Source organism: Bombilactobacillus mellifer, assembly GCF_000970795.1.
In the GTDB taxonomy this organism is placed as follows: Bacteria; Bacillota; Bacilli; order Lactobacillales; family Lactobacillaceae; genus Bombilactobacillus; species Bombilactobacillus mellifer.
In genome coordinates, this window is sequence record NZ_KQ034029.1 from 284,768 (window position 1) to 342,438 (window position 57,671).

Sequence of the window (57,671 nt, forward strand, 5' to 3'; positions counted from 1 at the left end):
CCTTTCAGTATGAATCCAGCTACTTTTTAATTTTAGCCACTGTAGCTTTTAATTCATCCCAAAATTCATCTTCACCCATGCCAGTTAATAAACCAGTACCATTCAAAACCGGAATTGGATAATCACCTTCAGGAAGCGGACTGGTATAAACAATCAAATCAAAATTGCCACCTTGAGCTAATTGTTGTACTTCTGTAGGACGAGTTTCTGTTGCGGAAACATCATAACCGTCCTTTTCCAATTCTTCCTTAATCTCTCCAGCAATCATTGATGAGGTAACTGTTCCAGAACCACATACTGCTAATAAATTCAAATGCATAATGTCCATCTCCTTAAAATTTTAGTTCTCCACTGCATTATTGAGCTCTTGAGCAATAGCTCCGGCATCTTCTAAATGCAAAATGGTATCCAATAAATTCTCTTTTTGAAATAACTTCATTAGTTGTTTCAGTATTGTTATTTGGCCTTTCGGATCATTGACTGAAATCAAGAAAAGCATACTGCTTTGAATTTCTTGTTTCGGATCAATCATACTATGCACATTAATTTTATTCTTTAATGTGGCCACTGAAACTACCGTCTTATGAACATAGCTGGCTTCCGTATGTGGAATACTGATGTTCATATTCGATAATGACAATCCCGTCGGAAAATCTTTCTCCCGCGCGATCACTTTTTCAGGAAATTCTGAAACTACATAATTTTGCTTAATTAATTTTTGCGACATTTTATTAATCGCATCGGCAAAACTATCAACATCTAATTGTGCATAAATAAATTGCTGATCAAATACTAATCCACCATTGTTTCCTTCACTCAAATGCTTCGCCTCCGTCAAATAAGTAATTGAGGTCAGATTTTATTGCCACCCTCCTTTTTTGTCCTGACATCGTTTCCAAAATTTACATCCTATATTGTATATCAATTAAATTAATTTGCAATTCTTTTTTTTACAAAAGAATGCAAAACCAAACCCAAAACTTCAATTTGAACTTTTATTAGGGTATATTTAAAACTAAGACCAGGAGTATCGAAAGGATTTAGATATGAATAAAAGTGAAAGATTAAAATTTATAAGTGAAGAGGTTAACAAGTACGGTTCTATCAGAATCGCGGATACTGCCCAAAAATTAAATGTCACTCGTGAAACCATCAGACACGATATTGCCGAATTAGATAAAAAAGGGGTTATTCAGTCCATTAGAGGCGGTGCTGTCAATCCTTATGGCCTGGAAAATACTCGTTTTGGGCAACGTCAAACTTTGCATTTAGCCGAAAAACAAGAAATTGCAAAAAAAGCCTTACAATTTATCCGAAATAATGACCATATTTTTCTAGACTCCGGGACCACTTCTTGGCAGCTCGCCGAAGCCATTAAACACAGTAAAATTGAGCGCTTAACCGTCGTCACCAATTCAACCTTTGTCATCGCAACTCTGCAATTTGTGAAAGGAATTCAACTCATCTTACTGGGCGGTACTGTGCGCACGAGTGAAGGTTCTGTTTCCGGAGCCATGGCCTTACAAAATATTGAAAACATCTATGTTGATACCGCCTTCTTTGGCAGCAGTGGCATCAATAAACTTTCCGGCATTACCAATCCTTACATGGATGAAATTGAAGCTTCCAAGAAAATGCGGCAGCATTCCCAAATTAATATTGTCTTGGCTGATAAATTTAAATTCCAAAGAAGCTCACTTTACAAAATGTTTGATTTAAAGGACGTAGATGCCATTATCACGGATAAATCAATCAACAAAACAATTATTAAGGAGTTATGTATTAACAACATTTTATATTGATTTTAATTTCTTTTTAAGTTGTTTTCTGTAATCTTGACTTCTGAGACACATGAGTTATTATAATAATCGTCAAGTGAATAGTAAAACAAAATTATGCAAAGGGGTTGCAAAAATATGCAAAATTCACGCACAAATGACAGCATTGATTATTCCGCGCCGGAATATTTGAACTTAGTTGACAAATATTGGCGTGCAGCAAATTACTTATCAGTTGGACAATTGTACTTAAAGGACAACCCATTATTACGACGTCCCTTAAAAGCTGCTGATGTTAAAGTTCATCCCATCGGTCACTGGGGTACGATCGCTGGCCAAAACTTTATCTACGCGCATTTAAATCGGGTTATTAATAAGTATAATTTGAATATGTTTTACATTGAAGGTCCCGGTCATGGTGGCCAAGTAATGGTGTCTAATTCCTACTTGGATCATAGTTATACAGAAAGATATTCTGATATCAGCTATGACGAAGCCGGAATGCAAAAGTTATTTAAACGTTTTTCATTCCCAGGTGGTGTAGCTTCCCATGCTGATCCGAAAACTCCTGGTTCGATTCACGAAGGTGGAGAATTAGGTTACTCACTCTTACATGGTACCGGAGCTATTTTGGATAATCCTGATTTAGTTGCAGCCGTAGTCATCGGTGATGGTGAAGCTGAAACTGGCCCCTTAGCAACTTCTTGGCAAGTTAATAAATTCATTAACCCAATTAACGACGGAACGGTTTTACCGATCTTGAATTTAAACGGTTTCAAAATTGCCAACCCAACTGTCTTGTCCCGTGAATCTCACGAAGAATTAGTCGATTACTTTACTGGTTTAGGTTGGGATCCACACTTTGTAGAAGGTGACGATCCGGCAAAAATGCATAAATTGATGGCTGAAGAATTAGATAAAGTCATCGAAGAAATTCACCAGATTCAGGCTAATGCGCAAGATAATCATGATGAATCTCGTCCACAATGGCCAATGATTATTTTCCGTGCACCAAAGGGTTGGACTGGTCCAAAGAGCTGGGATGGCGAACCAATTGAAAACTCCTTTAGAGCTCATCAAATTCCAATTCCGATTGATCAAAATCATATGGAACATGCCGATCAATTAGTTGATTGGTTAAAATCTTACAAACCGGAAGAATTATTTGATGACAACGGGACACTATTACCTGAGATTCAAGCAATTATGCCGCAAGGTGATCACCGGATGGCCATGAATCCTGTAACTAATGGTGGCGAATTAACGAAAGCTTTAATCTTACCAGATCCAAAAGATTACGAAGTTGCCACAAAACAACATGGTGACGTAGAAGCCCAAGACATGACCGAATTGGGCAAATATGTGCGTGATGTAATTAAACTTAACGAAAAAAATCATAACTTCCGTGGCTTTGGTCCGGATGAAACCTTATCCAATCGCTTGAACTCCGTCTTTGAAGTAACTCGTCGTCAATGGCTTGAAGATATTAAAGAACCGAATGATGCTTTATTAGCTCCTCATGGTCGGATCATTGACTCCATGTTATCCGAACATATGGATGAAGGTTTACTCGAAGCTTATACTTTGACCGGACGTCATGGATTCTTCGCTAGTTACGAATCCTTCTTGCGCGTAGTCGACTCCATGTTAACTCAACACTTCAAATGGTTGCGCAATTCTCATGAAGAGACCCCTTGGCGGACAGATGTTCCAAGTTTGAATATCATTGCTTCTTCTACTGCGTTCCAGCAAGATCATAATGGTTATTCGCATCAAGATCCAGGCATCATTACACATTTGGCTGAAAAGAAGACCAAGTACATTCGGGAATACTTCCCTGCAGATGCTAACTCTTTGATTGCTGTTTTTGATAAATGCTTACGTACTAAACAAGTCATCAATTTGATTGTTTCCAGTAAACATCCTCGTCCACAATGGTATACCAGTCAAGAAGCTCATCAACTCTTAGAAAATGGTTTGGGAATTATTGATTGGGCAAGTACCGATCAAGGCAGCGAACCTGATGTAGTCTTTGCTGCTGCTGGTTCTGAACCTAACTTAGAAGCTTTAGCTGCGATTTCCATTTTGCATCAAGCTATGCCGGACTTAAAAATCAGATTCATTAACGTTGTCGATCTCTTGAAATTAAAGAAAGACGACCCACGCGGCTTAAGTGATGCTGAATTTGATTCTTATTTCACCAAAGATAAACCTGTAATCTTTGCTTTCCATGGTTATGTAGATATCCTGAAAGACATCTTCTTTGATCGTCACAACCATAATTTGATTGCTATCGGTTATAAAGAAGAAGGCGATATCACCACACCGTTTGACATGCGGGTACGTAACGGTATGGATCGTTTCGACTTAGTTAAACAAGCTGTATATAATGTCCCTTGTCTAACTGATAAAGGTGCTCACTTAGTTGAACAAATGAATGCTACATTACAAAAGCATCATGACTTTATTCGGCAAGAAGGTACCGATATTCCTGAAGTCCAAGATTGGAAATGGACTAATTTAAAATAAATACAGTTTTTTCATTACGTTAACCTCCTAAAAATTAAACAGCCAGTTCTTCAAACACGATTTCACCGAAAGGGCGAAATCGTGTTTTTCTTTGCTTCCATGCTCAAGGCACGCACTTTAAATTACTAATCATATAAAGAATTGCCTGCGGGAATGTCCAATCATGAACTTTCAGCTTCCATTGCAGCTTCATTAGCAAATACACCAGAACCAGGGCTTTCTTTGGAAAATTCTCTTAACCCAAAAAACCTGACAGTGGAAGCAAATTTCCCTGCCAGGTTTTTTTATCTAGATCTCAGTTAATCTCGCGACTGCAGAAAAGCTATTAGGCTTTGGCATCGCGCTTTTGTTGATAGGTCGTCACAATTTGGTTCACTAACTCATTATCATCTAATCCTGTAATTTGTTGGACAACTTTTGGCACCGATTGGGTGCGTAATAATTCTTGTAAGTGGACACTTTCATTATCTTGCGGTTCATCAAATGTGAAAATCATCCCCACTGTATCCAATAAAACAGCATAGTCTAATGCACGCTCCTTTAATTCGCGGATCGGGCGAATAAACCGTTCATCAAAGCCTAATTTACGAATAGGAGTGCGCCCTACCCGTAAAATATCATCCGAAATATATTTATTTTGAAATCGGCTCAAAATTTTGCGTTGGTAGTCTTGATGTGCTTGCGGATCAAACTGCCATTTAGCAATTAACAGGGCTCCCGTTTCCTTCAGCGCACCTTGTACTTGTTGCAGGACTTTAGCATTTTGAATCGCCTCACCAATGGTTTGATAACCATAATAGGCTCCCGTATAAGCTACAGTTGCATGACCAGTATTGACGGAAAATAGTTTGCGTTCAATATATGGTTCTAGATCGGGCACATATACCACCGACTGTAAATGCAGCTGCGGATTTTTCATTTGTGATTCATCCACTACCCATTCTTTGAAGGGTTCCACGGAAACTGCCAAAGGATCCTCATGATGTTGAATCGGCACAATTCGATCTACTGCCGCATTTGGAAAACCAATATGGGCCTCAGCAAACTCTTGTTGTTGTAGATCTAAATGTTTATAGACTTCTTTTTTTAAAAATTGACTGCCGCCAATCATATTTTCGCAAGCAATAATGTCTATCGGCTGCGCATTAGCTGCAGTTTGCCGCGCAGCAATGCCTTGGGCAATTAAATCCGCAATAATAGGTAAAATTTTAGGACCAATAGCTGTGGTTACTAAATCGGTTTGCGCGATGGCCTGGACCACTGCTTGGGGTTGTTGTTGATTATTGAGGCCATCCACATGTTCCACATGAATCTGTTGCTGGCCGGGAGCTGCTAATTCAATATCATATTCATGCCGTTCATTGAGGGCATCAATGATTGTCGCATTCACATCCACAAAATGAATCGCAAAATTATTGCTGGCTAAAGTTTCTCCAATAAAGCCTCGGCCAATATTGCCGGCTCCAAAATGTACTGCGTCCATGTTATTCAACTTCCTTTAATAAATTAATTATTTCTGTCGGTGATTGTGCGTTCGACAATTTTTCAACGTTTTTAATATTACTACAAAACAATGCAATCGCTGATAATAACTGCAAATGTTCGCCATTTAAACCGGCAATGCCAAAAACAATCGTGACTAATTTTTCCACAGAAGAATCAGTACTAAAATCAATTCCTTGCGGATATTGCACAATCGAAATTCCCGTCTTTTGAATATATTGTTTACCTGCTTCGGTTCCATGCGGAATTGCAATAAAGTTACCCATATAGACAGAAACATCTTGATTGCGCGCCAACATCGAATCAATGTAGGGTTTTTGAACATAACCATTATCGACCAATAATTGTCCCGACAAGGTGATGGCTTCTTCTGGACTTTGTGCGGTTTGATTCAATCGAATTAGTGCTTGATCTAATCCCTTCATTTAAACTCACTTCCAATATTTTTCTTTAATCATCGTCCAAGTTAATTGAGCAATTAGTTGTTTCACCTGGGCCAATTGCCCCTGATCATAGACTAATAAATTATGTTGATCTTCGATAATCGAGCTGGAGATATTACCTAAAAGTTGCAAAATAAATTCACTGGTATTAACCGGTGCCAGCAGTAACAGACAACGCCGCATGAGCAATGGTTGATAATCCATACCCGTAATTTCCAAGGGATGCGTTAATTCATAAATCGCAAATAACGGTTGTATGATCGCGGCATTGGTTGTATGAAGCAACCCCAAATGGGATTGAGGAATCCCTACTGGGGCAGTTTGCTGCCTTTGGTACAAGGCTTGGGCAACCTGCGCGGCATCTTGGATAAAGCGTGGTCGTAGTCTTTGGGTTAATAAATTTAAAGTATCAGCTAAGTCAAAATGGCGATTATCGATCGTTTGAAGCTCGACGTTATTTAATAAATTCTGTGCCGTATCCACATCAATTAACAGTTGATTTAAAGCTAGTTGTGCATCTAAAACCATTTCGTTGCTGACTTTAGGGCTGACATTAACCTGTAATGTACCAAAGCGCTCTTGCAGATAATCTTTAATTTCCTGCACTTCATTCGTCAGCAATAAAGGTGACACTACTTTGTAAGGATATTGAAAACCAGGCAAGAAAATCGTGGATAAAATTAAATCATAATCTTTTAAATTTAATTTTTTTAGATCAGCTATCCGCGAAACTTGATATTGACTGATTTCCGGAATTGTCATTTTTAAACGTTTTTCTAGAATTTTGACCGTTCCAATGCCATTGGCACAAACAATCAAGACACTGATGGGGGAATGCTGACGTTGTTGTTCAAACGCTGAAGCAAAATGCAATAGGACATAAGCTACTTCACTGGCTGATAATTGTTCGTTAAAAATTTCTTGCAAGCCTGCGGCTACATTTCGATATAACTGCGGATACTTCTCTATCACATTATGCAACACGGGATTGTTAATTTCCGGTAATTTAGAGACTTGCCGCTGTAGAGCCGAACCTAAGTGCAACATTAAATCATCAAATAAAGAATCATCTTTTTGAAAATCATAGTGGAAAGCTTGCGAAACATATTGAATTAAACTGCGAACTTGATAAGACAGTTGAATGTCATAATCATCTAAAAACAAATTATTGGTTATCGAAAAATTCATCCCGGCAATTTGTCCCGCCATAAACTCTACTTCTAAAAGTGTTACTTGTTGCTGAATCGCTTGACTAAATTGATTAAACAGCTGAATCGCTACATATTGGTATTTAAAAAGCATATCTTGATCCAGCGGCGGCAACTGTCGAATCGGATGTTGTTGTTCTATTCTTTGAGCCGATATAGTTAACATTAATAAGAGTTGTTTTAACTGCTTATCCGACAAATGGGCAAATTCCGTTTTGGCTTGCAACTTAAGCGCTTGGCTGGCTTGGTGCAATAACTGTGGTTTTAACAGATTAATAAAATACTGGGAAACGGTCGTACTCTTTTGTAAATCCGTCGGAGGCGCATCTAAAATCGCAAACAACTCGTATTCATTAATTTCACTGGCTAAAATTCCTCCGAGCACTCGCCGTAAGTGACTTTCGGCTCCCACTACGCGGAGTCCTTTGGCCTTCATCCGTTGTAATTGGATTTGATAATCCTGGAAAATCTGTTCAATGGTTTGTAAATCTTGCATGATCGTGGTTTTACTAACTTGAAATTCATCCGCTAACGCCTGCATTGTCAAAAAATCGGCAGCTAACAGCAACTTGCAAGCTACAGCGCTGCGTCGGGTGCGGGAAGTTTGAATAATACTTTGGTTATGAGCATTTTTCAAACCACGTTGTAACTGTTGCAACTGACTAGTCGCCCCTTGCAATTGATAGCGACCATTGGTTTTCGATAATTGAATATCAAAGTACTGCAAACTAGTTTCTAATTGAGCTAATTCCCGATAGACAGTCCGTTTGCTCACCTGTAAATTGGCCATGAGATCTTCCACACGCAGACCGGAAGGATTTTTTAACAGACTACGAGTAATTTCAATTTCCCGACTCGATAAATCCATACCTCTACCCTTTTTTATTCACTATGACTTGAACTGAGCCGCTAATTCTGGATATTCCGGAGCTTGAACAAGATCAGCGACAATTAACAATTGCGCCTTGGTTAAGTTGGCCGATAACTGCTGCGCCGTTTCGCGATTGGCAATAACTAAAATTGAATCCACATCTTGGATTTCGTTCACAGCTACTTTGCCCACAGCAATCTTAGTAACTCCTGCCTTGTGTAATTCATTTTTAAATATCGATTGTGCCATTGTGGCTGAACCTAAATTATGCTCCTGATATACAAATTCAACAGTGTTAACTTTGGATAATTCTAATCCCGCGATCCCCATGGAACCTGCGGTGGCTGCTGTCGCTGCAGGGGAATTAGTAGGCTCGGGGGTAGCAGTAGCTGCTTGCTTCTTTTGTAAAATCTGCACAATTTGATCATATTTAGGTGAGTTTAAAAAATTATCCACCGCAACGTGCATGGCTCTAGGTGTTTTTTCCAACGCCCGTGTTGCTAATTCATTTTGTGTAACAACTAATAAACCTGTTTCATCTTGCAAATTACTAATCGACGTATTAGTGACGGGAATTTGTAAACCGGCTTTGTCCACTTTGTCTCGTAAAATGGAGGCTCCCATCGCCGAGGAACCCATCCCGGCATCACAAGCAAAAATAATATGCTGGATTGCGGTTGATTTGGCTAAGGCTTCAGTAGTTATGGTCGTATCAGCAGCAGTTTTAGTAGCATTTTTCATCGCCGAAACTTGCGCTTGACTTGTTGCTAAATCCGTTGCGGGACTTTTATCACTTTTTAAAATCACCATGGAAATTACAAAAGAAATAACTGTCGCCACTACTACGCCACTTAATACCGCAATGTAGTTACCCAATCCTTTGGGAGTCATTAATAAAATAGAAATAATCGACCCCGGTGAAGGAGAGGCCTTTAAGCCCGCACCTAACAAATTAAAAGTAAAGGTTCCGGAAACCCCACCGGCTATCACTGACAAGAATAAGGCTGGTTTCATCAGTACATACGGAAAATAAATTTCATGAATTCCGCCAAAGAAATGAATAATGGCCGCTCCGGAAGCACTACTTTGAGCACTCCCTCTGCCAAAGAACATAAAGGCTAATAAAACACCCAGACCAGGACCAGGATTAGGCTCTAGTAAAAACAAAATTGATTTGCCCGCTTGGGCCGAAGCTTGAATTCCTAAAGGCGTTAAAATTCCTTGATTAATGGCGTTATTTAAAAATAAAATCTTAGCCGGTTCAATAAAAATGTTTACCAAAGGAATTAATTGATGTTTGATCAACCAATCGACGCCAACAGCTAAAATGGCTGATAAGCCGGAAACCACCGGGCCAATCCCAAAAAAGCCGATAATGGCCAAAATCATACCCAAAATACCTGCGGAAAAATTATTGACCAACATTTCAAATCCCTTTTTCGTGCGCGGTTGAGCCCAGCTGTCAAACTTTTTAATTACCCAACCACCTAAAGGACCCATGGCCATCGCACCAATAAACATTGGAATATTGGAACCGACGATCACACCCATCGTTGCAATGGCTCCCACTACTCCACCACGATGCTGGTCCACCATGGATCCTCCAGTAAAACCAATTAAAAGTGGCAATAAATAAGTGACCATCGGCGTGATCATTTTGGCTAACTGTTCGTTAGGAAACCAGCCGCTTTTCATAAAAATAGCGGCAATTAATCCCCAGGCAATAAATGCTCCAATGTTGGGCATGACCATACCTGAGAGTTTACTACCCAAAAACTGCACTTTAGTTTTTAACGAGGATTTAGCAGATTTGGTTGTTGTAACCTCTTGCATATTTAGTACTCCTTCCCTGCTGAAGCTATCATCCAACCACCCTTCAGCTGTTTGTAAAACGTTAACAATTAATAATGATAAGCACCGCCCTATTACCTAGCAAGCCTAGTTTTGGCACAAATGGCTGTGCCGTTTTCTACCTAAGTAGAATTCTTTTCAACTTCATGGATGTAATTGCGGATTAAATACCCGTAATAAAAGACGCATTGGTATTGACCTAACTGTCACTACCTAATGCGCCGTTGTTCGTAGACTGATTTGGCTAATAGAGCGCTGCGTCTTCTAACTTAAAAGATCTCACCTTTAAATCCAATTGGCCAAAAATGGAAAACTGTAGTCTAGCCCAAGGTTAAATCTAATTCTGAAACCGATCGTAAATATCCCATAATATATCAATATTGTGCTTAGCGCTTACTTTCTTGTAGTCACTCAACAGCCAAGTTCTCGAGTCTGTTGGGCGTTAACTCTCGTAGAAATACTATAAAAATATTCTACAGCTAGTTAAAAATATGGGAGTCCCTTGCCGGTTAATACTCCACAAACCGGTGCCACTTACTTTTCTAATGGTTATCAATTTCACAATTATTGATTGGATTAGCGTAATGTTTTAATTGGCATATCCTTGGCAATTCACTGGCGTCCTTTATTCAACAAAAGAATTGGTGCCATTTCAAAAATTATTAAATTAAATATTCAAATTGTTACCTTTTGCTTTGTAATGAATTTTTTATTCGAAAAACATTTTCTTGAGACTGTTAAAAGACTGATACTTGGCAAAATTATTCGCAAATTATTCTTTAAAAAGAGTAATACAAATAATTAATGGTTTTTATTTGACCCTCGATCACAATATTCAGCTCATTAAAATTCTGGATGCTCCTGGTTAAAAATAATCAGTTGTTAACAATTATTTTAGTTATCTACATCCTGCTTTAACGATGGCTTCCTCATTAAGAAGCCAAGATAAGCTTTTCTTGCAAATCTTTCATTTGCGCCACTGCGACTGTCGAAATCTGGGAATCCGTAATAATCGCATCAAAATTCTTAATATCTGAGGTTTTGTAAGGTGCCGTAAGACTAAACTTACTATGATCTGCTACTAAAATCTTTTTTTTACAGTGCAACATCATTTTTTTAGAAACCTCTACTTCGGAAAAATAATGATTCGTCACACCTAAGTCCGGATCAATCCCGCCACAGCCAAAGAAACCCACGTCACAATAAATTTTTTCCACGTTACTAATAGCTAATGGCCCTGTTACCGAACCCTCACTGTGCCTTAAACTACCACCCAAAAAAATCACTTCGATATTTTCACAATATTCCAAGTACTTCAAGACATTGATTGAAGAAGTCACGACGGTCACATTTTGTATATTACTATACTTCAATTGATAGGCGATTTTCGAAGTAGTTGTTCCGTAGTCTAAAAAAATGGTCTCGCCGTTATATAGAAACTTTACCGCAGCATTGGCAATTTGCATTTTTTCATCAATTTGTAATTTAGTCCGTTGATTGTACTTCGTTTCCGTTTTGCTAATTGGCGGAATCTTGGCTCCCCCGCGAATGACTTCCAGGAGTCCTTTGCTTTTGAGAGCATAAATATCTTTCCGAATTGTCTCCCGCGAAACCCCCAATTCTTTACTCAAATTTGAAATATATATTGTTCCATTTTGAGTTAATTTGTTAAAGATAAATTTTTGCCTTTGGTGTATATCCATTATAAACTCTCCATAAATTTAATATAGGCTTCATTATATAATAAATGAACCTCGTTCTGTTATGAAACCAACAGTCTTCATAAACTAATTTATACAATAATTCCTTGTAAGATCAACATTTTCAATTGTTCTAACTAAGAAATGTACTTTAAAAATCCGAAAAATCAGGATTATTATTTAATCTAATTTTATCTATTTATTGATAATAAAAACCAAAGATAAATAAGCTGAACTTGGCAATTAACAGCGTCATTGGAAAGTAAAACTTAAAAAAACTAAAATCGACCCTCCTAATAGCTTTGATACTTTTCAGAAAATAAAATAATCTTTAAAATCGTAAAAGTTATTGCAAATAAATTGCAAAGGAATATAATTGGTTTTGTTGGAAGCGCTTTTAACAAGAAGAAAAGAGGCTAGATTATGACAAAAAAAAGCAGCCTTAGCTGCTATATCAGTAAAGATTTACTGTTTCTCAATACAAACTTTTCATCGACAAATGAATTATTCCAAGCAGTTTCAAAGCGTGGGTTGAAGTATGGCTTAGTTAATGACAAGTTTTTGCCAAGCATTGTCCAACGCGAGGCCAAATTCCCGACAGGCTTAGAGCTAGGAAATGTCAATGTGGCAATTCCGCATACAGACGTCGATACAATCGAACACCCTTTTATTGCCTTAAATACAAACTCCCAAGGAATTAGTTTTTGCAGAATGGATGACTCTACTGTGCACATTCAGGCCCGGGTAATTTTTATTTTAGGAATGAAAGAGCCTCATGCCCAATTAGAACTCTTACAGAGCTTAATGAATGCAATCCAAAATCCCAATACTTTAAACAACTTAGTAAATGCCCAAAATTTTGACGACGTTTTGAAGGTGCTTCAAGACTATTAGAAAGTGTGATGAATATGAAAAAAAAGCTGAATGTTTTAGTGGCCTGTGGCGCCGGAATTGCCACCTCGACAGTAGTAATGAAAAAAGTTGAAGATCTTTTTAAAGAGCATGGAATTGATGCTAACTTAATGCAAATTAAAATTGCCGAAGCCAGCAGCAAGCAAGATAGTGCCGATATGTTAATTTCTACCACTGTGCTGCCGACTACTTACAAAATTCCAGCGATTAAAGCTATGGGTTTCTTAACAAATATTGGGGTCGACAAGTTAAACCAGGAAATTGTCGAGACCGCTCAAAAAATCCAGGCTGAAGCTGCGCAATAATGCAATCGTTATCATCAAGAAAGGAGAATAATAAATGGGTGGTTTATCAGAAGCTGTTCACGGCATTCTCAATGTAGGACCAAGTGTCATGCTCCCCGTCATCATTTTTATCGTGGGATTGTTTTTCCGAGTTAGACCGGGCAAATCTTTAACAGCGGGGATTACTGTCGGCATTGGCATGATTGGTATTAATTTGGTGATTAACTTGCTGACTACCAGCGTCGGTCCTGCGGCCCAAGCAATGGTAAAACGTTTTGGCCTTAATTTAACCGTCATTGATGCTGGTTGGCCGGCGGTATCTGCCGGCAGTTGGGCGCAACCCGTCTCCGCGATTATGATTCCTATTATTTTAATCATTAATATCGGCATGATCGTAGCTAATCTCACTAAAACCTTAGATATCGATATTTGGAATTACTGGCACATCATTGCTGCCGCCTCGACAGCCTTCATTATTACGAAAAGTTGGTGGTTTAGTATTGTGTGCGGCATTATTTATGAAGTTGCCGTCTTATTAATTGCCGATTTCACCGCACCGAAAATCGAAGAATATTATGGCCTGGAAGGAATCAGTTTTCCAACAGGTTCCGCAGATGCTTATGGCTTAATCGGCATTCCGATCAGTATGTTAGTCAGCAAAATTCCGGGAATTAAAAATTTAGATGCTGATCCGGAGACCATCCAAAAACGTTTTGGTGTGTTTGGGGAACCGATGGTCATGGGGATCATTATTGGAATTGCTCTAGCAGCCCTCGGTGGTTATAATTTCCCGAATATCTTGAAATTAGGAATGTCGATGGGCGGTGTAATGTTTTTAATGCCTCGTATGGTGAAGATTTTAATGGAGGGGCTTATTCCTATCCAAGAAGGAGCCCAAAAAGTTTTACAAGAAAAATACGGCAACCGTAAGCTCTACTTAGGGATGGATGCAGCTTTGTCTACCGGTGCTCCGGCCACTTTGGCTACTGGTTTATTAATGGTGCCAATCACCTTATTTCTAGCGGTCATTCTGCCGGGAAACCGGGTCTTGCCTTTCGGCGACTTGGCAAGTATTCCCTTTTTCGTAGCCTTAGTGGTTCCAAGTCGTAAAGGTAACATCGTCCATTCAGTTATTTCTTGCACTATTATGATGGTTTTCGCTTTATACATGGCCACCGATTTTGCCCCAGTATTGACTCAAATGATGAATGGGATTGTGAAGTTCCCTCATGGTGCTGCCCAAGTTACTAACTTAGATACTGGTGGGAATGTGTTGAACTGGTTAATTTTGAAATTTGCTCAAGTACTCAAACCGTTATTCTAAAATTCTCAAAAAAGAAATTGATTTATAAAAATAGGAGCGATACTGCGTGATGGATTTAAAAAATAAATTAATGGATGCTGTCGTCAAAACAGCCGATGGCTATGATCATATGGAATTAAAACAAATACCTGTCCCTCAGCCACAAAAAGATCAGGTTTTAATTAAAACAGCTTATACTGGCATCTGTGGAACGGATATTCACACTTTTAAGGGTGAATATGCCAATAGCGTGACACCGTTAGTTTTAGGTCATGAATTTGCCGGCAAAGTGGTGGCCGTAGGAACAGATGTCAAACAGATTCACGTTGGTGATCGCGTTACTAGTGAGACTACCTTGGCTACCTGTGGACATTGTGAATATTGTCAACGGCACGAATACAACCTCTGCCCGAATCGAACTGGGATTGGAACTAAAGCTAATGGTAGTATGGCTAATTATGTAATTTCTAGAGAAGAGAGTGTACACCTTTTACCAGATAATGTCAGTTATAAACTAGCTGCCATGTCGGAACCACTAGCTTGTTGTGTGCACGCGATGTATCAAATGACTCAAGTTAAGTTGCAAGACAAGATCTTGATCATTGGCCCGGGACCGATGGGGCTGCTCTCTTTACAAATTGCTAAAGAAATTGGTGCTTGGACCATTGTTTCGGGAATTAATAAAGATAACGACCGCTTAAAAATCGCCCAAAAACTGGGGGCCGACGCAATTGTAAATACCCAAGAAGAAGATTTGCAAAAAGTCGTCGATCAAGCTACTAATGGTCACGGTCTGGATAAAGTCTACGATTGTTCCGGATCCATTCAAGCGGTGAATGCTGCTTTGCCACTGTTAACTAAAGGTGGCACGATGCAACAAGTAGGTATTTTTGCCAAACCGGTTAATCCCCTAGATGAAAATATTATCATCCAACATGAACTCACCTATCATGGCTCACGTTCGCAAAATCCATTAGATTGGCCCGTAGCTGTACATCTGGAAGCCAAAGGGGCGATCAATGCTGAGCAAATGATCACAAAGGTCTTTCCTTTAGATCATTGGCGGGATGCTTTTCAGGCCATGATGGACGGCAAAGAATTAAAAGTTCTCATCGCCTCTAATCCCGACGATGAAGATTTACAAAATTAATAAATTATAGCCTCCGTTGCTTCTTCTAGCAAAGCTGCTGTCAAATCTGCCAGCCCTAATTTACCGAATGGAAATTAGGGTTTTTTTGCTGTGCTATTAAATAAGCATTAGCGGCTAACACTGGAGCCAACAATTCAGAAATTAATCCAAACCAGAGCGCGCGCGTAATGTCAAGAAGCTACAATGGTCTGAAATCCTCCTAAATGAATAAAAAGCAGCTGCTACTCCGGTCTTCGACTGAAGTGCCATCACTGGCCACATTAGGAAAAATCAGGCCCGTAATCTGGGAACCTTTTGCGTTGTTGAAAGAAGTGGGCCTTATAAGCCCGGTTATTTTGAAAATTTTATAAACATAATTGCGTAATCGTTTGGTTAAATTGCTGTGGTTGCTCCCATTGGGGAAAATGACCCGACTTTTCAAACCAAATCAGTGGAACCGACTGATCCAGCGTATGTACATAGTCTTGTACGAGCGTGGCCGCAACATGATGATCATGCCGCCCTTCCACAAAACAAACCGGAACTGAGTAGTGTTGGACGGTTTCAAAATTGATCTGCATTAATTCCGGCCATAAAAATTTAATTGATTGCTGCGAACCCCGTAGTCGATTAATCAAAGCTGTCAGGGGATAAGCTTTAGCCGTCAGAAAGGGCTTAATTAACATCGCATAATTGGTTTTTCCATATAAAGAGCCCTGCTGCTGCACAATTTTTTTGGTTAAATACAAACTATCTGAAATCAAGTTATGTTTTAAATCCAACTTTTTTAGTTTCACACCTTGTTGTTTTAAAAACTGTACTTGTAATTGCAGATTGTGCCGCATATTAATCACTTGACCGACACCAATATACTGTGCTATTAGCTGAGGGTAGCGCTGAATAAAGAGCATGCCCAACACAGAGCCCCAAGAATGCCCAATCAGAATTAATCGTTCCTGATTGAAGCGCTTTAATAAATACTCTACAAAACTATGGATATCCTCGATAAAAGTTGCAATTCGCGGCGGTCGGTGTGCGGAAAATTTATAATAGGATAGACCAGCGCCTCTTTGTTCCAGATTAATAAAATTAAAGTGTTCTTCTAAACTCGCATTAAATTTTTGGGTTAAGGGAATACAGCTATCACCTGGTCCGCCATGTAAATATAAAATCAAAGGCTTATGTAAACTATCAGGATTGATCGAAAAATAAAGTTGAATGTGATTTAAATACACACTCTCAATTATCGAGGTCATCTGCTTTCTTTACTCCTTCCAATTAGTTTTTAAGAATTATATTATAGCTTCCACAACAAACTGGCAACGTTAAACCAGCCCCGGAAAAGTAAAATTTTTCCGGTCGACACTTAGGCTCATTCAACTTGTATGTCATCAGTTGGTGCCAGTAACTAGTAGACGTAAATCAGAAGGCACTATCTAATTATTTTAATTTTTACCGCGCCAGCCAAACAAAGGCATGCAATTTTACAAAGCTTAAAATTTGAAGTATAATCCCAACGGTTTGTTTGCAGTAAGGAAACCGGCGATTAAGTCTGAATTACTACCAGTCAAAGGCTTGCCCTAACTGCGAACTAATAAACGTTGCTTTATCAGGATTAGTTTTTTCAAATCAGCTCACTTATAAAGGAGTGCTCACTAATGGACCATATTATTCTTTTGATCGGCAGATAGCCAGTACTACCCTCTAGATGGAGGGCTGCGATCATCATGACATAACAGGAAGGACAGAGAAAATGGAGTTAACTCACATTCGAAATTTTTCTATTATTGCTCATATTGATCATGGCAAATCCACTCTGGCTGATCAAATTATGGCGGTCACACAAACCGTTAGTGCCCGCCAACTTTCGGATCAATTACTAGATGATTTAACAGTCGAAAAAAACCACGGCGTTACAGTCAAAGCACGGACTGCCCGTAATTTATATCAAGCCGACGATGGTCATGTTTATGAGCTTAATTTAATTGATACCCCCGGACATGTAGATTTTAACTATGAAGTTGAAAAAAGTTTGGCGGCCAGTGATGGAGCGATTCTTCTCGTGGATGCCACTCAAGGAGTCCAAGCTCAAACTGTAGCTAATTTAAGACTAGCTGAGCAAGCCGGTTTAGTCATTCTTCCGGTCATTAATAAGATTGACAGCGTTAATGCCCAAATTGCTGCCACCGAAAAACAAATTCGACAACTGAATCCCGAGCTAGCCCAAGCCCCAATTTTACAAATTTCTGCTAAAACCGGCCAAGGTGTTCCCGAAGTTTTGGAAGCCATTGTGCATTATTTGCCGGCTCCGCAAGGCCAAGTCCAAGCTCCACTCAAGGCACTCATTTTCGATTCGGTCTATGATCCATTTAAGGGAGTTATTGTCAATTTACGGCTTTTCGATGGTCAATTACAACAAAATGATCAATTACAACTCATGGCTTCACAAAAGACTTTTCATGTGCATGAACTAGGCATCCTCACACCGGATAGGACACCGACCACTACACTCAAGGCCGGTGATGTAGGATATCTCATAACCGGAATTAAAGATCCCCAACAAGTCCGCGTTGGCGACACTATTACTTCTGTCAACCATCCGACCGCCCAACCTTTTCCGGGATACCAACCACCCAAACCTACAGTATTTACTGGGTTATACCCGGTCAAAGATTATAAAACGCTCAAAGAAGCCCTACAAAAATTAACTTTAAACGATCCCTCTTTTCAAATATCTCCCGAAACTTCGGATGCTTTAGGACCTGGTTTTCGTGGGGGATTCCTGGGTATTTTTCATTTACAAATTATCAAGGAACGTCTTTTAAATGAATTTGGTGTCGAAGTACTGACGACAGTGCCTAACGTCACTTATCATGTGCATTTGGCTGAAGCAGCGGATCCGAAACAATTCCTCACCGTGAACAATCCAGTCCGTTTTCCTGATTTTTCGCAAATCAATTATGTAACTGAGCCCATTTTAAGGGCCACGATCGTGACACCGGAAAATACAGTGAACAATGTGATGAAATGGACTGAACACTACAAGGGCGTTTTAATGGATATTCAAAATCAGGGTCAATTAATTAAACTCATTTATAAAATTCCATTATCGGAATTAGACTATAACTTTTTTAGTCGTTTGAAATCTACTTCACACGGCTACGCTAGTCTTTCCACTAAATTTTTAGACTATGAACCGGCCGATGTAGTTCGTTTAGATGTTCGGGTCAACTATAGTCGCGTAGATGCTTTGACTTTTATTATTCATCGGCCAGATGCTCCACAATTAACGCAAAAACTAGTTACCAAATTAAAATATACGATTCCGCGCCGCTTATACCCTATGCCAGTGCAAGCAGTAGTGGAAGGCAAAGTCCTAGCCCGGGTGGATGTCCCGCCACTGCGAAAGAATGCCGCCGCCAATAATGAAAAACGGAGTATTTCGAAGAAACAAGCCCTCTTACGTCGACAAAATCTGAATAAACGTCAAGCTGCTCATAATGACATTGAACTACCGCAAGAAGTATTTAATGCGATTTTAGATTTAGAAGTTTAACCCCGTACGTTTGGGATTACTACAACCAGCTTTGGCACTTTGGAACACAGGCGGGGTTGAATATTTATCCACGTTTGAGCCCACAAAAAAACTATATCTTGAATTTGAGATATAGTTTTTTATTACATATCTGATGACTTATTATTTGAAAATTACTACTAGTCTAGACTGTGCAGATGATCTGATACATCTATAGGTGTAAAGGTTATGGCTTCGCCTTGAGCTTTTAAAGTTTGGGCTGTGAAAGCCAGGCCCCGACAACTCTGAACACACAAGCGCCGTTGCGTCAAATCATATCCTGCCCAATAACGAGTACAATCACTGAGGGGATTATCCGCAGCTTCTTTTTCCAAGCCCCGGGGCACCATGACAGAGCGAAAGACACCATACAATTGATTTAAACCTTGATCAGCTGAAAAAGGATCCAAATGATTGGCTAACATGGTGGCGCGTACAAAGCGCGAAGGCGCCGTATAATCTCCCGGCAAGCCAAACATACCGTATCCCGTCCCGGCTTCAATCGGTTGAAGTGTTAAATTAGCACTCACTGATTTAGGCTTTTTAGGATCTAAATTGTCTAAACTGATATAGTTACGAATATTCGTTAAATGCCAATCATATTCGGGACTATTCGTCATGACCCCAATGCTGTCGTACAGTTTAAATGCTCCATTATCCGTGGGTTCTAATACTACGCCGGCTTTGGTTTCATCGAAAAAGGTATAATGTAAGGGCAATTCCATACTTTGATCACCGCTCACAGAAGGCTGATCCAACAAAGCATATTCACCGATATGTTCTTTAATATCTGCTACACTTTTAAAATTAGTTAAAACAAAAGTCACAAATTCTTCGCCCAAAAGCCCCTTTAAATTCCGCTCTTTTAAGGAGTCAGCAGTTGCATGTGTGGCTTCCATTAGGACTTGAACATCACCTGCCAAGCCATGTTCATTGACCCCATCATATAAATAAAATGAGTCTCGACCACCGACACCGATGGCCGCATACTTAGCGGTCCAGGGCTCTAATTGACTATCAATACGAACCCCTTGGGGAATATTGACAATACTAGTGGCATCTGTTCCCGGATCTTCGCCAAACATGCCCAAATTGAGATCCATCGTGCGACCATAAAAAACCCGACCCTCGGTTGAAGTCAGTGTAATACTCGTACACATGTACATCACTCCCTTTTAAGATTAGTACCCTCATTATACCAGCTTCTAATTGATTATCTTCCTTATTATGAGAATTAAATAATTTTTTTAATAGTAAACTCACTTGAACTCATAATTAGAGATTGCAGCTTCTGGCTCCTATCAGTAATTCACAGCTTTGGTTGTAGATCACTTTGACAACTGCTGGAGTTGGTACAAATCCAAATTCTTACAAAAAATGGCGGAGTATCCGGAATTTGCGGGCAGTCAGGCAAGTGACAATTTATTAGTCCATGGTCGTATCTTTGATGCAGCTCTGTGGAAAATTCTCCGACAAAAAGTTTTAGAACGGACAGATCAAATCGATATTTTATATTCCACTCCTGCCCAACATCTGCTGCAACAAGCTGATCGGACAATTGTCGGCGTCCAAATTAAACGTGAAGATCGTATGTTGAACGTTTATGCTAAAAACGGTGTTATTTTGACTTTGGGCGGCTTTGAAATAATAATACAATGATTCAGGATTATCTGGGTGAACGGGATCTGCTTCCTTATGGTACTTTATACAATAACGGTGATGGTATCAAAATGGCCATTGAAGTCGGCGCTGACCTCTGGCATATGCAAAATTATGAACCCGGTGGAGTGGCCAACTTTGCCGAACCGCACGGCAGACGTGCACGTAATATTTTAGGCTGGGATAATCTTCGCTCAGGTTCGATTATTTCGGTGGGCGACGACTGTACCCGTTTTATTCCAGAAGATGATATTAATCGGCATGGTCATCGCTATAATTATGGACTCTGGTGCATTCCTTTAGCCCAACGGCATCCTTATTTAATTTTTGATAACAAACAATATGAAAAGTTAAAAGCGCAACCAGCTGATGATTATCACAATCACATTTTAAGTAAGATCATCCAAGCCGCTACCTTGGACCAATTGGCGGAAAAATTCATGTTCAACCGAAAACCTTGCAGCGTACAATTCAAGATTTTAATTTCTTTGTCCAACAGGGTAAAAATTATCAATATCAGCGTGATCCACAAACCATGACCGCTTTTTCGGATGAGGGACCTTATTATGCTATTGCGCAGCAGCATACTATGCTCAATACTCAAGGCGGGCCGCGGCGCAATGCTCATGCGGAAATCTTAGATACCAATCAACAAGTAATTCCGCATTTATACGGTGCGGGAGAATTAGGCCATGTCAATGCTAATCAATACAATGGTGGTGGAGATCTCGCTGATTGTTTGATTTTTGGTAAAATTGCGGGAGAAAACGCTGCCCGTCCAAAAACTGATCAGGTCAACCTGGATGCTCACACTTCAGCCAGTGTTCATTCAACATCTACACCATTCCCGACTTCCGATGCTAACAAAACGGTAAACTATTCCACTGCTGCAAACCAATATTTAGGCGAATCGCTTGATGGCATTGGTGATCAAATCGTAGTTCGGGTGACAGTCGATGAACACAAAAAAATCCAGAACATTGAAGTGCTGCAATAAAGCGAATCGGAAGATTACGGTCAAAAAGCTTTGTCAGAACTACCTGCACGAATGATTGCGGCTAATACCTATCAAGTGGATAATATTTCCGGAGCTTCTAGTTCCAGCCGCGCTCTCAAAGAAGCCGTGAAGAATGCTTTAGATAAAATACCTTAAATCGTTGCTACTCTACTTTGTTGGTAAACCACGGCCTTTAGTTGTGGTTTTTTAAATCTGCTTTGAACGTGTTGCATGCAAACTGGAAAGCTATTGGCTCAAAACGGAGCAAGGTTATACAAAATTTTCTGAATCAGTGAGGCTTTTTTCGTTCAGAGCTCATTATAGTTTCTTGACATTAGATCTAAAAACTCCTCTGCAGCTGCAGAGGAGTTCGTGTAAAAATTTTGCTTGTCCGCCAATTGTCTACAATAAGGTTTAATGAATTGTAAAACCACCGTCAACTACTAAATCTTCTCCGGTAATCATATTAGATTCTGGAGTGGATAAGAAGAGGACCGCTGCCGCAATTTCATCTGGTTCGGCAAAACGTTTGGCGGGAATTTGTTGAATCATATCATCTTTCACTTTACCCTGCCAAGCTTTTTCACCTAATGGCGTATTAACGACTGTCGGGGCAATCCCATTAATATTAATGCCGTAATCGGCCCATTCATAAGCACAAACTTTAATCATTCCTAATAAACTGGCTTTACTCATGGTGTATGCTACATGCTGATTAATCGCAATAAAGTCAGCTTGTGAAGTAATGCAGACAATTTTTCCACCATTACCTTGTTTAATCATTTGATTGGCTACGGCCTGGCAAGCCCGAAAAACACCAATCGCATTAATATTTATATGCTTTTCAATAATGTCGATTGGCATGTCTGTTGCCCGATGTAATTCGACAAAACCTGGCATGGCCGCCAAAATATTAACTTGACCAAAAGCGTCCACTGTCTGGCTAACCATTTGATCAACACTTGCTTGATTAGTATCGTCTACGTTTAAACCGAGTGTCGGCGTATTATATTCTTTGGAAATTTGAGCCGCTAGTTCTTTAACGTTGTCTTTGGTATCTGCAATCGTAACTTTCGCACCTTTTTTGGCGTACATTCGCACTACTGCTTCACCAATACCACCGGCACCGCCTAAGACAATCGCTACTTTGCCTTTTACATCAAAATCACCATTTACTTTTTCATACTTGAACATATAACTGCCTCCTCTGTTTCAATGCACTTTCACACTACATTTATACTGCGCAGACATAAATTCTTAAAGCTGGTAATTATTATTTAATAATAATTCATTAACCTAATTCACTATATCATTGATTAAACGTTTTGTAAACGTTTAATATCCGAACTATTATTATGATAAATAATTGATAATGGTAACTATGCATCCCCGCTAACGGTATCTAATAATATCCCCTCTTTGTTTTTTTGACTGGAGTTGTATTTCTTCCAGGTCTCGTGCAGAAAAAAACCGACGTGTTGTTTCAACACATCGGTCTTTAGAATTTAAATATGAATAAAGCTTAATTGGCTGTTAAATTTACAATCGGATCAAAGTAAGCTAACTTCGGATAATCAACATTGCCTCCATCAGTGATCGCTAATTCGGGAATGGCTGTAATAGGTAAAAAGGATAGATAGAAAAAGGGATCCGGTAGTTGACAACCTAGTTGTTGTGCTGCTGCTTTTAATTTCTTTTCCTGATCAGCCACTGCTTGCGGTTCCAGATCAGTCGTAATTCCTCCTAGTGGTAATTTTAATAACGCCAAAACTTGACCATTTAAAACCGCCACTTGGCCACCACCGCATTGGATTAACGTATTGGCGGCTAGTGCCATATCTTGCGTATTAACACCTGCTACCACTAAATTATTGTCATCTGGAGCTGCTGACGTTGCTAAGGCTCCTTGTTGTAAAGACCAACCTGAAATAAATCCCCTGGCATGATTGTGATTGACTCCGTAACGCTCGATAACCGATACTGCCGCTGTATCTTGTTGTACATCAGGTAAGACCAGATGATCTTGCACTGCTAATTCGACTGTTTTAGGCCGGCGCATAAAAGGACCCACACTATGAATCGTTGTTACTTGGGCATGTCCCTGGTTTAAGTCGACCGTATAATTAAAATCAGCTGCCTGTAAGAGGTCGTGTTTTAACTGACCGCTTAACTGTGGGCTGCGCTTAGGCGGCGTGAACGTCATTTGTAATTGTTGATTTGCAAAGACTACTTGACCTTTACTAATAACTGTTTGCACATGAAAAGCTGCCGGATCATCTACTAATAAGATGTCTGCCGCTTTACCGGGAGCTATGGAGCCAATCTGATCTTCTAAATGATACGCCTGGGCGCCATTAATAGTGGCCATTTGAATGGCCGTCATCGGACTGACACCGGCGGCAATTGCTAAACGAATGACATGATCTAGATGCCCTTGGTTTAATAAGTCAGTGACATTCACATCATCGGTACAAAAACTAGTATGCTGGGCCACGCCACTGGCGGATTTGGTGATGGCCTGAATATTATCGGCTAGAAAATGGGTAACTGATGATTCCCGTAAGACCACATGCATTCCCTTACGAGCTTTTTCCAGTAACTCTTCGGGACTATAACTTTCATGATCCAAGCAAACACCACTCATTAAGTACTGATTTAATTCCACCCCCCGCGCTAAGGGTGCACAACCAAAGATCGGTTTATGATACTTTTGCGCGATGCTCAGAGCTTGCAAGGTGTCTTCATCTTTAATTTCTACAGCTTCTCGGACGGTTTCCCAAACGCCATAACAATTAGCTTGTGGCTGGTATTGTTGATGATCTTTAGCGGTGACATTATATTTAATTGTGGAAGCCGGAATCGTATACGGAGTTTTATAAGGTAACCCCCAAAAGACTTTAAACGGCAGGTTTTCAATTTCGGTAAAAATTTCTGACAGATCATCCAAACCTAACGCCGCAATATATTCATCTAATCCAGAAACAATACTGGTAGTCCCATGCGGTAAAACTGCTTGTGCAAAACGTGTCAAGCTTAATTTGCTGCACTCTACATGAATATGACTATCCAAAAGACCTGGTACTAAATATTGGCCTTGGGCATCCAGATGGCGCGTCTGTGAACCAACATAAGCACTGACATCCTCATCTACTGCCACAATCCGTTGCTGAAAAACCGCGACATTGGCCGGATAATACTCTCCTGTATTGACATTCACCAAAGTTCCATTTTCAATTACCAAATCTGCCGGCATTTTTGCTGCTCCGGCATCAATATATTGTTTTAAAGCTGCTACTGTCGTCACCTTACAGTCATCCACCCTTCTGCACTAAGCCATTGTGCCATTTGGCATAATATTTAATATATAAAGTAAAACAATGAACACAAACATTAAGGTCCAAGAAATGCCATTGACTTCTTTACGTCTACCCGCTGCAGCCATTAAGAGAGGATAAGTTAAAAAGCCAAATGCAATCCCGTAGGAAATATTATAAGTTAACGGCATCCCTGCAATTACCAAAAATGCCGGCAGAGCTACTTCAAATTTATCCCATTGAATATCACGTAAACTTGACACCATTAAGGCACCGACAATAATCAAAGCCGGCGCGGTCACTTGATTAGTGACTACCGTCAGTAAAGGTGAGAAAAATAAACTTAAAACAAACAAGAATCCAGTGGTTAATGTTGTAAGACCGGTTTTACCACCTACGGCAATCCCTGCAGAAGATTCTACGTAAGCCGAAGTGGGGGTGGTCCCCATCACGGAACCGGCTAACATCGAAATCGAATCAGCCATTAAGGCTTGTCCAATGCGTGGCATTTTATTGTTGCGCATAATGCCCGCTTGTTGCGCCAAACCAATCAAAGTGCCGGCTGTATCAAAAAACGCAACCAGCAAAAAAATCAACACTACTGCCCACATTTGCGGATCCGCCAGGGCTGATAAATGCGTAATCCCGACGCCAAAAGTTGGTTGCATGCTGGGAGCCGCTGACACCCAATGGGTCGGTGTCTTAATAAGCCCGATGACCAGCCCTAAAACCGCCGTTGCAATCATCCCAATAAAAATGGAGCCCGGAACTTTCCTGGCCATTAAAATCGCAATGACAAAAATACCAAAAATAGTAAGCCAGGTAGTCGGTACTGTCATGGAACCAATACCAACTAAAGAAGATTTATTGGCTACGACTAAACCACCGCCTTGTAAACCGACAAAAGCGATAAACAAACCAATCCCAGCCGCCATCGCTAATTTTAAATCTTGTGGAATGGCATCAATAACTATCTCACGGACTTTCAGAAACGACAAAATCGTGAATAAAACGGACGCTACAAAAACTCCCGCCATGGCTTTTTGCCACGAAATTCCCATGGCTAAAACAACCGAATAAGTAAAAAAGGCATTGTCACCCAAACCGGGAGCAATGGCTATCGGATAGTTGGCTAAAAAGGCCATCAACCAACAACCAATGATGGCGGAAATGGCGGTGGCTGTAAACACAGCCCCTTTATTCATTCCCGCGGCCCCTAAAATGCTGGGGTTAACAAATAAAATGTAGGCCATTGATACAAATGTCGTCAGACCTGCGGTGATTTCCCGTCTCACCGTAGTCTTTTGTTCTGACAGATGAAAAGTTCGTTCCAAAAACCCTTGGAAGAAAGTTCCCGTTCCTGTCTCCATAATTTTTCCATATCCCCCTTCACATGACAATCCCATGTCATTACATTTGAATTATTCCATACAATTAAAAATAATTCAATGCTAAAAGTTCGTTTTTTATGTGTTTTTTTATTTTTAAAGTGTGTTAAACTAAATTAAACCAGTAAAAAGCAAACATTAATCAGGGAGGATTTTTAATGAATACTACTGTTACTTCTGAATTTACCCAGGGGTTACCGAAAGCCGAGTTGCATTTACATATTGAGGGTACATTAGAGCCCCAATTGAAATTAAAACTAGCGCAACGCAATCATGTAGATATTGGTCAAAAAACCATTGAAGATGTTCAAAAGACTTATGACTATCATGATTTAGCATCTTTTCTGGCAGTTTATTACCCAGCCATGAATGTGCTCCAACACGAGGAGGACTTTTATGATTTGGCTTGGGCTTATTTACAACGAGCAGCGGCTAATAATGTCCGTCATGTAGAAATCTTCTTTGATCCACAAGCCCATACCAGCCGCGGAATTCCTTTTGCTACCGTTATCAATGGTTTGCATCAAGCCGTAGTCGATGCCCGGGCTTTAAATGTTGATGCTGCTTTAATTATGTGTTTTTTAAGAGACTTCTCTAAAGAATCGGCTCGCCAAACTTTAGCCCAAGCAATGCAATATCGCGATAAAATTATCGGTATTGGTCTGGATTCGGATGAACACAATAATCCTCCTCTCAAATTTGCTCGCCAATTTGAAGACGCCGCTGCAGCTGGACTTCATCTCACGACGCATTGTGATATTGATCAAAAAGATTCGATTGAACATATCCGCCAGGCTCTAGAAATCATGGATGTGGAACGTCTTGATCACGGCACCAACATTGTCGAAGATCCAGATCTTGTCGCGTTAGCAGCCCAACGGAAAATCGGTTTAACCGCTTGTCCTTTATCTAACAGTTTTGTTTCCCCTGATATGAAGGGAAAGGAAATAACAGAGCTGCTAAAAGCCGGCGTTCAAATTTCCATTAATTCCGACGATCCAGCTTATTTTAAAGGATACATTAGTGATAATTACTATGCTGTAGCCCAAAAATATCAATTAACTCAAGCTCAAATTATTCAATTAGCTAAAAATTCCTTCAATGCGGCTTGGATTAGTGACCAGCAAAAACAACTTTATCTAGCCGAAATTGATCGCTACGTACAGCAATTTCAAGGTTAAAAGGTGAATCCCAAAAACCATCGCTGCTCTGGGAAGAAGCGATGGTTTTTATTTGTCTCATTTTATATGATTAAATGCTCTTTTATAAGAGCTGCATTTGCGCATGGGAAATGCTGCTAAAGCCTTGCGTCTAGACTTTTTGCCGGTGAATTTTTGTCATATACCAATAATGTCCCAAACCGTATAAAGTTAATAAACCCATTCCCCCAGCAGCAAAGCTAAAGGCTGCCTGCGGTGAACCATCACTTCCAGTGGTAGCCAGCCAATTAACCAGCAGTGGAGAAATCGTACATCCTAAATTAATCAAAATTAAAACCACAGTCGTAGCTAAATTAACGGCTGCCTCAGGCACCACCGCAGCTACCCAATCAAAAGCATAGGGCACGGCTAAGCCAAAGCCCGTGCCTAAAATGATAGCCCCGATCACTAACACCACAATCTGGGGTGCATAAGCCATCATTAACAATCCGCCAACTTGCAACAGTAAACTGATGGGCAGTAAAAGCGTCTGTAATTTTTGTTTGAGTTTGCCATAAATCAAACCCACTGGCCAACCCATTAAGCCTACTAACCCGGAAATTAAAGCTACTTGTTGGACACTAGCCAGATGCTGTGTCCAAGCTAATTGGGGTAATTTAAAGGTCTGCGTCATAAAAAAAGCATGCATGAAAAACATTAATCCGGCAATCCGCAGGACTGTCCAATTCAAATGTTTCCAAGGATGCGACTTCGCAGCCAGCGTTGTAGGCTGCGAAGTCGCTGCGGGCAGCGAAACCACACCGCTAAATAATAACAAAATCGGCAAGGCCAACAAGTAAATGGCAAAAACCGCGTGCCACCCCCAGTTTAACAACCAACTGACTGCGCCGGAAAACAAGGCAATGCCCAGACTGCCGGTAGCATTTTGCCAGCCTAACATCGTAGATAATTCCGGACCTTGATAAAACTGTGCTAATAAGCTGACTGCCAAGGAATTATATAGGCCGACACCCACTCCTAATAAGAAACGCGCCGTCAAAATACCTCCATAATTTGTTGCATAAATCGGATATGAACCGGCGATTAAAACTAGTAATAAACCGAGGATGATGGTCGCTTTGGGCTTCACCAGCTGAACAAGCAACGGATTAAAGCATAGTCCGACCACGATACCGCTGCCGGCAATTGAACTTAGTAGTTCTACCCCCGTCCGCGAAATCTGGGGAAAGTCAGCGTACATTAAAGGTAAACTAGGTGAAATTTGTGATGAACTCATTAACATCAAAGATATCGACAATAACGCTGTTTTAAAAAAACTGGATTGCGGTGAGATTTTATGCATGCCCGAAGCCTCGCTTTTCTATTCCAAGGATTACTTAAATTTTAGCAGTTTATTACAAGCGCTATCAATAGCCTTCTCATTGGACTATCATAATTTAAATTACTAGCACGAAAAAACTTCGAAAATGTTGCGGCTCCAGCCACGGTGCTGTCAGTGGTGAACACCTTTTGATTAGTTGCTTTGACATGACATAATCAGATTATTATCATCACAATCAAAACGACTGGCTTCATCAATATTGAATACCAGTCGTTGCAATTACCTCGCTGATTTAAAGTTGCGTCACTTTCTGAGTCCATGGGGTAGCGGTAGCAGCCAAGGCGGTATTAATGCGCTGAATATTGGCGCGACCTTCTGTTTGCAACCACTTTTGGCCAGCCACTGACCCTTTGGCGGCAAACGTTTGGGCTCCCGGTTGCCAAGTGGCCCGGCCACAAAGCACTCCATTAAAAGCTGCCCCGGCTTCTTTAGCAAACTGCAATTCTTCTATGAATAATTTATTGGAAACTCCCGCCGACAAATATATAAATGGTAAGTTTGTAGCCTCACTTTGTTCTTTATAGTATCTTAAAGCTTCAGCACGTTCATAAACCGGTTGGGTGGTCGAATCCGTATAGCCAGCTACGTATTTTTGATTGACAGGCACTTCTACTTTGAGTACCGTCACTTGATATTGTGGCTTAGAGAATTCTGCCGTCATGGCAATCACTTTATGCGGTTTAATGCGCGCATAGGCTGCTTCTTGATCAGACGTTATATGTTCATCATAAGCAATTAATTCCAAAAAGAAAGGTAAATTATACGCCTGGGCCTCGGCACCAATGCGTTCCACAAAGGCTTGTTTACAATCATTGACTTGTTCAGCCGCATCAACGTCATAATAAAGCAGTACTTTAACAGCATCTACGCCCACTTGCTGCATACGCCCCACGCTTTGATTTTCAATTAAGCGGGGCCACCGAGCTGAAGTGGTCGTATCATAACCGGTCTGTTCATAGGCTAACAACAATCCAGCAGAGGCTGCCCGAGCCTGGGCGGCCGGCAATCCATATTCTGGATCCAATAAAATAGCACTCGCAAAAGGCGTTAATTCTTGTGCGACTAATTTTTTGAAACTGGCTATTTGTTCATGACTGGGTTGGTGCCCTGAAGCTTGAACCATCAATTGCTGTAAAGAGCCACGCTGATCTAATGCCAAAGCGGAAATAATTTGTTCATTATTGGATAACTTTTGTAGATGCTGCATTTGCACAGCATTCAATTGCAGAACCATTATTCAACCTCCCAATATTTCAGTGATATGTTTATAAAAATGTAGTTTTATAAATTTTTTATTCAGGACCCCGCCAGCGGCTTATTATGACATCCTGGATGCCGATAATGTTTGAATTTTAATCTGTGCTTGTAATTCTTCGATTTGTTGAAAAGTAGTCAGCCATGATTTTTGCGCGGTATCACTCCCCGCAGCAATAGCTTTCACCAAGTTAGCTTCATCCGTTAAACCTTGATTACGACCAGCGACAAAAGTCCCTAACATGGTATCGCCTGCGCCCGCCGTATTTAAAACGTGAATAGCCGGTGCTGTTCCATATAAAATTTGCTGGGGTGTAATCAAGACCGCCCCTTGAGCTCCTAAAGACACTAAAACATTTTGGGCACCTTGGAGGACTAAGCTTTGACCCCAAGTCACAATCTGGGTCAAATTATCAGGCGCCGGTTGGTGAAACCAAGCAGCTAATTCTTCGACATTCGGTTTAATTAAATAAGGGCGGTAGGGTAAAATTTGTAAAACTTCCGCATAAGCGGTATCCACCACCAATTTAAATCCTTGTTGTTGACTTAATTGTCCGATTTTTTTTAAATACGCCGGTTGGATCCCCTGGGCAAAACTGCCACAAACGCACAACCAATCTTGGGCAGTTAGCTTTTTTAAGCGCTGCATTAATTGAGCCTGAATCGCTGGTGAAATGATGGGCCCCGCATTGACTAACTTATATTCCTGGCCCTGATTTAAAACCCGAGTGAAAACATTAATCCGCGTAATACCTTGATCTTTTAAGAAATAATTAGGAATCTGATGGGCAGTTAAAAAAGAGGAAATATAATCTAAAGTAAAACCCGCACCTACTCCTAAAGCAGTATTAGCAGTCCCCAAGCGCTGCAAAATAATAGAGACATTGACTCCTTTCCCATTGGCCTGCACTTCATAGTTTTGTGTGCGATTGACTCGATTAGGTTGCATATCTTGCGTAGTAATAAACAAGTCAATGGCAGGATTTAACGTCAAAGTATAAATCATCATGATTCTCCTTTTTAACCGCTGAAGATGAAAGTAACCATTTTTAGGTATTGGGGATAAGAAAGCAGTTAGGTATAATGAGTATGGTGATGCCAATGCTTTCTAAAATTAACCATGCCAACAAATTAAGCCCCAGTGAACAGTACCTTTGGGATTATCTTGCCCAAAATCGCCAGACAGCTATGCAATGGTCGATTACTGAATTAAGTGAACATGCTAATGTTTCGACCGCGACTATTGTGCGGACCCTGAAAAAAAAGGGGTTTACCGGATATACTGATTTTCGCCATGGACGCTTAAAAACTGCGGCGCACAATATTCCCTATTCCGTTTTAGAAAATGCTGATGAACAAATTCAAAATGTAGTTATGCAAAACGAAGAAGAATTAAAAAACACTTTAAAAAACTTACAGGTCTCTGTCATTGAAGATACGATTCAACTATTAACCAACGCTCCATTAATTTATCTGTTCGCGCGTGGCTTATCAGAAACAATTGCCGAAGAAATGGAATTAAAATTGCAGCTACTGAATAAACAAGTGGCTTATTTTCACGATCCAAATATCATCAAACAAATCGCTGCCAAGGTCAAACCACACAGTGCAGCAGTCTTTATCACATTAAACGGCCAAACGCCGGAATTAGTCGCTGCGGCCCGGACTTTGAGTAAGATGGACATTCCCCAAATTGTTTTAACCGCTAACCCGCAAGCGCCCATTTTAAAATATACTGATGAACTCTTTTTAGGTTACCAATCCTTTAATAATTTATTTGATGAATATGAGGTTCACTCTCGTCTGTCCCTACAAATCATGAGTCGCATTTTATTAGATAGTTACGTAGTCCGTACCCAAACCAATAATCATGGTTAAATGGTGCGTGTTTTGTAAACGGTTACTTACGAGCTTGATTCATCCCTAATATCTTTTATGCTGGAGTTGGTTCCATTATCTTTGTCTGGTTAGTTATTTATTTTGAAACATCTATTCAAGAATTAGCCGTCCGTTTTTTATTGATTCATTCTGAGGATGATGCGATAAGTTTCCGGATCTAAAGCCCGACGCATGCCGGCTTCAATGTCCGCAAAAGTGGTATAACCCGCAATAAACGGTTTAACATCAATGACGCCGGTATTTAAAAGATTCAAAGCTTTGAAAAAATCCTGCCCATCGGAATTGGCACTCCCCATGATTTGTGTCATCCGTCGATGTAATGTATTAGGGCTAAATTGAACTGGATTGTCGGGATGAAAAGAACTATACAGCATCACTTTGCCGCGAATCGCTGCCATAGCAATGGAATCAGCTACCAAATTGGAATTGCCTACAGTATTAAATACAATATCAGCCCCCTGATCACCAGTCAGGCGCATTACTGCCGGCACCGCAGCTTCTTGTTTAGGATTAATAAATTCTTGAAAACCCAAATTGGCCATGAATTGTTGCCGCTGGACACTAGGCTCATCAATAATTACCCGCGCTCCTCGTTGCCGGGCTAAAATGGCATGAAAAGCGCCCATAATGCCGGCGCCAATCACGACTACCGTATCTCCCAGTTGCACATCTGCTGTATCAATACTATGTACTACACAAGACAGAGGTTCGGTTAACGCGGCTTCTTCATAAGACAAATTATCGGCCATCGGGAATAATTTAGTAATCGGCACAGCTAAATATTCGGCAAAACCACCCATTCCACGAACACTTAAACCGCCCACAGGCTTTTCATAAGAAAAATCAGTACAACTACCTTCTTGTCCAATACGACAATTATGACAGTCCCCACAAGAAGTCATTAATCCGACGACTACGCGCTCGCCAACATGCCATAACTTTGGATCAATATCGGCACCCAAGGCGCGAATTACGCCACTTTCTTCATGGCCGCCAATAAATGGAAATTGGACTGTATTGACACCAGTGAACACGCGTTGTTCCCAAGTACAAAAAGCACAAGCCTTCAATTCTACCAGTACTTCATTGGGGCGAATTTGTGGCACATCTAAAGTTTCAATGTCTAATTTTTCTATATCATTAAAAATAGCTGCTTGCATCTTGGTCATTTGAGTCTAAGTCCTCCTTAAACTTTAATTAATTTCCCCGGAAACGTTTAAAAAATATAAAAACCGGCGCCAACTGCCGCAATAAGAATCAAAATAAACAAGACAGTAGTAGACTTTAATTTGCGCTGATTAATTAAATAATAGGCTAAAAGAGTAATTGCCACGGGCAGTAGACCTTTAAATAGTTTATCTAAAATCCCGGTTTGTACTTTAAGCGTGGAATTTTCTAAGTGTAATTTTAAAGGTGTACTCAAAGTCACATAGTTTACCGTCAAGGCGCCAATTACAATGCCCCCCATAATTTGCGCAATTTGCATGACCATCTTTAATTGATGACCTTGCAGGATATTTTGAATGCCTTCGCGGCCAGTATAATAACCGCGCATCCATAAAACGTAGGCAATGGTCCACATAATGGCAAACATGCCCACGATGTAAAAAATCGGTCCGACAAAATTACCCCCGGCAGAAAGACTAATCGCCAGCGATAACATAATGGGCACAATGGTTCCCTGCCATAAAGTATCTCCAACCCCCGCAAAAGGTCCCATGAGGCCGGTTTTTAAAGAATTGATCGCCGTATCATCAATGGGTGCCCCCAAAGCCCGTTGTTCTTCCAGGGCAATAGTTAAACCCCCAATGATGCCGCCAAAGTGCGGTTCGGTATTAAAAAATTCCAAATGCCGTTGCATCGCGGCCGCTAAATCAGTTTGGTGGGGATATAATTTGCGCAGAACTGGCGTCAACGCAAACAAAAAGCCCGAAGATTGCATCCGTTCATAGTTATAATTGGAATGGGAAAAAAAGGTCCAGCGCCAAAAGGAACGTTGTACATCTTTTTTAGTAAGTAAATTCTGCTTAGCTGATTGTGTCTGTGAAGTTTGTTGAGCTTCCATTGCTTGCACCTCCTATTTATCGACGATTTTAAATTCTAATTGCGTATGCAAGAGCCCAATAATTAAGCCAATGATAGACACTGCAATAATTGGTAATTTCAAATAAACTGCTAAAATAACCCCAATGGCGTAATAAATTAAAATATTTTTATTATTGATAGATTTTAAAATCATTGCAATTCCTAAAGCCGGTAAAACTCCGCCAATAACATTCAAAATATGCATCGGTACTCCCTTTAAAGAAGTTAATAAACCGGCTACCGGACCGGAACCAAAATAGACCACCACGGCTGCGGGAATGACTGTAATTACCAATAGAAAAATTTGTGGTAAGTACATCTGAATACGATCAGCTTTGCGATAATCGGCGTTGGCTGCGGCTTTATCAATTAAATGTAAAAAAGAAATATCCACCGTCATATGCATAATCCAAATCACGGTTCCTAACAGCCCAATGGGTACCGCCAAGGTCACGGCGACATTCGGCGTCGTTTTGGAAGCCATAGCTAAAGCGGTCCCCAAAGTACCCGCTAAACCGGGATCCATGGGCACCGTGCCCCCAGCAGAAATATATGCTAAAAACGGTAAACTAATGGCTGCCCCATAAATAATTCCTTGAATCGGATTGCCTAATACAAAACCGACAAACATTCCACAAATTAACGGTCGCGCCATGACTGTCGATCCCAGTAAACTTAACCACGGAGTGCCATTAACACTTAAATAGTAAATAATGCCGATCAAAAAGGCTTGTAATAAATTGATCTTCATGGGCCTTCACCTCTTGTTATAAATATTTAGTAATATTTACTGCCTTGTCACTAGGAATGACTTGGACCATGACGTCTGTCCCCGCAGCAATTATTTCCTGGAAAACTTGTCGTTCTGTCGGACTCGCCGCAATATTTCGATATAATTGGGTGCGATCTTTTCGCTGAGCCATCCCACCCACATCAACTTGTGCAATGGAGATTCCACGCTTCAACAAATCCGCAATGACTTGGGGCGTTTTGACTAAGATAATAACGTGCTGATCTTGGGCATCTGCTTGTAAAAATTTCACCGCATCCTCTAAGGTATCCACCCGTACTTGAATATTTTCCGGTGCTGTCGAAGTGGTGACCAATTTTAAAAAATCATCTTGAGCTACTTCATCGTCGATAATTTCAATAACGTTGCCCTTGCAATGTTGCACCCAAGCAGTCATCACTTGACCATGAATTAAACGATCATCAACTCGGGTTAAAACAATATTCTTCATGACACCACACCTCCTAAACTAAGCTATACATACAAATCAATGAATGGACACTGGTGAGCATTCCTGTGCTCTAATCGCTGGTGGTCCTAATGCACCGCTTTACAAAAGATCCCTACAGCAATCATTACTACCCGCTTATAAGTCCGTCCGCATTTTGAAAAACCAGCTAGCGCAACCATTGGTGGTCAACATTTCGGATCGATTAAATCGCTTTCACTAAAAGGATTATGCGAATCCACTAACGCTCATCTGCATCCTTTGGGTTCTGCGTCCTTATTCACTCCTTTCTTTTTTCCAATCTGAGGAATATTCGGATAAGTTCTCTACTGTTTATTTTAGACAGTCAACGCAGTAAATGTTTTCGTATTTCACTAATTAGTTCCTCAAGCGCCCGAAAAAGTTTTCGAAATCTTCACAAATAAAGCTGTTTGGTTTCGATTATGCAATGTTAGCCATTAAGAATTAATAACCACAAAAAAAAAACGCTTCGCCTAAAATCGAAACGTTTAGTGAACGACTATTTGAATAGTACTTTTTTACTTGACTAGAACTCCTGCTTGGTAAACTGCTTTATCAGTTTGTGCTACGGCTGTAATATCTTGCAACGGATCGGCTTGCAGAACCAAAAAGTCGGCGACTTTACCTACTTCCAAAGTCCCATAATCATCCGCAATATGAAGAACATGGGCGGCGACTGTGCCTGCAGCTTGTAAAGCTTGGAGGGGAGTCATTTCGACTTCATTCACAAAAATTTCCAATTCTTCAAACGTACCGGTGGCAAAGCTATTAAATGGTGTTCCCGCATCTGTACCCACTGCAACACTCACGCCGTGTTCAAAGGCCATTTTAATATTTTTCACGAAGTCATTTTTCACTTGATCATTTTTGCGAATCATGTAATCAGGCAATTGATCCCGACCATATTTACTAATGCTGGCACAAGCATTCAGCGTAGGGACGAGGTAAATTTGATGTTCCGCCATAAAAGCGGCTTGTTGTTCGTCGACATAAATCCCATGTTCAATGGAATCCACTCCCGCGTCCAGGGCATTTTGGATTCCTTGATGACCTTGAGCATGGGCGGCGACCGTTTTACTTTTGTGATGTGCTTCTTCAACGGCTACCCGCATTTCTGCCACGGTGGAGGCAGTATCTTCAATATTATCTCCCGGAGACATGACACCGCCCGTCGCCATCACTTTAATATTGTCGGCTCCTGCTTTTAGAACCAAACGTGCGGCTTTACGGACTTCATCGGGTGAATCTACTAAATAAGAAAAGTTACCTCCCGCCTGTTCCGGAAAATCACCATGTCCTCCGGTCATAGACAAAGGTTGTCCAGAACCCAAAATATGCGGTGCGACCAGGGGTTGCTTTTGTGCTAAAGCTTTTAATTTTAAATCGGTGTTGAATGCACAACCACATTCGCGGATCGTGGTCACTCCAGCATGCAATAACGTATCCAAGTTACGTAACGCCCGGGCAGTCACCACAGTTTCGGATAATTGCTCCATTTCATTAGTCACCGGGTCCATCATAATATGCGTGTGGGCATTAATCAGGCCAGGAATCACATATTGTCCTTTCAGATCCACTGTCTGGTCGCTAGCTGGTGGGGTGTTTTGACCCACTTGTTGCACTCGCCCGTTCTCTACTTCCAGCCACGAGTGTGCTTGCATTGAATTATTAGTCCCGTCCCATAAATTACAATTAGTAAAAACTGTCATACTTGCTCCTCCAAAAATTTAGTTAAGGTTTTTTAATTTTTAGTTGTTATTTTAGCAGCATTATAATGCAGATTTCAAGGCCGTTACTCATTTAAATTAAATTTGACTAAATAAAAAATGAGAGTATAGTACGTAAACATAAATCATTTTTGGTAAAAAGGAGTGGCTGTGATATGAAATTTATTATCGCCTTTATTGTCGTTATGTTATTTATGCTGATTGGAGAATGGGTTTCGAGTATTTCGCATGCCTATATTCCTTCAGTGTTTATTACAGCAGTACTTTTTGCGATTGGTTTTTGGACAATTTTACCAAAAAACATTGTTGCAGATGCATCCTATGGTAAAGCATTTGTCGCTATCTGTGTGTCAATGCTGTTAGTCCATCTGGGTACATTAATGAGTTTGAAAGAATTAATTGCGCAATGGAAAGCTGTCTGTATCGCACTCTTAGGCGTGGCTGGGACTCTGGTTTTATGTCTGACAATTGGGACTTTAATCTTTGATTGGCATACAGTCGTGGCTGCTATCCCTCCACTGACAGGCGGAGTGGTTTCTGCCGTGTTAATGACGAGTGGTTTAAAGGCGCAAGGGGCTACGGCATTGATTGCCTTACCCGTTTCGATGTTTGTTTTACATTCCGTCCTTGGTTACCCTTTAACTTCATACATGCTGCGTACAGAAGGTCGCCGTTTAGTGAAAGAATTTAACGATAACGGCCGCCACTTACCTAAAGAAGCAGCTGCTGCGAATAATATGGATACCGGCGCAGATGATAATTCTACTGGCGTTTTTCATTTACCTGCAGAATTTCAAACATCAGCTTTTATTTTGGTACGCGTAGCTGCTGTAGCTTTGTTTAGTAACTGGATCGCCGGTTTTGTTCATATCAACGCAAACGTATTGTGTTTAGTTTTTGGTGTATTAGCACATCAATTCGGCTTTTTAGAAAGTAGTGCTTTAAATAAGGCCGGAGTCTTTAATTGGTTAATGTATGGTCTTTTAGCTTATGTATTTTCTCAATTAAATATGACCTCACCAGCCATCATTGGAAGCATAATTGGCAAGATCATTGTGTTAATTGCTTTAGGTTTATTGGGGATGTTCCTAGCTTCTTGGTTACTAGCTAAACCGTTTGGTATGACTTGGCATATGGCTTACGCTTGTTCTTTGACTTCTTTATTTGGCTTTCCAGCAGATTATATTTTGACATCAGAAATTGCCCGCACCATGGCTAATGATAAAGAAGAAGAAAGTTACTTACTCTACCACATGATGCCTAAGATGCTAGTCGGTGGTTTTGCTACCGTGTCCGTCGCTTCGGTCATCATTGCTTCTATTTTCTTAAAATTAATTTAACTACCTCCTCCAAAAAGAACGCTGTTCTGATTTATGAGAACAGCGTTCTTTTTATTATTAAACATATCACATGACTACTTTTTCTTCTGAGTTATTATCCAACAAACCCCGGTAACGTTCAACTGGTCATTTGATGGTGCACATAACACACAGTGTCCAGCGGTGACCTGAGCCATAAATTATTCCAGATATAAAAATAGCCTGAACAAGTTATCTCTTGTTCAGGTTCTTGGTACTGATGAGTCTTAATTAATACCAGCCATGTGACTGCCAGAATTGTTGAGCTGCTGTCCAGGAACCGTAACGCGACACCACGTAATTATTGGCTACCCGTTCTTGATTAGCAGGTGAATAATCCCCATTTAAGTATGAAGCGGACAATTGATATTTACCAATATAATTGCCATTTGTGGCACTATATGAACCCCCAGATTCGCGCGCAGCAATCCAATCCCGCGCTGCCGCATCACTATTACTTGGCGTAGCTGGTGCTGTCGTATAATATGGCGATCTCGTAGCTTGGACCGCTTGTACTGATTGATTATTTTGAGCTGCAGTTTGCTCTTGGGAATCCGCTACAGCTTGTTGCACGGTATTGGCTTCGGGATTATTTTGTACTTGACTCTGAGAAGCTAATGCAACATGCCCATCATCCTTAAAGACTAACTTTTGCCCTGGATAAATTAAATTCACATCCGCAATATTATTATCAGCAGCTACCTGGTTCATCGAATTGAGACTTTTTTTAGTCTGCATTAAAATGCCCGATAAAGTATCACCAGGTTTTACCGTATAAATACTATCTGCATGCGCAACTTCAGAAACACCAAAAAAGGAAACCATTCCCAAAACAGTTGCCACAGCTGCCTGTTTGACTTTCATAAATATTAATACTCCCCTTTAACATTATCAAAAATTATAAATTGTGCCACAATATTAAAACTACTTTACTACGCCTAGTTTAACAAAACTATGTTACGAATGTGTTTCAATCAAGTTATAAATTTTATAAAATATTACATTTAGATTACAAATTAAGCTACTAATTCTATTACTGCGCATTATCTGACTATTTTCTTTAGTTTTACTGCCTCTTCTTCTGTCCTGCTAGTCTCGTATGAACTCATTTCTGGTAATGCAAATGGTAATATTTTACCGAAAATATCTCTAATTATTTATGATAAGGATTACCAGCATTAATCATAAATAACCGATAAATTTGTTCACATAACACTAACCGCATCAACTGGTGTGGCAACGTCAAACGACCGAAAGAAATAGCCTGGTTAGCCCGCTGCAAAACACTTGCGCTTAATCCTAAAGAACCTCCGATCACAAATACCAAGCGGCTATGGCCGTAAGTAACTAAATTGGCTACCTGCGCCGCTAACGCTTCAGATGAATATTGCTGTCCGTCAATGGCTAAGGCAAATACATAATCCTCGGCGTGAATTTTAGCTAAGATCCGTTCTCCCTCGCGGCTTTTAACTTGTTCTTTTTGAGCGGCACTTAATTTTTCGGGGGCTTTTTCATCAGGAACTTCTATAAGCTGCAATGTACAAAAGGGCTTTAAGCGTTGTGTGTAATCTTCAATCCCTTGAATTAAATATTTTTTTTTAATTTTGCCTACACTAATTATTTGAATTTTCATCATTACTCCTAAAAGTTTTCCACAATTGATTTTAGTTCGGTTATCAGCTCTAACGTTGATTCTTAGCGGATCAAAGAGTAAGTGTTAAACCAGTTTTCCTATTTATCCACAAGTTTTGCACAAAACAGGGGATAACTTATCCGAAATCTTCCTCGCTAGTTTTACACTCTATTCACAGGTTTATCCACAGTTTAGTGGATAACTTACCGACACCAAAACATATTATCCCCTCCGATTTACCGAACTATTTTGAACTACTTTCTTAACAAAAAAACTTCTATTAACTAAACTATTGCGCTTCTGGGGCGCACAACTGACTGGGTGATCAGAAAAAGACCTCACTGCTGAGCCAACTTCAGTGAGGTCCTTTCTAATTCAGTGGTCCTAATACGCATTAAGTTGTTTTGGTTAGTTTAACATCGACACTTTGTAATTTACCATCCCGATAGAATTGAACTTTAATTGTATCACCTACGGCATAGCTATACAGTTTCGTATGCAAATCAGCAATATTTTTAATTTTCTTATCATTGATGCTGACAATTACATCGTATTTGCGCAAACCGGCTTTCCGAGCCACGGAATCGGCAGAAGTCGAACCGACCAAGACGCCTTCTGTAACATTTTCAGGCAATTTGAGAATCGAACGTTGCTGCGAACTTGGCACTTGATCCAAATCAACTACTTTAATGCCTAATTGTGGTCGTTCAATTTTGCCATTTTGTACTAATTGATTAATAATCTTGACCACTTCATTACTTGGAATGGCAAAACCCATCCCCTCTACAGAAGTCCCGTCCGTACTGGAAGCTAATTTCATAGAATTAATCCCAATAACTTGTCCCGCGACATTAACTAGTGGTCCGCCTGAATTACCAGGATTAATTGCGGTATCTGTTTGTAAGACCGTCGCCTGACCTGTAACTTGACCGGAACTTTCATCAGTCGTATCAACTGTGCGGTTTTTAGCCGAGATAATTCCTTCGGTCACGGAAGTCGCGTATTTGCTGCCTAAAGGTGAACCAATGGCAATAACTGTTTCACCTGGATTGACGGCGTCTGAATTGCCAAAGTGGGCGACTGATTTGACTTTATCTGCGGCAATCGATAAAACTGCTAAATCCGTAATAGCATCAGTTCCGACTTTTTTAGCTGAGACCTTATTGCCGTCACTTAAAATAACTTCTAATTTTTCTGAACCAGCTACAACATGATTATTAGTTACTACATAAGCATGGCCATCTTGCTTACTGTAAATTAAACCCGAACCTTCACTAGATTCTTGCAATTTACTTTTATTTGAACTCCCCGAATTATTGTCGCTATTGCCATTGCCATATAGACTGCCAAATAATGCACTTAAACTATCGTCACTTTTTTGTTCCCGCTGATAATTTACTACTGAAACGACTGAACCTTTGACTTTTTTAAAAGCTGTCGTCATTTGATTATGTGATTTGACAGTAACATTACTGATTTGAGTAGTCCCAGCCTTCCCTGAACCATTAGTAACTTGGCCGGCCGGGCTAGGGTTGCTGTTCCCCCAGTGACTAAACGCAAAATAGCCGATGCCGGTCCCTAATAGTGCTGAGACGAGCGCCACCACGACTATTTTCCATAAGTCCATGTGATTTTGATTATTCAAAAGAGCGAGCCTCCTTAGTTTAATAAGTATATTGTAGTCAATCTTTATGAAAAAAACATGAAATATCTACTTCTTATTCTGTGCCATAAAACCTGTAGGTGCGAGAAATCGTTAATTTACTATAAAAAATTATCATAGTTTCTCATATATCATAAAATGTTGAATAGTCACAGCTACTCATACAATATTCCAACAACAGAGCAATAATCTACTCAAGTCAGCCACAAGCCCGCCACTGGCGTCATAAAATATTGACTATACCGCTACTATTATAAAACGTTCTGTCCCCCGCGGCATGAATTACTTTAAAAAACCAGCCCTCTAGTGTTAAAAAATAGGTACGTTATTTCTTGCTTTTTCTCAAAGACTTTCACGACACCAAAAAAAGGAATTAAATTACCCAACATAATTTAATTCCTTTCACTTCAATCCATTATAAAAATCTATTTTCTCTGATTTTCTGTTTCCTAATTATTCCAGATTAGCATGGCGTTGATCCAATTGTTTTTGCGACAAATGTTTAATTTTTTTTAAATCGACTACCAAGCTGTCATAAAGTAAGAAAGTTAATTGTTCAAAAGCTGAACCGTTAGGTTGAATAGATATCTTTTGTGGGACATCGTGCGCCCGCGAAGACGCTCCTGGTAGCTTCACCACGACATCAGCTAATTCTCCTAATACACTTTGTGGATGAATGGTAATTAAGGCGACCCGCGCTTGAGCCTGTTTAGCTATTTGAGCAGCATTAATCATCCCCTGAGTAAGCCCAGAACCGGAATTAATGATTAACAAATCTGTGGAACCAATCGCTGGGGTAGTGGATTCTCCCACAAAATAATCAGTAAATCCTAAATGAACCAGCCGATTGGCAAAAGCGCGGGCAACAAAGCCCGACCGCCCAGCACCAGCAATGAAAATGCGATCTGCCTGAAGAATTTCTTGCTCTAAAACTTGAACTTCCTGCGCTTTTACAGCAGTGGCAGCAGTTAATAATTCTTGTAAAATAGTTGTTAAATTTTCATAATGCATAATCTGCTCCTAGTTTAAAGCCTGTTTAATCGCATGGGCTGCCTGTGTTGGATTCGCCGCTTTACAAATACCCGAACCCACGATCACTACTTCCGGTTGTAAAGCCACATATGAGGCGATAGTTTGACTGTTAATGCCTCCAGCTACTGAAATCGCAATATTCGACGCAAATTGTTGGACGACTTTTAAGTCGGCTAAGGGCCGACGGCCCACTGCTTGTTGGTCTGCACCAGTATGGACGGAGAGCATATGTGCTCCCATCTTTTCCAATTCGCTGACCCGTGTGGCTAAATCAGGACAGCCAATCAAATCTACAACGGTTTTTTTACCCCGGGCGTTGGCTGCTTGAATACAACTTTGAATAGTTAAATTATCTGTAATGCTGACCACCGTCACGTAATCTGCTCCCGCCTCAAATCCTAAATTGGCTTCGAATGCTCCACCATCGACAATTTTTTCATCCGCTAAAATTTCTTTAGTGGGAAAGCGCTGTTTGAATTGTCGTACAGCAGACATTCCCTCTCGGATGACAAGCGGTGTGCCCACTTCAATGATATCGACATCATTTTCGATTTGATGAATTAAATTAATCCCTTCACTCAAAGTAACTTCATCTAAAGCCACTTGCAATTTCATGATTTTACCCCTTTTCAGATTTCTCCATCTCGATGCTGAGCCAATAACTGCCGTTGTTGATCATAAGATTTCATAATTTTTTTGAAGGCCGGACTAGCAGCAGAAATCGCTGTAAAATGTTCAATAGTTTGTGGTAACCCATGGTCTGTTAAATATTTTTGTAAAATGACACATTGTTCATCTTGCGGATTAAAGAATAACAGCGCCGCGGCAATACCTTTTAACAAAAGTTCATTGGGTAAGCCATATTGTTCTAACTGCACTGCTGGCGCCACCAAACGATCTTGTGGTCCCAATTTGCGAATAGGCGAACGACAAACCCGGGCAATCGGATCTTTAATGCCTGGTGTTTGATAGCGGTCAATGGCAAAGTCAATATAATGGTCCAAATCCGCCGCCGTAAAATCATATTTGCGTACGAGCAATCTAGCAGATTCTTCCATCGTTTGACGCACTTGTTGAACTAGATCTGCGCGGGCAAAAACATCTTGAATAATGTTATAACCTAATACGTAACCTATATAACCCGCCCAAGCATGACCGCAATTAATAATATATAATTTACGTTCTAAATATTTTTGCAGATTTTGGGTATATTCTGCCCCTACAATGGGAGGAGTTTTGGGATCTACCAATTGGGAAGATTCAATGGCTAATTCAAAGCTATCCCCAATGGCCACACTATGCTGGCCGGCCGTGACATAGTCTAAAACCATCCGATCGACAACCGTATTCGCAAAAGCAGCGACCGCATCTAAATCAATTAATTCCTGCTGAGTATCTGCTTTTAAAATTTCGTCATGTAAAATTTGACCATTCATAAATGCATTTTCACAAGCCAAGATATTTAAGCGGGACTTTTGCAAATGTTGCCGCTGAACCAATCCTTTTAAAATTACAGGGGCAATTTGTGCTAAATTATCGGCCCAAACACTAGTAGTAATAAGATCAGCAGATACGATAGCTTCAATTAGGGCCTGAGAATCTTGCGTGGCAGACAAGGCTGTGACGTGATCAATGGTCACTTTTTGATAAGCATGATTAATTAAATAAAGATCATAGCCCTGGTGCGCATTAATCTGATTAACTAGTGCCGTATTTACATCGACCATGACGATGTCATAACCGGAATCATGTAAAAGTTGTCCAATAAAACCACGTCCAATACTCCCAGCACCAAAATGAACTGCTTTCATGGTTAAATTACCTCCTGAAACAAAGTGAGAATCTCATCCTTGGATTGCGTATGACTTAAAAGTTCAATATTTCTTAGATCCGAACAAACCTGGGCAATTTTTCCTAAAATGGCTAAATGTTCATTATTTTTACCGGCAATCCCGAAAACTAAATAAACTCGTTCACCATCAAATTCCACTCCTGCGGGTACTTGCACTAGAGAAATTCCCGATGCTAAAATTTTATCTTCAGAAGTCACAAGCCCATGCGGAATTGCAACATTATTGCCGATATAAGTTGAGACATCTGCTTCACGTAATAACATATCTTCCACATAAGCATTCACAACATAATGATTGCGTACTAAGATCTGACCTGCTAAAGTAATAGCTTCATTTTTAGACTGGCACACTTGGGCTAAACAAATATTATCTTTTGGGAAAATCTGCATCTTATCACCTCAAAATATTTCCTCAAAACTGCGTTTAAAGGTCTCCGACAAATAGGCTCTAATTTGTTCCTTATTAGCATTTTCGATCGCTGCTTGCGTCTTGTTACTAGTGGAAAGATGAATGATAACTTTGCTCAAAACCGAAGTCATACTGGCTACCATCATCGGTCCATGGCAAAAAGTCAAAATTTGCAGCTTATTTAAAGCACAACAATCAGACTGATTTTGAATCTTCAAAATAAAAATTTTACTATTACGCTTGGTTTGTAATGGACAATTTAAAATAGCGATATTTTGTTCTGGTAAACGATAAAAATTTTTGGACCAATTGTAGCTTAATTGTTGGACTTCTTGGCTATTCAATCCGGCATGGCGCTGTAAGTAACTAATGATTTGAGTTTGTAAACGCTCTCCTTGAGTAATAGTGATCTTACTGACTTCTAACTCCCGTAGTAATTTCGTTACGCTTTTTAAGATTGTAGTCATCTCGGTTAAAATGGTTAAAGCATCGCGGCGATCCGGGTTTTTTTGCATCGGGTGTTGCGTGTGACTCAAGCTGCGATATTTATGCGCTTCTACTTTTCTTTCAATTAGCTCTTTTTCCACGGTACTTAATAATGGTGAAACTCGTAGCAAATCATGTCCTTTAATTTCCAGAGGAACTGTCGATAAAATGAGATCAAACTGTGTTAAATCCAAATGCTCCATCTCAATAATAGAAGTGACTTTTTTAACCGTTATTTCCGGAATTTCTCGTTCGACACGACTAGCGAGCATTTTAGCAGAACCCATGCCACTCGAACAGACAATCAAAACGTTGAAAGAACGTTGAACCAATTTATCCAGGGCAATCGCAAAATACATAACCAAATAACCAATTTCATCGTCAGGAAAATACTGCGCTCCAAATAATTGTCGTGTCGCCGCGGCCACGATCGTATAAATAGTGGAATAGTTGGCTTGAATCTCCTTAGTTAAAGGATTACGAATGGTGATGCCTGATTCAATGCGATTAACGGCCTTATTTAAATGACGCTGCAGTCCTCTTAATAAATCATTATCGTTACTTAAAGAAATGCCCAAGCGCTCTTCCACTTTTTGAACCAGTAAGTCTGACTTAATCAGCATTGCTTGTCCATCCCAAGAAGTAACGAGATCTTTTTCGCCAATATAAATTTGAATTAACCACCGTAAATAATCCTGATAGTTATGATCCAGATGACCGTGCACTAAGTTTTGTTGGAGCAAAGTATCAATCTGCTGTGTCTTTTTTGTCAGTGGTGCTATTGATTCTTGAAAAATAATAGCTTGCTGTTGTTGCCAACTGTTGAACCATAAACCCACTAAAATTGCAAATTCAATTAATTCACTGTCGCTTACTTGAACTTGTTCTTGTTGCAGAATCGGCATTACCACCGTATAGACATGGGTAAAAAGTTTCCCGAAAGTTTGACTCATTAAATTCAGAAAAGAATTATCAGCAGGTCCTTGCCCTTGCAACCAATGTAATAATTCGGTGGTTTGACTATCTTTCACGAGCAAATTCATCATGGCAATCTGGCGCTGATAAATAAAGCCCTTCACAAATAAACCTTCACTTTTTTTACTTATAAGTTGTAAATTCCAGTGCTGGAGTTGTATGCGTACTTGAGGTAAATCTTTTTTGACCGTAGACACAGAAACATTTAAGGCTAAGGCAATTGTTTTTTGCTTGATGTAATCGGAACTCACTAACAAATAGAGCATTGTCAGATCAATCCGCTCCGTAACTAGATAATCTTGGACCACTTTATTTTGGGAAATATTTCGGATAAGTTGAGCAATTACCGACTGTTTGCCTTGAACAATTAAACCTCGTTGCGGAATCGTAATTAACTCTAAATTTTGTTTTTCAATAACTTGCCGTACAGTCGCTAGTTCACGATAAACCGTACGCTCACTTAACTGAAGCTGACAGGCTATCTGGTGAATAGTTAATGCCTGCCGAGCGTTAAGCAGTAGCAGAAGAATTTTTTTCAGTCTGCTTGATAAATACATCCTGTCACACCTGCATTCTGCTCAAATCTATCTACTGGCTGTCTTGAATCATTTGAATAATTTGCTCATATTCTTCGTTATCTAAATAATTTTTAATTGGAACCACAGGGACCTGTGACTGCTGTTTATAGAGATCTTTTACACGTTCGAATAACGTATCACTAGTGATAATTAAATCAGCATCATTGGGAATATTATCCAACGCCACATTTTGAACGTGCACGTTTGGTAGATGTGCTTTTTGAACTTTAGCCGATAACATTGACGCTCCCATGGCACTAGAACCCATCCCCGCATCACACGCAATAATGATGTTTTGGATCGGGTGACTTGCAGCCACCTTAGCCAGCGTGGAACTAGACGAAAAACTGGTTGGAGAGCTTGCGGAATTGGAGTCAGGCATATCTGTTTTGGAAGATAGCGTGACTTGACTAAGTTTTAAGAAGAAACTGACTACTAAAAAAGAAACAACTAGGGCCACAAAGTAACAAATAATATTCACCAGCATGGCATTTTTCGGGGACATCATCACTAAGGCCAAAAAACTACCTGGTGAAACGGCTCCCACTGTGCCGCCATGGAAAATTTGGGCCAGCCATAGAGCGGCTATATTGCCAAACATCGGGCCCAAAATTGTAATAGGTTTTATAAGCGCATAGGGAAAAGCAATTTCCCCAATTCCGCCAAAAAACATAATTAATGCTGAAGCTGGAGCAGTACGTTTGGCCACACCCTGACCAAACAAAGAAAACGCAAGCAATAGTCCCGTCCATGTTCCACCATTAGCTTCTACCATGAATAAAATAGATTTACCCGTTGCGGCTACTTGTTGCAAACCAATGGGTACCATAATGCCATGATTAATCGCATTATTGAGAAAAAGTACTTGCGCCGGTTGTACTAAAATACTAGTTAAAGGAATTAAATTGCGCCCCATTAACCATTGCACTCCTGCTGATAAAAGCGCCAAAATACCGGAAAACAGTGGTTCCACAAAGAGAAAACCTAAAATCAAAATAAGAAAACCGATAATTCCTAAAGAAAAATTATCTACTAACATTTCTAAACCCGGTTTAATATAACCGGCAATTAATTTGTCAAATTTTTTAATCAACCAGGCAGCTAAAGGGCCCATTACCATGCCACCAATTAACATAGTAATATGTGAACCAATGACCACCCCCATTGTGGCTAAAGCACCAATCGCACCACCACGTTTGCCATAAACATTAAAACCGCCCACATAGCCAATTAAAACGGGCATTAAATATTTTAATAAAGGTGCTACAAGGCCATTTAATCGGGCATTGGGGAGCCAACCCGTAGGAATAAAAAAGGCTGCTAATAGTCCCCAAGCAATAAAGACACCGATATTGGGCATGACCATTGCACTCAAGAAACCGCCCATTTCTTGAATTTTTACTCGGAGTGAATTCAGAGATAATTTTGCATTACTATTATTTTGCATCGTCCTTTCCCCCAATAGTTTTTTATAAGCGCTTACATTTCTTATAATAGTGAGCTGTTCCTGGAAATGCTACCCTTGCTAGAGCCAGCTTTGGCAAAACCAAATTGCCAAAACTAGCTCATTTTTTTGTTAGACTAAATAATTAGTAACTTATTTCCCATTTTCAATGCAAATCAGTCCACAATAAAAAGCAATCCTGAAAGGATTGCTTTACTAAGAAATAATAATGCACTCAAGCTGCCCTAGCTCAAATAAGTTGCAGTTTTGTAGCTTGTTGGGGCTTAGTATCATACAGTTGAAAATCGTGTCCCACATTAAAGTCTTGTGCTTGCAACATTTGTGTTACCGTCTGCCGAGCCAAAGTAGGGTAATTATTATGGGGACTCAAATGGCCTAAATAAATGTTTTTGGTACGGCGCCCAATCACATCTGCCAAGACTTCGGCGCCGTCAGCATTTGACAAATGCCCTTCATCTCCTAAAATCCGTTGCTTCAATGGCCAAGGGTAAGGCCCATGGCGTAACATTGCTAAATCATGATTACATTCTATCAAAATACCATCGGCATTTTTAATAATATATTTCACCCGCTCGGAGACATAACCGGTATCAGTTAAATCGACGAATGATTTACCGTTATAATGAATATTATAAAATTGCGGATCAGCTGCATCATGAGAAACACTAAAACTTTCAATATCCATTTCCCCTAAACTGATGACAGAATTAGGCGGAAAAATATGTTTTTGAGCCGGATCAATCGGTCCAATTTTATGAGCCATTGCCGACCAGGTTTTTTGATTAGCATAAACATCTAATTGATAACGTCTGGCTAACACTCCGACTCCTTGCACATGATCACTATGTTCATGAGTCACTAACAAAGCCTGTACTTGAGCGAGATCTTGACCAATACTAGCCATTAATTGTGCGATTTTCTTACCGGACAAACCTGCATCAATCAATATTTTTTGATGCGGCGTTTGGCAATATAAACAATTGCCACTGCTGCTACTAGCCAAGACACTGACTTGTAGCGTATCATTCATCGACTATCACTCCCAGTGAACTGGCATTTTTCATTAAGCCGCCGTTAAAAGCATTAATTTTTCGAATTTCCATATTTTTATTACCCTTCGTTACAAACCCCACATACCAAATGGGGATATAAATCGTGCTACCTTTAAAATTCAACAATTTATTATACGCTAAACTTGTCCATTTAACTTGGGAATTATTGGGTATTTCATTATTTGTATATAAACTATCCACGGCCCGCCGTTCACTAATCGTAGACTGCTTTTCTCGAAGGACATTGAGTTTACCAATATAGGTTTGCTGATAACCTACCAGCCGCCCTTGGGCCAGTTGAAACGTTAACCGCCCATTTAAACTATAAAATTGTCCCCATTTTTGGGTTTGAACATACACTAAATTATTGCGATCTGATAAATTAGCACAATATTGATACTCTTTGCCAAACAGCACATTTTGATCTTTGTTTTTATACTTATTAATTGTTTTCCAAGGTTGACTACTAAAAACCAATATCGGTTCATCTAAAGTACTATTGATTTGATCTTTGTCGCTATTATAACTAATACTTTGATTGCGTAATTTGGTATAATCACGCAAAGTATGATGTTCGGTACTAGCTAAATAATAACCATGACTCGGATGATTGTCGAGTTTGCCTGCTAAGGTAATGTTATCTTGACTCATTTCCTTAGTTAAGCTGGAGCCTCCGGCCGAACTGATGCTTACCACTGCATTGCGGCTTTGACGATACGATGAAAACAAGAAGATGTCTAAGGCAATAAAAACAAATAAAAAAATTACTTCAATTCTTTTAAAGTCCATGTTTTACCTTTCTGGATTTAACCATTCATCCAATGACTTCCACTGGTCATTCATGCGAATATAATATCGCGGAACTAAATCAATGATGCTTTTATTTTGAGAATCCTGCGTCCAAGTATAGCCCACACTTAAATCTTGAATATTATGAATATTGTAACCAAATTTTTTTAAGCTGGTCAAAACTTCTGCGGTGGTCGGTAATTGGATTTCTTTTTGCGAAGTAGGGACTGGGACTTGTAAAATTTTTTTAGAAAAATTCATAGTCGTGCCATTTTTGGTAAACGTAACATCCGTCGCGCCAGTGTTGCCAGAATGAAAAATAGGAAAGCCTTCTGCAAAATTGCGAAAAATCACTTGTTGCGAACGAGGTAAATACCGATAAAGGTGCAGTCCCGTCAAAGAGTTGCCGGTTTCCACCAAATTTTGATAAGCCTTGACAAAAGTAGCACTGGTCGTCGGGGGAACTTTCATCTTGGCATAATTCGTATAAGATACCAAGCCGGTATTGTGATCCACTCTTAATAAGCGGTTCCCATTTCGATAAATAACTTGATTACCCGAGGTGTGTGAAGTAATATCTGAAACTTGCTTAGTACCCAACAAGTTCGAGATATAACTGTTATCATCCTGGAGGGTCATAAGATAACTAATGACCTTCAAACGGACCGGTTGTGTATAGAATAATTGAATTTTTTTATTAAAGAGCGCTTGATTCACATTAACAACAAAATTTTGCGCCTGCAGCAGTTTTTTTAAACGTTGTGCATTTAAATGACGGACTTGTACTTGATAAATCGTATAGTTTGGATCATTTAATAAATATAAACGGGCCTGTTGCGTTTTCCAATCCATTACCAGCATCACCCGGCGCAAATTGAAGTCGCGGGCGCGATGTAAAGCCGGCTGGTGTACTGCTTTGGCAAAAACATTGCAACTTACCGTTGTCGGATAAATCATTTGCAATGAATCATTATAATTTAAAAATTTTTGATATTGATGTTCATCTTTTTGCACTATTTGCCGCAACCCAAATAGACGAGTATGCTGCAAAACCTGAAAAATTTCATCAACTGTACTGTATTTATAATTATAAATTAATTGTGATTGGTTATTCTGAGTCACGATTAATTTCGTGGGGGCAAAGACTTCATTCATATTGGTATTTTTAGAAAGTGACTGCGGATGATGGCTGACAGACTGGACACTACTGAATTGCGTATCTGGTTGATACTTGGCATTATTCGTCCAAATTAACCAAGATAAAATTACGCTCGTGGCGACCGCAACAAATAACAAGATCCGTAAAACGTGGCTACTCAAACGCTTCATCCCACTCACCTCCTGTTTCTTGAGGATCATAAGGCAGAGAAATATAGAAAGTAGAGCCGCGATTTTCCGCGCTATTGACCCATATATGCCCCCCTTGTGCTTCAATAACCTCTTTGGCAATTGACAGACCTAAACCAGTTCCGCCTTGCTGACGTGAGCGGGCCTTGTCGACTCGATAAAAACGTTCAAACACCTTTTTAATATCTTTACGCGGAATGCCCAAGCCTTGATCCGCAATACTTAAAATGAGATTATTTTGCGTATCTACTAAGCGGCAAGTAATAATTCCCCCATCTGGAGAATATTTGATGGCGTTATTCATAATATTATCAATGGCCTGCGTTAATTTATCGGGATCAATCTCTACCCAGAGATCTTTATGTGTAAATATTCTTTTAATCGTATAACGTTTGACGGTGGTGCCTGCTTTTTCTGCTTTTTCGCGATCCTTGGCCAACAACATATCAAACCGATCCAAAATATAATTGAAAAACTCATTGAAATTCACTAATTCCAGATTAATCTTGGTGGTACCCTGATCTAGCCGTGACAAACTCAATAAAGAAGTGATCATCCGAATCATCCGATCCGTTTCATCTTGAATCACATTTAAAAAACGCGGAGCTAACTGGGGATCGGCCATCGCCCCATCATTGAGGGCTTCTACATAACTGCGCAGACTAGTCAAAGGCGTCCGTAATTCATGGGAGACATTAGACACAAACTGCCGCCGATCGCGATCAATTTTTTGCTGTTCAGTTACATCATGCAACACACAGACCAAACCCGTGGTAAAACCGGTATTCCGTTTGATTAAAGAAAAGTCGGCTTGTAAGATTAAGTCATCTTCATATTCTGCCGATTGTTCAATAATTCGTTCCGCCTGATTATCTAACAAATCTTCAAAACTGGTCGTCGCGCTAATTCCTAACAATTCTACTAAGGGTTGGTTCACGGCGGTTTGCGGATCTGTATTCAAAAATTCACAAGCGGTTTCATTAATAATAATAATATTGCCATGGCGATCCGTGGATAAAACCCCATCGCTCATTTGACTCAACACGCTATCTAAACGCGTTCGTTCTGCATCAGAATTTTCTTGTTCTTCTTCGACTTTGATGGATAAGTTATTAACTGCAATTGCTAATTGTCCTAATTCATCTTCACTATACACTTTCACTTGTCCGGAATAATCCCCGGCGGCCATCCGCAAAGCCTGCTTTTTCATTTCCGCAATGGGTCGGGTAATGGCCCGGGCCACAACAATAGAAATCAGGGCCCCTAATAAACCCGCTACTAGGGAAGCTACAAAAAAGGTAAAAACTATATCGTTAATATTTTTGTAAACTGAATCCATATCTGCCCGCGTATAAATCGCGCCAACTATTGCATTATTGCCTGTAGTCGAATTTATCAAAGGGGTGATGGATAAATAGTAGCTACCTTCCCGATCACTGTGTGAAATCTGTGTCACTTTGCGCCCGGAATACAGAACACTTTTAATCTGGGGATTGGTGGTACGTTTACCGACTAAATCTTGAGTATTATTAGCTTTGGAAGCAACAATTTGTCCTTGATTATTCACTACCACAATCTCGGAAATTTGTTGTCCACTACTGTATTCGGTGATTGCAGCTCGTGTCTGGCGCCGGGACTTAGCTGTGTTTTTGGATAAATTATTAGCTAGTGGCGTAGTGATGTAAGAAGGCAGCTGGACTTGAGTTTCAAAACTTTGAATATTTTGCTGCTCTAATCGATGCACAAAATAAGCCCCGATAATTTCAATCGTGCTTAACAACAGCAAAATAAAAATCACTGAAATTTTAAATTGAATAGAGCTAAAAAAGCTAAATTTCTTTTTCACAAGCTATGCCCTCGCACTATTATCAACGCTGCGTTACGAATCTGTAGCGTTCGCTTCATCACCATCTCTAAAGTAATACCCCACGCCCCGCCGGGTAATTAAATATTCCGGATTACTGGGGTCGGTCTCAATTTTTTCGCGTAAGCGTCGCACCGTGACATCTACCGTCCGCACATCCCCAAAATAATCATAACCCCACACAGTTTGTAATAAATTATCACGAGTTAAGACTTGATTGAGGTGTTGAGCTAAGTAATATAATAATTCAAATTCGCGGTGAGTTAATTCGATTTCGTGATTATTTTTAGTGACGGTATAAGAATCGGGAGAAATCGTTAATTCACCTACCACAATTTGCGATTTTTGTTGACTAGCATCGGGGGCTGCATTAACTTTTTGGCGCCGCAAATTGGCTTTGACCCGGGCCACTAATTCGCGATTAGAAAACGGTTTGGTCACATAATCGTCCGCACCCATTTCTAAGCCAAGCACTTTATCCAATTCCGAATCTTTAGCGGTTAACATAATAATGGGTGTATCTTTGGTTTTGCGTACTTGACGAGCCACTTCCAAACCATCAATTTTGGGCAGCATCAGATCTAAAATAATTAAATTAGGATCTTCCTCACTAACTTTGTTGAGGGCTTCTTCACCATCAAAAGCAACTACCGTTGTATAGCCTTCCTTTTCCAAATTGTACTTGATAATATCCGAAATGGTTTTTTCATCGTCAACGATTAAAATTTTACTGGGCATAAAAAGATATCCCTCCTTTATTTTCCCCTCCAGTATACTAATTTTGCCACATGATGACAAAATTCTTTACTGGAAGTCATTGTCAATTCCTCTGGAATATGCTATTATGTTTTTTGTGCTAAATGGGTGGCTAGCTCAGCTGGCAGAGCAACGGACTCTTAATCCGTGGGTCCAGGGTTCGATCCCCTGGCCACCCATAACTTAATCAAAGCTGACATCTCACTATAAAAAGTTGAGATGTCAGCTTTTTTATTGATTTCGTTTCTAATATATATAAGTCATACCAACTTTAAATAGCTAAATTCAAATTAGACGAATCAAAAATTATCCTCTATGGAGTGGTCGCGGCCATCTATTGGAAGCTTTTGGACATCATTGAACGAGTGGCCCATGAACTAACTTACAGTATCTGCGGTCAAGATCGTTGGATGCGTCATTCCCTAGTCGGAAATAAGCTCTCTTTTGGGATTCTGAACAAAAATAACAACCTTCTGTCAAACATTATTAGTTAATAATCCTGCCGCACCATTTGCTCTTAAATACAACAAGAATTGGGACCCCGAGTTACAAAGAACTGGCTTTCTATCCATTCATTAAAAAAAATTAAAATTTCCTCAAAGTATTCTCAAATTTCCACAAAACTGATATAGTGTGAACCAATCCAACGGCAGAAAGGATGATCTTCATGAATTCGAATTTAAATTTTGCCACGGCTTGTCGCGAAACTCTGCCTACGATTTTTGGTTATATTGGGATTGCTGCCACTTTCGGTATTATTGGCCGGACTTTAGGTTTTACCTTTTGGCAAGTTTTATTAACTTCCGCGCTAGTTTATGCTGGCTCTGCCCAATTGACCGCTTTAAATATGATTGCAGCGGGAAATCCTGTCCTATCCGTGGTAATTGCCACTTTTTTGGTTAATTCGCGTATTATTTTAATGAGTACGACCATCGCTAGTTATTTTCAAAAAGATTCTTTAAGTAAAAATATTTGCCTGGGTAGTTTTTTGACTGATGAAAGTTTTGCTTTGGGCATGAATAAAATCAATTACACCCATGGTCGGTTATCTTTTCAATGGTTGAACACGACTAATATTTTATCTTATCTTACCTGGGTGGGAGCAACTGCTGTAGGTGCTGGGATCGGCACAGCCGTTAAGAATCCGCAAAAGTTTGGATTAGACTTTGCCATTGTAGCGATGTTTTTAGGGCTTTTATATTTACAAGTTATTTCTGATCAACAATTAAATCGTTTTTTACAAATTTGTGTGATTGGCGGAACCATGGTTTTAACGTATCTGAGTTTAATTGTTTTACCCGCTAATTTAGTTATTATTGGCGTAACCATCTGGGGCTGTACTTTGGGGGTGTGGTTGAAACATGTTCTCTAAAACGATGTTCACGATCATTGTTTGCGGCTTGGCAACTTGGCTGTCTCGTGTCTTACCGTTTGTTCTTTTAAAATATTGGCGTTTACCAGCTAAAATCGCGGAATTTTTAGCTTTTGTTCCGATTGTGATCATGACCACTTTGTGGTTTAGTAATTTATTTACGCCCCATGTAGGGCAGTTGCCTACTTTAAATACCAATTACCTGATTGCCTCCTTGCCCACAGTATTAGCCGCCATGCTAAGTAAAAATTTACTAGTTCTTGTTATGGTAGGAGTGGTTTCCTTGGCTTTTTTACGATGGCTTTAAAAATTGCTTGAATCCTCCAACACACCTTTTTCGCCAGATCGCCGTTCTGCCTCTCCCAAAAACCTACAAACAGTCGTCCAAGAGCGGTCAATTGCCCTCGCGGCGGCTGTTTTCTGATCTATCAAAACAATTATTATAAATCCTATTGAATTGAATTAGAAATAACTGGCAGACACCTGGCTATCAGCGCTACGCCAGTCCTTACTTTGGTAGAAGACTATCGTTCATGGACGTTGGATCGTAGCAAAATATTAAAGCGCTTTATGAAAAAGCATTGACAAATTTAAATTTAGTAATTGATAATAGAGTTGTAATCGGTTACGTATCAATAATTGATGGTTTATGGTCTAGATACTAACCGAGCAGTCATCAATTGGGATGCCGCGGCGTCTTCAATCGCTCAGGGAAAGGATGAGGCCTATTGCACACAATTTTATATATCTCCAATTATTAAAGTTTTCGATTATTACGTTAACTTTTTCGCTCCATCTTTACGTCAGACATGTAAGAAGGCGATACTTTGAAGTTCGATGTAATTGTCATGGGAGGTATTAATGTAGATTTATTAGTCCACGTGCAGCAATATCCTCCCTATGGTACTAATGTTCCTGCGCAAAGCCTAGAAATTAACGTTGGTGGTAAAGGTGCCAATCAAGCAGTCGCTGTAGTTAAACAACACGTGCGTACCACTTTAATTGGCAGCATTGGCGCTGATCAATGGGGCCAGCAAGCCCTGGATTCTTTAACTCAAAATAACATTTTGCCAGATCAGGTAGTCATCAAATCCACGGCAGCCACGGGCACCGCTGTCGCGGTTGTGGATCAAACAGGTGAAAATACTTTAATGGTCGTTTTAGGCGCCAATTTGGCACTGACTCGTGATGATATTCTCACAGTTATGCAGGATTTAGAAGCCAATATCTTTCTCACTAATTTAGAAACTAGTCGTGAATCAGTGTTAACTGCTTTACAACTCGCACATAAAAAAGGAATGTATATCATTGTCGATCCCGCACCGGCCAGTTCTTATTTTCCGGAGGTTTTGCAATATGCTGATCTCGTAACTCCTAATAAAGAAGAAACTCAACAAATCACCGGAATCCCTGTGGGAAACTTTGCGGAGGCTCAAAAAGCGGCTTATTTGATTACCCAAAAAGGCGTTCCGAAAGCCATTGTCAAACTGGGTTCCCTTGGTAGCGTTTTATATGAGGCTTCCACGCAACACTTTACGATCATTCCAGCAACCCCCGTTCAAGCTGTCAATACCGTCGGCGCCGGTGATACCTTTGCCGGGGTCTTAGCCGCTAATTTAGTTCAAGATCCCGACAATTTAGTAAGCGCTATCAAAACAGCATCTAAAGCAGCCGCGCTGAAGGTAGCTCGGAGCGGCGGTCAAGCTGCTATTCCCACTCAAGAAGAAATTGCTCAATTTTCCATTTAAAATCTTACCAGGAAGAAGCGAAAAACTTTGCAGAATAAATTTTTCAGTCCCTCACTGATGTGTGCTGATTTCACCAAATTACCT

Annotated in this window: 51 protein-coding genes, 1 tRNA gene and 1 pseudogene (1 of these 53 cut by a window edge); 19 read left to right on the plus strand and 34 right to left on the minus strand. The window is 40.1% G+C overall.

Going from position 1 to position 57,671, the window contains the following annotated elements; genetic code table 11:
* Positions 1-19: 19 nt before the first annotated feature.
* Positions 20-319 carry a PTS sugar transporter subunit IIB gene (locus JG30_RS07560; protein ID WP_232354673.1) on the minus strand — a complete coding sequence of 100 codons (300 nt, stop codon included), beginning with the start codon at positions 317-319 and terminating at the stop codon, positions 20-22.
* A gap of 21 nt (positions 320-340) precedes the next feature.
* Entirely contained in the window at positions 341-820 is a 480-nt protein-coding gene (locus tag JG30_RS07565) for a PTS sugar transporter subunit IIA (protein ID WP_046317787.1), read from the minus strand.
* A 226-nt stretch (positions 821-1,046) separates the two neighbouring features.
* On the opposite strand from JG30_RS07565, the gene JG30_RS07570 reads away from it, so the two are divergent.
* Both JG30_RS07570 and JG30_RS07575 read left to right on the plus strand, forming a co-directional pair.
* Entirely contained in the window at positions 1,047-1,802 is a 756-nt protein-coding gene (locus JG30_RS07570; RefSeq protein WP_046317789.1) for a DeoR/GlpR family DNA-binding transcription regulator, read from the plus strand.
* 114 nt (positions 1,803-1,916) lie between these two features.
* On the plus strand, positions 1,917-4,307 hold the full coding sequence (locus JG30_RS07575; RefSeq protein WP_046317791.1) for a phosphoketolase family protein: 2,391 nt from the start codon (positions 1,917-1,919) through the stop codon (positions 4,305-4,307).
* A gap of 325 nt (positions 4,308-4,632) precedes the next feature.
* Here JG30_RS07575 and JG30_RS07580 read toward each other — a convergent pair whose 3' ends face one another.
* The 5 genes from JG30_RS07580 to JG30_RS07600 all read right to left on the minus strand — a co-directional run bounded on the left by JG30_RS07580 (position 4,633) and on the right by JG30_RS07600 (position 11,886).
* On the minus strand, positions 4,633-5,790 hold the full coding sequence (locus tag JG30_RS07580) for a mannitol-1-phosphate 5-dehydrogenase (RefSeq protein WP_046317793.1): 1,158 nt from the start codon (positions 5,788-5,790) through the stop codon (positions 4,633-4,635).
* A 1-nt stretch (position 5,791) separates the two neighbouring features.
* Positions 5,792-6,235, minus strand: a complete 444-nt coding sequence (locus tag JG30_RS07585; protein WP_046317795.1) for a PTS mannitol transporter subunit IIA — start codon at positions 6,233-6,235, stop codon at positions 5,792-5,794.
* A 6-nt stretch (positions 6,236-6,241) separates the two neighbouring features.
* Complete coding sequence (locus JG30_RS07590) at positions 6,242-8,329, minus strand: helix-turn-helix domain-containing protein (RefSeq protein WP_046317798.1); 2,088 nt, start codon at positions 8,327-8,329, stop codon at positions 6,242-6,244.
* A 21-nt stretch (positions 8,330-8,350) separates the two neighbouring features.
* Entirely contained in the window at positions 8,351-10,165 is a 1,815-nt protein-coding gene (locus tag JG30_RS07595) for a PTS mannitol transporter subunit IIBC (RefSeq protein WP_046317800.1), read from the minus strand.
* A 950-nt stretch (positions 10,166-11,115) separates the two neighbouring features.
* Entirely contained in the window at positions 11,116-11,886 is a 771-nt protein-coding gene (locus JG30_RS07600) for a DeoR/GlpR family DNA-binding transcription regulator (RefSeq protein ID WP_046317802.1), read from the minus strand.
* 420 nt (positions 11,887-12,306) lie between these two features.
* Between JG30_RS07600 and JG30_RS07605 the strand changes: the two genes are divergently transcribed.
* From JG30_RS07605 to JG30_RS07620, 4 genes are read left to right on the plus strand one after another with little or no spacing between them, the layout of a single operon-like run.
* The gene (locus JG30_RS07605; protein WP_046317803.1) at positions 12,307-12,777 is read left to right on the plus strand and encodes a PTS sugar transporter subunit IIA; all 471 of its coding nucleotides are present in this window, start codon (positions 12,307-12,309) and stop codon (positions 12,775-12,777) included.
* 14 nt (positions 12,778-12,791) lie between these two features.
* A complete protein-coding gene (locus JG30_RS07610; RefSeq protein ID WP_046317805.1) occupies positions 12,792-13,100 on the plus strand; it encodes a PTS sugar transporter subunit IIB in 309 nt (102 codons plus the stop codon).
* Positions 13,101-13,134: 34 nt separating this feature from the next.
* Positions 13,135-14,403, plus strand: a complete 1,269-nt coding sequence (locus JG30_RS07615; RefSeq protein ID WP_046317806.1) for a PTS galactitol transporter subunit IIC — start codon at positions 13,135-13,137, stop codon at positions 14,401-14,403.
* Positions 14,404-14,452: 49 nt separating this feature from the next.
* The gene (locus JG30_RS07620; protein ID WP_046318002.1) at positions 14,453-15,532 is read left to right on the plus strand and encodes a zinc-binding dehydrogenase; all 1,080 of its coding nucleotides are present in this window, start codon (positions 14,453-14,455) and stop codon (positions 15,530-15,532) included.
* 344 nt (positions 15,533-15,876) lie between these two features.
* On the opposite strand, the gene JG30_RS07625 is transcribed toward JG30_RS07620, so the two are convergent.
* Complete coding sequence (locus JG30_RS07625) at positions 15,877-16,767, minus strand: alpha/beta fold hydrolase (protein ID WP_046317809.1); 891 nt, start codon at positions 16,765-16,767, stop codon at positions 15,877-15,879.
* Between the two features lie 497 nt (positions 16,768-17,264).
* On the opposite strand from JG30_RS07625, the gene lepA reads away from it, so the two are divergent.
* Positions 17,265-19,067 carry a translation elongation factor 4 gene (gene lepA / locus JG30_RS07630; protein ID WP_046317811.1) on the plus strand — a complete coding sequence of 601 codons (1,803 nt, stop codon included), beginning with the start codon at positions 17,265-17,267 and terminating at the stop codon, positions 19,065-19,067.
* 158 nt (positions 19,068-19,225) lie between these two features.
* Here the strand turns inward: lepA and JG30_RS07635 are convergent, their stop codons facing one another.
* The gene (locus tag JG30_RS07635) at positions 19,226-20,245 is read right to left on the minus strand and encodes a linear amide C-N hydrolase (RefSeq protein WP_046317813.1); all 1,020 of its coding nucleotides are present in this window, start codon (positions 20,243-20,245) and stop codon (positions 19,226-19,228) included.
* A 157-nt stretch (positions 20,246-20,402) separates the two neighbouring features.
* On the opposite strand from JG30_RS07635, the gene JG30_RS08690 reads away from it, so the two are divergent.
* The 4 genes and pseudogenes from JG30_RS08690 to JG30_RS08910 form a co-directional block, all read left to right on the plus strand.
* Positions 20,403-20,744 carry an FAD-binding protein gene (locus JG30_RS08690; RefSeq protein WP_218837831.1) on the plus strand — a complete coding sequence of 114 codons (342 nt, stop codon included), beginning with the start codon at positions 20,403-20,405 and terminating at the stop codon, positions 20,742-20,744.
* A complete protein-coding gene (locus JG30_RS08695) occupies positions 20,741-21,283 on the plus strand; it encodes a hypothetical protein (protein WP_052725267.1) in 543 nt (180 codons plus the stop codon). The genes JG30_RS08690 and JG30_RS08695 overlap by 4 nt, the downstream gene beginning before the upstream one ends.
* Complete coding sequence (locus JG30_RS08700) at positions 21,202-21,741, plus strand: FAD-binding protein (protein WP_179854054.1); 540 nt, start codon at positions 21,202-21,204, stop codon at positions 21,739-21,741. The genes JG30_RS08695 and JG30_RS08700 overlap by 82 nt, the downstream gene beginning before the upstream one ends.
* Positions 21,742-21,756: 15 nt before the next feature.
* Positions 21,757-21,897 (plus strand): annotated as a pseudogene (locus JG30_RS08910) (FMN-binding protein); the annotation flags it as partial.
* A gap of 258 nt (positions 21,898-22,155) precedes the next feature.
* On the opposite strand, the gene JG30_RS07645 reads toward JG30_RS08910, so the two are convergent.
* From JG30_RS07645 to JG30_RS07655, 3 genes are all read right to left on the minus strand, one after another.
* The gene (locus JG30_RS07645; protein WP_046317815.1) at positions 22,156-22,935 is read right to left on the minus strand and encodes an SDR family oxidoreductase; all 780 of its coding nucleotides are present in this window, start codon (positions 22,933-22,935) and stop codon (positions 22,156-22,158) included.
* Positions 22,936-23,263: 328 nt separating this feature from the next.
* A complete protein-coding gene (locus JG30_RS07650) occupies positions 23,264-25,045 on the minus strand; it encodes an adenine deaminase C-terminal domain-containing protein (RefSeq protein WP_046317817.1) in 1,782 nt (593 codons plus the stop codon).
* Between the two features lie 24 nt (positions 25,046-25,069).
* On the minus strand, positions 25,070-26,425 hold the full coding sequence (locus JG30_RS07655) for an NCS2 family permease (protein WP_046317819.1): 1,356 nt from the start codon (positions 26,423-26,425) through the stop codon (positions 25,070-25,072).
* A gap of 176 nt (positions 26,426-26,601) precedes the next feature.
* Between JG30_RS07655 and JG30_RS07660 the strand changes: the two genes are divergently transcribed.
* The gene (locus tag JG30_RS07660; RefSeq protein ID WP_046317821.1) at positions 26,602-27,624 is read left to right on the plus strand and encodes an adenosine deaminase; all 1,023 of its coding nucleotides are present in this window, start codon (positions 26,602-26,604) and stop codon (positions 27,622-27,624) included.
* 130 nt (positions 27,625-27,754) lie between these two features.
* Here the strand turns inward: JG30_RS07660 and JG30_RS07665 are convergent, their stop codons facing one another.
* From JG30_RS07665 to pfkB, 3 genes are all read right to left on the minus strand, one after another.
* Positions 27,755-28,945 (minus strand): MFS transporter, encoded by a 1,191-nt coding sequence (locus JG30_RS07665; RefSeq protein WP_046317823.1) that lies wholly within the window; start codon positions 28,943-28,945, stop codon positions 27,755-27,757.
* A 271-nt stretch (positions 28,946-29,216) separates the two neighbouring features.
* Complete coding sequence (locus tag JG30_RS07670) at positions 29,217-30,218, minus strand: tagatose 1,6-diphosphate aldolase (RefSeq protein WP_046317825.1); 1,002 nt, start codon at positions 30,216-30,218, stop codon at positions 29,217-29,219.
* 84 nt (positions 30,219-30,302) lie between these two features.
* A complete protein-coding gene (gene pfkB, locus JG30_RS07675; protein WP_046317828.1) occupies positions 30,303-31,244 on the minus strand; it encodes a 1-phosphofructokinase in 942 nt (313 codons plus the stop codon).
* Between the two features lie 95 nt (positions 31,245-31,339).
* Here pfkB and JG30_RS07680 point away from each other — a divergent pair, with 95 nt between their 5' ends.
* On the plus strand, positions 31,340-32,116 hold the full coding sequence (locus tag JG30_RS07680) for a MurR/RpiR family transcriptional regulator (RefSeq protein WP_046318004.1): 777 nt from the start codon (positions 31,340-31,342) through the stop codon (positions 32,114-32,116).
* A 137-nt stretch (positions 32,117-32,253) separates the two neighbouring features.
* On the opposite strand, the gene JG30_RS07685 is transcribed toward JG30_RS07680, so the two are convergent.
* The 5 genes from JG30_RS07685 to JG30_RS07705 all read right to left on the minus strand — a co-directional run bounded on the left by JG30_RS07685 (position 32,254) and on the right by JG30_RS07705 (position 37,190).
* Positions 32,254-33,306, minus strand: a complete 1,053-nt coding sequence (locus JG30_RS07685; RefSeq protein WP_046317830.1) for a zinc-dependent alcohol dehydrogenase — start codon at positions 33,304-33,306, stop codon at positions 32,254-32,256.
* Positions 33,307-33,353: 47 nt separating this feature from the next.
* A complete protein-coding gene (locus tag JG30_RS07690; protein WP_046317831.1) occupies positions 33,354-34,202 on the minus strand; it encodes a PTS system mannose/fructose/sorbose family transporter subunit IID in 849 nt (282 codons plus the stop codon).
* A 12-nt stretch (positions 34,203-34,214) separates the two neighbouring features.
* Positions 34,215-34,973 (minus strand): PTS mannose/fructose/sorbose/N-acetylgalactosamine transporter subunit IIC, encoded by a 759-nt coding sequence (locus JG30_RS07695; RefSeq protein ID WP_046317832.1) that lies wholly within the window; start codon positions 34,971-34,973, stop codon positions 34,215-34,217.
* 16 nt (positions 34,974-34,989) lie between these two features.
* The gene (locus tag JG30_RS07700; RefSeq protein WP_046317834.1) at positions 34,990-35,463 is read right to left on the minus strand and encodes a PTS sugar transporter subunit IIB; all 474 of its coding nucleotides are present in this window, start codon (positions 35,461-35,463) and stop codon (positions 34,990-34,992) included.
* Positions 35,464-35,999: 536 nt separating this feature from the next.
* Entirely contained in the window at positions 36,000-37,190 is a 1,191-nt protein-coding gene (locus JG30_RS07705) for a metal-dependent hydrolase family protein (protein WP_046317836.1), read from the minus strand.
* 173 nt (positions 37,191-37,363) lie between these two features.
* Between JG30_RS07705 and JG30_RS07710 the strand changes: the two genes are divergently transcribed.
* Complete coding sequence (locus JG30_RS07710; RefSeq protein ID WP_046317838.1) at positions 37,364-38,548, plus strand: hypothetical protein; 1,185 nt, start codon at positions 37,364-37,366, stop codon at positions 38,546-38,548.
* Between the two features lie 249 nt (positions 38,549-38,797).
* Here the strand turns inward: JG30_RS07710 and apf are convergent, their stop codons facing one another.
* The 14 genes from apf to yycF all read right to left on the minus strand — a co-directional run bounded on the left by apf (position 38,798) and on the right by yycF (position 54,449).
* Positions 38,798-39,430 (minus strand): aggregation-promoting factor, encoded by a 633-nt coding sequence (gene apf, locus JG30_RS07715; RefSeq protein WP_046317840.1) that lies wholly within the window; start codon positions 39,428-39,430, stop codon positions 38,798-38,800.
* Positions 39,431-39,719: 289 nt separating this feature from the next.
* Positions 39,720-40,199, minus strand: coding sequence for a 23S rRNA (pseudouridine(1915)-N(3))-methyltransferase RlmH (gene rlmH, locus JG30_RS07720; protein ID WP_046317842.1), 480 nt, complete (start codon positions 40,197-40,199; stop codon positions 39,720-39,722).
* A 394-nt stretch (positions 40,200-40,593) separates the two neighbouring features.
* Positions 40,594-41,844, minus strand: coding sequence for a S1C family serine protease (locus tag JG30_RS07725; protein ID WP_345787893.1), 1,251 nt, complete (start codon positions 41,842-41,844; stop codon positions 40,594-40,596).
* A 471-nt stretch (positions 41,845-42,315) separates the two neighbouring features.
* Positions 42,316-42,873 carry a 6-phospho-3-hexuloisomerase gene (gene hxlB / locus JG30_RS07730; RefSeq protein WP_046317846.1) on the minus strand — a complete coding sequence of 186 codons (558 nt, stop codon included), beginning with the start codon at positions 42,871-42,873 and terminating at the stop codon, positions 42,316-42,318.
* 9 nt (positions 42,874-42,882) lie between these two features.
* A complete protein-coding gene (gene hxlA, locus JG30_RS07735) occupies positions 42,883-43,509 on the minus strand; it encodes a 3-hexulose-6-phosphate synthase (RefSeq protein WP_046317848.1) in 627 nt (208 codons plus the stop codon).
* Positions 43,510-43,523: 14 nt separating this feature from the next.
* Positions 43,524-44,705, minus strand: a complete 1,182-nt coding sequence (locus JG30_RS07740) for a mannitol-1-phosphate 5-dehydrogenase (protein ID WP_046317850.1) — start codon at positions 44,703-44,705, stop codon at positions 43,524-43,526.
* Positions 44,706-44,707: 2 nt separating this feature from the next.
* On the minus strand, positions 44,708-45,136 hold the full coding sequence (locus JG30_RS07745) for a PTS mannitol transporter subunit IIA (RefSeq protein WP_046317851.1): 429 nt from the start codon (positions 45,134-45,136) through the stop codon (positions 44,708-44,710).
* A 9-nt stretch (positions 45,137-45,145) separates the two neighbouring features.
* On the minus strand, positions 45,146-47,173 hold the full coding sequence (locus JG30_RS07750) for a BglG family transcription antiterminator (RefSeq protein ID WP_046317853.1): 2,028 nt from the start codon (positions 47,171-47,173) through the stop codon (positions 45,146-45,148).
* 31 nt (positions 47,174-47,204) lie between these two features.
* Positions 47,205-48,641: a PTS transporter subunit EIIC gene (locus tag JG30_RS07755; protein ID WP_046317855.1), complete on the minus strand. Its 1,437-nt coding sequence runs from the start codon at positions 48,639-48,641 to the stop codon at positions 47,205-47,207.
* 247 nt (positions 48,642-48,888) lie between these two features.
* Positions 48,889-49,689 (minus strand): MBL fold metallo-hydrolase, encoded by an 801-nt coding sequence (locus JG30_RS07760; protein WP_046317858.1) that lies wholly within the window; start codon positions 49,687-49,689, stop codon positions 48,889-48,891.
* Positions 49,682-50,500, minus strand: a complete 819-nt coding sequence (locus tag JG30_RS07765; RefSeq protein WP_046317859.1) for a two-component system regulatory protein YycI — start codon at positions 50,498-50,500, stop codon at positions 49,682-49,684. Before JG30_RS07765 ends, JG30_RS07760 begins: the two co-directional genes overlap by 8 nt.
* 3 nt (positions 50,501-50,503) lie before the next feature.
* Complete coding sequence (locus JG30_RS07770) at positions 50,504-51,829, minus strand: YycH family regulatory protein (protein ID WP_046317861.1); 1,326 nt, start codon at positions 51,827-51,829, stop codon at positions 50,504-50,506.
* A complete protein-coding gene (gene walK / locus JG30_RS07775) occupies positions 51,813-53,693 on the minus strand; it encodes a cell wall metabolism sensor histidine kinase WalK (protein WP_046317863.1) in 1,881 nt (626 codons plus the stop codon). Before walK ends, JG30_RS07770 begins: the two co-directional genes overlap by 17 nt.
* A gap of 33 nt (positions 53,694-53,726) precedes the next feature.
* Positions 53,727-54,449 (minus strand): response regulator YycF, encoded by a 723-nt coding sequence (gene yycF / locus JG30_RS07780; protein ID WP_046317865.1) that lies wholly within the window; start codon positions 54,447-54,449, stop codon positions 53,727-53,729.
* Between the two features lie 124 nt (positions 54,450-54,573).
* On the opposite strand from yycF, the gene JG30_RS07785 reads away from it, so the two are divergent.
* From JG30_RS07785 to JG30_RS07805, 5 genes are all read left to right on the plus strand, one after another.
* Positions 54,574-54,646, plus strand: a tRNA-Lys gene (locus JG30_RS07785).
* A gap of 488 nt (positions 54,647-55,134) precedes the next feature.
* On the plus strand, positions 55,135-55,839 hold the full coding sequence (locus JG30_RS07790) for an AzlC family ABC transporter permease (RefSeq protein WP_046317867.1): 705 nt from the start codon (positions 55,135-55,137) through the stop codon (positions 55,837-55,839).
* On the plus strand, positions 55,829-56,146 hold the full coding sequence (locus JG30_RS07795) for an AzlD domain-containing protein (protein ID WP_046317869.1): 318 nt from the start codon (positions 55,829-55,831) through the stop codon (positions 56,144-56,146). Before JG30_RS07790 ends, JG30_RS07795 begins: the two co-directional genes overlap by 11 nt.
* 520 nt (positions 56,147-56,666) lie before the next feature.
* The gene (locus JG30_RS07800) at positions 56,667-57,587 is read left to right on the plus strand and encodes a ribokinase (protein WP_052725269.1); all 921 of its coding nucleotides are present in this window, start codon (positions 56,667-56,669) and stop codon (positions 57,585-57,587) included.
* Between the two features lie 27 nt (positions 57,588-57,614).
* Positions 57,615-57,671 carry the start of a ribulose-phosphate 3-epimerase gene (locus JG30_RS07805; RefSeq protein ID WP_245626311.1) on the plus strand. 603 nt of this gene lie beyond the right edge of the window, so 57 of the gene's 660 nt are visible here — the first part of the coding sequence; its start codon is at positions 57,615-57,617; its stop codon lies off the right edge, out of view.

Bases quoted from the DNA above. Each gene is read 5' to 3' on its own strand.
- JG30_RS07560 (WP_232354673.1), bottom strand. From the start codon at position 319: ATGCATTTGAATTTATTAGCAGTATGTGGTTCTGGAACAGTTACCTCA.
- JG30_RS07570 (WP_046317789.1), top strand. From the start codon at position 1,047: ATGAATAAAAGTGAAAGATTAAAATTTATAAGTGAAGAGGTTAACAAG.
- JG30_RS07575 (WP_046317791.1), top strand. From the start codon at position 1,917: ATGCAAAATTCACGCACAAATGACAGCATTGATTATTCCGCGCCGGAA.
- JG30_RS07580 (WP_046317793.1), bottom strand. From the start codon at position 5,790: ATGGACGCAGTACATTTTGGAGCCGGCAATATTGGCCGAGGCTTTATT.
- JG30_RS07585 (WP_046317795.1), bottom strand. From the start codon at position 6,235: ATGAAGGGATTAGATCAAGCACTAATTCGATTGAATCAAACCGCACAA.
- JG30_RS07590 (WP_046317798.1), bottom strand. From the start codon at position 8,329: ATGGATTTATCGAGTCGGGAAATTGAAATTACTCGTAGTCTGTTAAAA.
- JG30_RS07595 (WP_046317800.1), bottom strand. From the start codon at position 10,165: ATGCAAGAGGTTACAACAACCAAATCTGCTAAATCCTCGTTAAAAACT.
- JG30_RS07600 (WP_046317802.1), bottom strand. From the start codon at position 11,886: ATGGATATACACCAAAGGCAAAAATTTATCTTTAACAAATTAACTCAA.
- JG30_RS07605 (WP_046317803.1), top strand. From the start codon at position 12,307: ATGACAAAAAAAAGCAGCCTTAGCTGCTATATCAGTAAAGATTTACTG.
- JG30_RS07610 (WP_046317805.1), top strand. From the start codon at position 12,792: ATGAAAAAAAAGCTGAATGTTTTAGTGGCCTGTGGCGCCGGAATTGCC.
- JG30_RS07615 (WP_046317806.1), top strand. From the start codon at position 13,135: ATGGGTGGTTTATCAGAAGCTGTTCACGGCATTCTCAATGTAGGACCA.
- JG30_RS07620 (WP_046318002.1), top strand. From the start codon at position 14,453: ATGGATTTAAAAAATAAATTAATGGATGCTGTCGTCAAAACAGCCGAT.
- JG30_RS07625 (WP_046317809.1), bottom strand. From the start codon at position 16,767: ATGACCTCGATAATTGAGAGTGTGTATTTAAATCACATTCAACTTTAT.
- lepA (WP_046317811.1), top strand. From the start codon at position 17,265: ATGGAGTTAACTCACATTCGAAATTTTTCTATTATTGCTCATATTGAT.
- JG30_RS07635 (WP_046317813.1), bottom strand. From the start codon at position 20,245: ATGTGTACGAGTATTACACTGACTTCAACCGAGGGTCGGGTTTTTTAT.
- JG30_RS08695 (WP_052725267.1), top strand. From the start codon at position 20,741: ATGATTCAGGATTATCTGGGTGAACGGGATCTGCTTCCTTATGGTACT.
- JG30_RS07645 (WP_046317815.1), bottom strand. From the start codon at position 22,935: ATGTTCAAGTATGAAAAAGTAAATGGTGATTTTGATGTAAAAGGCAAA.
- JG30_RS07655 (WP_046317819.1), bottom strand. From the start codon at position 26,425: ATGGAGACAGGAACGGGAACTTTCTTCCAAGGGTTTTTGGAACGAACT.
- JG30_RS07660 (WP_046317821.1), top strand. From the start codon at position 26,602: ATGAATACTACTGTTACTTCTGAATTTACCCAGGGGTTACCGAAAGCC.
- JG30_RS07665 (WP_046317823.1), bottom strand. From the start codon at position 28,945: ATGCATAAAATCTCACCGCAATCCAGTTTTTTTAAAACAGCGTTATTG.
- JG30_RS07670 (WP_046317825.1), bottom strand. From the start codon at position 30,218: ATGGTTCTGCAATTGAATGCTGTGCAAATGCAGCATCTACAAAAGTTA.
- pfkB (WP_046317828.1), bottom strand. From the start codon at position 31,244: ATGATTTATACTTTGACGTTAAATCCTGCCATTGACTTGTTTATTACT.
- JG30_RS07680 (WP_046318004.1), top strand. From the start codon at position 31,340: ATGCTTTCTAAAATTAACCATGCCAACAAATTAAGCCCCAGTGAACAG.
- JG30_RS07685 (WP_046317830.1), bottom strand. From the start codon at position 33,306: ATGACCAAGATGCAAGCAGCTATTTTTAATGATATAGAAAAATTAGAC.
- JG30_RS07690 (WP_046317831.1), bottom strand. From the start codon at position 34,202: ATGGAAGCTCAACAAACTTCACAGACACAATCAGCTAAGCAGAATTTA.
- JG30_RS07695 (WP_046317832.1), bottom strand. From the start codon at position 34,973: ATGAAGATCAATTTATTACAAGCCTTTTTGATCGGCATTATTTACTAT.
- JG30_RS07700 (WP_046317834.1), bottom strand. From the start codon at position 35,463: ATGAAGAATATTGTTTTAACCCGAGTTGATGATCGTTTAATTCATGGT.
- JG30_RS07705 (WP_046317836.1), bottom strand. From the start codon at position 37,190: ATGACAGTTTTTACTAATTGTAATTTATGGGACGGGACTAATAATTCA.
- JG30_RS07710 (WP_046317838.1), top strand. From the start codon at position 37,364: ATGAAATTTATTATCGCCTTTATTGTCGTTATGTTATTTATGCTGATT.
- apf (WP_046317840.1), bottom strand. From the start codon at position 39,430: ATGAAAGTCAAACAGGCAGCTGTGGCAACTGTTTTGGGAATGGTTTCC.
- rlmH (WP_046317842.1), bottom strand. From the start codon at position 40,199: ATGAAAATTCAAATAATTAGTGTAGGCAAAATTAAAAAAAAATATTTA.
- hxlB (WP_046317846.1), bottom strand. From the start codon at position 42,873: ATGCATTATGAAAATTTAACAACTATTTTACAAGAATTATTAACTGCT.
- hxlA (WP_046317848.1), bottom strand. From the start codon at position 43,509: ATGAAATTGCAAGTGGCTTTAGATGAAGTTACTTTGAGTGAAGGGATT.
- JG30_RS07740 (WP_046317850.1), bottom strand. From the start codon at position 44,705: ATGAAAGCAGTTCATTTTGGTGCTGGGAGTATTGGACGTGGTTTTATT.
- JG30_RS07745 (WP_046317851.1), bottom strand. From the start codon at position 45,136: ATGCAGATTTTCCCAAAAGATAATATTTGTTTAGCCCAAGTGTGCCAG.
- JG30_RS07750 (WP_046317853.1), bottom strand. From the start codon at position 47,173: ATGTATTTATCAAGCAGACTGAAAAAAATTCTTCTGCTACTGCTTAAC.
- JG30_RS07755 (WP_046317855.1), bottom strand. From the start codon at position 48,641: ATGCAAAATAATAGTAATGCAAAATTATCTCTGAATTCACTCCGAGTA.
- JG30_RS07760 (WP_046317858.1), bottom strand. From the start codon at position 49,689: ATGAATGATACGCTACAAGTCAGTGTCTTGGCTAGTAGCAGCAGTGGC.
- JG30_RS07765 (WP_046317859.1), bottom strand. From the start codon at position 50,500: ATGGACTTTAAAAGAATTGAAGTAATTTTTTTATTTGTTTTTATTGCC.
- JG30_RS07770 (WP_046317861.1), bottom strand. From the start codon at position 51,829: ATGAAGCGTTTGAGTAGCCACGTTTTACGGATCTTGTTATTTGTTGCG.
- yycF (WP_046317865.1), bottom strand. From the start codon at position 54,449: ATGCCCAGTAAAATTTTAATCGTTGACGATGAAAAAACCATTTCGGAT.
- JG30_RS07790 (WP_046317867.1), top strand. From the start codon at position 55,135: ATGAATTCGAATTTAAATTTTGCCACGGCTTGTCGCGAAACTCTGCCT.
- JG30_RS07795 (WP_046317869.1), top strand. From the start codon at position 55,829: ATGTTCTCTAAAACGATGTTCACGATCATTGTTTGCGGCTTGGCAACT.